This window comes from Kosakonia sp. HypNH10, assembly GCF_029850615.1.
Taxonomy (GTDB): domain Bacteria; phylum Pseudomonadota; class Gammaproteobacteria; order Enterobacterales; family Enterobacteriaceae; genus Kosakonia; species Kosakonia cowanii.
The window spans coordinates 228,915-286,585 of the sequence record NZ_JAOTIU010000005.1; the positions used below are offsets into that span (position 1 = coordinate 228,915).

Consider the following 57,671-nt stretch of genomic DNA (forward strand, 5'->3'; position numbering starts at 1 on the left):
ACTGCTGGATATGGCGGCGCGCGCTGGTAACGCCACCGGCACGGCACTAACCCACAACCGCGTGCTGCTCGGCATGCCCTCCGGCGACAAGGCGCGTGAGCTGCTGGAAAACCGCGATGTGCTGGCGATAAGCGGCATGGATCAGCATGCATTTAACCGCGCGCTGCTCGCTGACTCGCCCTTTACCGCCCATGACAGCACGCTCGGCGTGCGTAAACCCAGCGCGTGGCAGAAGGCGCAGCGCTGGATGACCGGCGACTGGGCTGCCGACGGGCTGGAGGCGGATCGCTATTTTTCCTCCAACGAAGCGTGGCGCGGTTTTGTCAGCTTCCGTTCGCCATGGAGCAGCAAACGGCTGGTGGTGCTGGCGCTCGGCAGCAGTGACGCCCAGCTGGCGCAGCTGCATGACGATCTCTCCTCGGCGACCATCAACGCCGGGATTCGCGGCGATGCGGCAATCATCACCGATGAGAATGGCGTGCGCAGTTTCCGCGTCGGCGAGCAGTTCCCGAGCGGCGAGATGCCGCCGCAGATGATGATTATCTGGTACGCCAACCAGCACTCAGCGCTGCTGGCGCTGCTTGGCCTGCTGTTGGGCGCGCTGGTGGGCGGGCTGCTCTACCGCACGCTGAAACAGCGCGAGCGTAAACGACTCAACCCGGAGAAGCAGAAATGAAAAAGATCACCGCGTTATTTTGCCTCTCCGGCGCGCTCAGCTTCGCGGCGCTCGGCCAGGCGCAGGCCGCGTCTAACCCGGCGGCGTTAAAAGCGCTGTTTGATCAGGCCAACTACTGGCATGAAAAATCCCATGACGATCTGGCGACGGCGTCGCTGCAAAAGGTGTTGATGGTCGAAGCTAACAACACCCAGGCGCTCTACCTACTGGCGCTGTGGGCGCAGCAAAATGGCGATCGGAAAAGCGCTGCGCAGTGGCGCGCGCGGCTGGCGCAAACCGCGCCGGCCGATGGCAGCCTGCAAGCACTCGATAACGCCAACGCGCTGGCGCAGGTGCCGCAGGGGCAGCTAACTCTGGCGCGGCAGCAGGCGCGCAGCGGCAATATTCCGGCGGCGCTGGAGACGTGGCACGGCCTGTTTAACGGCGATACGCCGCCGCAGAGCCTGGCGCCAGAGTATTACCTCACCATGGCGAGCGACAAAAGCCTCTATCCGCAGGCGCTGGCGCAGCTGCGTGCGCTGGTTGAGCAGCATCCGCAGGATAACGCCGCGCGCATTGCGCTCGGCAAACTGCTCACCTGGCAAGAGGCGACGCGCCGCGAAGGGATGCTGGCACTGGAGCCAATGGCGGGCGGCAGCAAAGAGGCCGACGAGGGGCTGCGCCAGGCGCTGTTGTGGCTTGCGCCGCAGGCGGGTGATGAACGCTTCTACGACACCTGGTTGCAGCGCCATCCGGACGACAGCGAAATGCAGGCCTGGTATCGCAAAAGCATCGGCGGCCGGGCGAAAGGCGCAGGCTTTGAGGCGCTCAACAGCGGCGACAGCAGCGCGGCGAAGCGCCAGTTTGCCCAGGTACTACAAACTAATCCGCAGGATGCCGACGCGCTGGCGGGCATGGGTTATATCGCCCAGCGCAACGGTGATTACCAGGCGGCGGCGCAGTATCTGAGCCGGGCGGCAAGCCAGGGCGGCGAGGCTTCTGACGAGCGGCGCGTGCAGGCGGAAGATGCCGCCTTTTATGGTCAACTGGCGCAGGCGCAGCAGGCGCTGAAAGAGGGGAACCTCAGCCAGGCGCTGGCGATCTCCGCGCCGCTGGCAGAGCAGAACGGCGATCGCGGCACGGCGGCGAAGCTGTTTCGTGCCGATGTCCTGCGCCAGAACAAAGATTACCCGCAGGCGGAGCAGGCGCTGCGCGGCGTGCTGAATAGCGAGCCGCAAAACGCTCCGGCGCGGGAAAATCTCTACTACGTGTTACGTGAGCAGAACAAAACCGCCGAGGCGCAAACTATTCTGCGCACCTTGCCCGCCGCGCTACAGGCGAAGCTGCAACCGCGCACGGTAAGCGGCACGCCTGGCGATCCGCTGCGCCGCGAAGCGCAACAGCTGGCGGCCAGCGGCAACCGCGAGCAGGCGATTGCCGTGCTGCGCCAGGGCGTGGCGCGTTTACCGGATGATGCCTGGCTGCGTCTCGATCTGGCACGTCTACTGGTGCAGGCCGGGCAGGAGAACGAGGCGGCGAATGTGATGCTGCCCGCGCAGCGTCAGGGGGCAGGGGCCAGCGCGCTCTATGCCGCTGCGCTGTTTGCCAGTGAGCAGGGCGGCTGGCAGCAGGCCAGTGCATTGCTGGGGCGCATTTCGCCAGCCAGCCAGACGACGCAGATGCGCGAGCTGGCGCAGCGGGCCAACTACAACTTACAGATGGTCACCGCCGAGCGCTATCTGGCGCAGGGCAATATGACCGCTGCCGCCAACACCCTGAAAGCGCTGGCGCAAACCTCACCCGCCAGCCCGGTCGATGCCGGAAAACTGGCACGCATGCTGGCGCGCAGCGGCGATCTCACCTCGGCGGTGGCGCTGGTGCGCGGCAATATGCGCCAGGGCGTGCAGGGCAACGCCGGGGATTATGCCGATCAGATTGCCGTGCTCAACCAGGCGGGACTGAACGCCGAAGCGCAAACGTTTGTTGAAAGCCCCGAGATGCAGGCGCGCAGCACACCAGCGCAGCTTGCCGGGGTACGCAACGGCTATGTCATCAACGAGGCCGACAGGCTGCGCGAGCAGGGGAACTACGCTGCCGCATACGACACGCTGATCCGCGCATTGCAAAACGACCCGCAGAATACCGATTTGATGTTCGCCATGGGGCGCCTGTACCAGTCCGGCAAGATGAACAAAGAGGCGGGCGTGCTCTATGACTACCTGATGACCCGCGACAGCGACGATCAGGCGGCGCGCGTCGGCGCGATTGATGTCGCACTGGCAGAGAATAACGTTGAGAAAGCGCAAACCCTCGCCAGCGGCCTGCGCAGCGATAGCTCGCCGGACCGCCTGCTGTTACTGGCGCGGCTGGAGGAGGCGAAAGGCAACCATCAGCAGGCGATGACCTATTTACGCAGCGCGCGCGGCAAGCTGGTCGGGCTTGAGGCCAGCAACGGCACCGGCACGCCAACCCTTGGCGGCGTGCTGCTGGCGGATAACCCCTTCACCACCACCAGTAAAACACCATCTCCTTACGGGCAAGCTATGCCGTGGCAGGTGGCGCAGACGGCGCGCGAGCCGGGGAGCCAGCTGCCAGGCACCGCGCGGACCGATCTGCCGATCGAGACGACGCAAAGCCGCACCCTGCGCCAGGTGGACGAGATGATGCAGCAGATGAACGAGAAAACCGGCATGTGGTTGCAGGGCGGGGTGGCGATCCGCGGGCGCGATGGCGAGACGGGCACCAGCAAGCTGACGGAGGCGAAAGCGCCGCTTACCTGGTCCAGCTCGCCGTTTGGCGAGTCGCGCTTTGAGTTGACCGCCACGCCGGTTTCCCTCAGTTCCGGCAGCGCATCGGGCGATGCCTGGCGGCGCTACGGCAGTAATCCGCTGGCGGATGCGGCGACCAATCTGGCGACCTCCATTAAAACGGCGAACAGTTCAACCGCTACCGACGGTAGCGATAAGTTCGCCGATCTGGCCCGCTACGCCGACGCCGGGAAACTATCGCCCTTTACCGCAGAGGGTTTCGACAACCTCAGCACGCTGCTCGGCTCAAGCCGTTTACAGAGCCTGAGCGAGTCGACCTACAAGAAAAATTATAACGATCCGATCCGCGCCTCGACCGATGCGCAGAACGGCAACGGCGTTGAGCTGAATATGGCGCTGAGCGGCGAGGGCTACAAGCTCGATATCGGCACCACGCCGCTGGGGGAAGATCTCAGCACGCTGGTGGGCGGCGTGAAGTGGTCGCCGAAGCTGACCAACTACCTGACGCTGATCCTTACCGGCGAGCGCCGCGCGGTGACCGACAGCCTGCTCTCCTACGTTGGCTTGCAGGATAAGTTCTCCGGCGAGCGCTGGGGACGGGTAACCAAAAACGGCGGCAGCGCGCAGCTGAGCTACGATGATGGCGATGCCGGGTTCTATGTTGGCGGCGGTGGCTACAGCTATCTCGGCGAAAACGTCGCCAGCAACAGCAGCCTTAACGCGAACGCCGGGGTCTATTTACGCCCGTGGCATGATGATTTCCGCCAGCTACAGACCGGGCTGAGCATTAGCTGGATGGATTACGCGAAAAACCTCAGCTACTTCACCTTCGGCCAGGGCGGTTACTTCAGCCCGCAGAACTACGTCAGCGTCTCGCTGCCGGTGGACTTCACGCAGAAGATCGATAACTGGAGAGTGCGCCTTGGCGGGGCGGTGGGGTATCAATCCTACACCCAGGATAAGAGCGACTACTTCCCGACCTCTCCGCAGGCGCAGGGGATGCTGGAGCAGCTGGCGGCGCTCGGCTTTATCAAAGAGGCGCAGTATCGTGGCTCGTCGCAAAACGGCATTGGCTACAACTTCCGCGCCGGGCTGGATTACAACGTGAATAAAAATATGTCGGTGGGTGGCAATGTCGGGTACGACACCTTCGGCAGTTATAACGAAAGCACCGCAGGCCTCTGGCTGCGGTATATGTTGGGAGAGAAATAATGACCACCAACCTGTCCCCTGAACTGGCCTGGCATCAGCAACAGCAGACGCCGCCGGGCTGGTTTGATCTGCTTAGCGTGATGGTCGATGGCATGGCGAGAAACGTCGGCGAAGCGCAGAGCCTGCCGTTTTTACGCCAGATGGGCGAGACGCTGGCCGCACAGATGCCGCTTATGGCATCAACCACCGTCGGCGAGCTGGAAGCGGCGATCAACACAAGGCTTGCCGCCTTCAACTGGGGCGTAATTGATATTGAGGCCAGCGACAGCGGCATGACCTTTCGCCACCGCGCGCTGCCCGTCGCCCGCGATGAGGCGCAGCAGACGCGCTGGTGTCACGCCTTTTGCGCCGTGCTTGAAGGGCTTTATGGCCGCTGGATGCAGGATCAGGGCGGCGATGCGCGCCTCGTGTTTAGCCGGGAAGCACTCTATTCTGTCTCGGATGTTCTCTTTCGCTACGCCAACCCAGAGTGAGACTCGCTATGTTTAAACCCCTATTTGCCGCGATGGTGATATTAACCAGCCTGCTCTTTTCCACCGTGTCGCAGGCCGCGACCGCCTGGGAGAGCTACAAAGCGCGCTTTTTAATGCCCGACGGGCGGATTGTCGATACCGGCAATAACAACGTCTCCCACACCGAAGGGCAGGGTTTCGCCATGCTGATGGCGGTCGGCAATAACGATAAAGCGGCGTTCGACAGCATGTGGCGCTGGACGCACACCACGCTGCAAAACAAGCAAAACGGCCTCTTTTACTGGCGCTATAACCCGGTGGAGGCCGATCCGATCGCCGATAAAAACGATGCCACCGATGGCGATATCCTTATTGCGTGGGCGCTGCTGAAAGCGGGCGAGCGCTGGAATCTGCCCGCCTACACCGCCGCGTCGGACGCTATTACCCAGGCGGTGCTGAAACATACTGTGATTAGTTTTGCTGGCTATCACGTGATGCTGCCGGGGGCGAAGGGCTTTAACCTCAACAGCCGCGTGACGCTGAATCCCTCCTACTTTATCTTCCCGGCGTGGCAGGATTTCGCCAACCGCAGCCACCGCGTTATCTGGCAGCAACTGATTGATGACGGGCAAAAAATGGTGGGCAAGATGGCCTTCGGTAAACCGCGCCTGCCGACCGACTGGGTGTCGCTCTCGGCGGACGGTACCTTTAGCCCGGCAACGGAGTGGCCGCCGCGTATGAGTTACGATGCCATTCGCGTGCCGCTCTACATCGCCTGGCACAATCCGCAGAGCACGTTGTTGACACCGTGGCGTAGCTGGTGGCAGGGGTTTGAGCGCAGCAAAACACCAGCGTGGGTCAATGTGACCAACAACGAGAATGCGCCTTACAACATGAATGAGGGGCTGCTGGCGGTGCGGGATTTAACCGTTGGCGAGCGGACGGGGGAGCCGCAGATTACCGCCCAGGATGATTATTATTCCGCCAGCCTGAAGATGCTGGTCTGGCTGGCGCAGCAGCGTTAACGCCTGATGCCGGGTGGCGGCTTTGCCTTACCCGGCCTACGGAGAGTGCGGTTTGGGTGGGCGGTGCCTTACCGGGCCTGCAAATACCACCGGAGCGGTTTTCGTAGGCCTGATAAGCGCAGCGCCATCAGGCAAGAGCGTTACTGCGGATAGGGCACCCAGTCGCCGCCGTTGAGCCGCACATACGGCTTGTTCTGGTACTGGATCACCACCGCATTGGCGTTCTCCGATACCGGCGCGGTTTGCGGCAGATTGCCAATCAACTTATCCCAGTCGACGCTATCCTGGGTGAAGATTTTGCCATCCAGCACGCGGGTAACAATCTCCGACACCGCCAGGAAGCTGCTCGGCTGGTTAATCACCAGTGGCGCGCCCTGATGCGGCGCTTTCATGCCGAAGAACTTAATCGCCGTCGGCACGTTGGTAATCGACGGGCTTGGAATATCGCGCAGGCCGGAAACCTGCATCTTATCCCCCTGCAACGCCGCGCCATGCTCCGGCACCAGCACCACCATCACTTTGCGCCCGGACTTATCAAGCTGCGTAAAGAAGGCATCCAGCTCATCAAACAGCTTCTGCGCGCGCAGTTTGTAATCCGCCGTTTTGCGATCGCCCGGATAGTGGTTGCCATCGTGCAGCGGCAGCAGGTTATAGAAGGTAGCGGTCGGTTTGCCCTGTTTGAAGCTATCTGACTCCATCCAGCGGTTAAGCACCGCGGTATCGTCAAAAATCGGCGAGCCGTCAAAGGAGAGCAGCGTCGGCGGCAGACCCGCCTGGTTCATCAGCGGCGCCTGCATGCCGCCATTGTCGCGCACCTCTTTCAGGAAGCCGCCGAACTCGCCGTTATGATCCATCATCAGCTGTTGGGTAAAGCCAAGTTTCGACAGATTATCAAAGAGATAACACTGGTTATTCGCCTGCTGATAGAGATTCTTGTGCGACGGCTGACCGCAGCTGGCGCGCAGCAGGCGAATCGCCGCCGGGCCGCTGTAGGCAGTCGCCGAGTTAAAGTTTTTAAACTCAATATCGAAGTGCGACCAGAGCGGGTGCGATGCCAGACCGGCGGCTTCAATATCGGCCCACGACAGGGAGCAGATATTAATAAACAGCAGATCGAATGGCTGCGCATCGGCGGGCAGCTGCGTCGGGAAGGTGGTTTGACGCTTCTCTTCCGCCGCGTAGAAGCTGGCGAGCCACGCGTTGAGGTTTTCCGAGGTTGGCGGTGCCGTTTGCGCCGGAATATCGCCAACCACCGGCGTATTGCCCGCAGCGGCAACCGTTGCTGCCTGCGAACCGCCGGTGGTGGTGACCGTGGTAGTCGGCTGGCCGCCGGGCCACAGATTAAAGGCCGGGCCGGTTAAGGTCAGCACGTTCAGCCAGATCATGATCGCCACCACGAACACCGTGACGCGAATCCACTGGGACAAGAAGAGCCACGCCACCAGCAGCACAAATACCGCGCCAATCATCTGCCAGTTGATAAAGCGCGTCACCAGATCGAGCAGATAATCGGCGCTAAAGCCCGCCACCTGCGTGCCCTGGCTCATCATACTTTCAAGCCCCGGCAGCCAGGTGTCGTGCCAGAAGAGCGCAAAACCAAGCGGGATCGCCACCCAGTGGCGCAGGCGATGCAGGCTCAGGCGCGGTAGCGGCACCAGCAGAAAGGCCATAAACACCAGGTTCAACATCGGGTGGAAGTTAAGATAGCCTGCCCATAGCAGGCCAAACTTCACCAGAAAGTAGAAGTTCCAGCCGGAAAGGCCGCGCCAGTATTGCCACAGCGGCGACGGCGCAGAAGAGGGGATCGTATTATTTGTCATGTTTACGGTCTGCCTTGGCGTGCGGATCCCTGCGTAAAACGCCAATCGGTTTTACATAGCGGGGTTTAGTAAAAGTTAAACGGAGCGCGGTACGTAACGGGCGCTGCCAGTGGCGCGCAAGGTAGCCCAGCGGAAAGAAGATCAGCGCGCAAAGCACGATAAGCTGAATAATATCGCTGATTGACATCATGAGGAGGGCTCCGTCACATCGCTTAATAACCGGTGCGGTTGGGGAATACGACGCCAGCTGGTGCCATCGTGTTCGGCATTAATCAACTTCTTCTCCTGACGGGTGGCGGGCAGCGGCTTCGACGCGCGCTCCGGCGGCAGGGCGCGCATCTGCACCACTTCGGCGGCAATCTGGTTATCTTCGAACCACACCATGCGGTTTGAGAAGATATCGCCCGTCGGCAGCGGGAAGATGTGGTTCAGCGCGGTATCGAGATCGTTAACCCGGCAGAAGGATAAGAAGAGCACCAGCCGGTTGTCGCTCATGCTGACAATATCGCCGACGCGGTTTGGCCGGCAGAGCGTCAGCGCCTGCTCAACGCGAATGCCCGGCACCGGACGCAGCGCGACCAGCACCCCTTTGCCATCCGGCGGCAGCAGCGTGTTGTTGACCATATTGCTCACCGCATCGCAAAACACTTCCCACGGCTGGAAGCCGCGCAGCTTCAGCGGCTGCGTCATCGACAGCAGGGTGGAGATATCTTCCGGCACCAGCCGCGTAAACTGTTGTCCCTGCACGCTCTCAATCAGCGTTAAGCAGCGCGACAGCGGGGCGTTCCACGGGATGACCATATTCGCACCGCAGCCGAGCAGCAGGCGCTCATCGGTGGCACGCAGGCTGGCGATGGTTTCACGCACGATAATTTTGAGGTTGTTACCGCGCTGGCGGCGCAGGGTGTGGATCTGGCGCGCAAGGCCATCGATTTGGCTATTCTGCGCGAGGACGAAAATCAGCGTCGCCGCCTGGCTGGCACGCGCCTCTTCAAATAGCGCTTCGTTGGTGGCGAACAGGTTCCAGTGTTCAGAGAGCGGCGGCGCGCCCTCCAGCACGGCGACATTACTTAAAATCCGTTTTTCATCGCTGCGTGGTTGAACGGAAGCCTCTTCCTGTTTGGCTAATTGCCATTGACCTTCAACTTCGGTGAGCAGTAATTGCTGACGGGCGCTGATCCCTTTTTCATTACACCACCACGCTACATCATATAGCGGGATACCATTCTGATAGCGCAGGCTCGCCAGACCAAAAAGTGAGCGATATTCACTCATCAGAATCGAGGATTGCTTGTCATTGTTGCTGCCGGGGTTAATTACCACCAGGGTGCAATTATTATATTTCGCCCAGGCTTGAGTTTTTTCTAACCATTTGCGTAATTTAGGCGCAGGAATATTCTGCCATGCATTATTAGCACAGAGCAGGAACACTAAATATTTGTCCGGGTCAATAGAGCTGAGTAAATCGCGGGTGAAAAAGTATAGACTATTTTCCTCTTTTGGCATGGAAAAGAGCTCGACTTTTTCCGGACCGTGATTTTTATCTAATTTAATGACATTTCGCAGGTCGTGACCCATGCCCGCTACCGCGACTTTCGCCGCTTTATCCTGCGCAGCAAGGGTTTGGTTGAGCAGGCTCAGTGCGTCCTGCTCACGGTCGGTATTTAACCACCAGACCCCGCCCACAGGCATGTGACGCAATTCGTCCCATAATGATTGGATGCCGATAGAAAATATGGGGTTCACGGTGTCCCTCTTGCAGCGAATTTATCTGTAACTCAGTTTACTAGCGAAAGCCGAGAAATAAACCTAACATTGAAATTAAAGAACATCAGATTTAGCATGTAAACGCACTTTCTTGGGCACGATGCCTTGTGTCTTCTTACATCATTTTATATGCAACTGGGATCGGGCCAACATGAAAAAAAATGAACCCGTTACGCAATCTGACCCGACTCTGGGTTACACATTCCAGAACGATTTTTTGGTGCTTAGCCGGGTATTTTCCCTGCCTGAAATCGACTATGCCGATATTTCCCAGCGCGAACAACTGGCCGCCGCGATTAAACGCTGGCCGCTGCTGGCTGAATTAGCCCGTCAACAATAAAGGACCCGTGGATGACCATCTTGGGACTACAGGGGATCCGTGGTGGCGTGGGGACGACCTCGATCACCGCGGCTCTGGCCTGGTCACTGCAACTCTTAGGTGAGTCGGTGCTGGTAATTGATGCCTGCCCGGATAACCTTCTGCGCCTCTCATTTAATGTCGAGTATGAGGATCCAACCGGCTGGGCGCGGTCGCTGCTTGACGGCAACGAGTGGCGCGATGCCGGTATGCGCTACACCACGCAGCTCGATCTGCTGCCGTTTGGCCGACTGGCAGCCAACGAGTGGGAGAATGCCGCGCAGCTTGACGCCGTGGCCGCGCAGCTGACCTCCGCGCTGAAAGAATTAAAAACGCAGCAGCACTATCAATGGGTGCTGATTGACCTGCCGCACGGCGTATCCCCGCTGGCGCGGTACTTTATCGATCTCTGCGACAATCTCTTTACCATTATCAAACCCGATACCAATTGCCACGTGCGCCTGCACCAGCAGCCGCTGCCCACCGGCGCGCATCTGTTAATTAACGATCTGCGCATTGGCAGCCAGTTGCAGGACGATCTCTGGCAGGTGTGGCTGCAAAGCCAGCCGCGCATGATGCCGATGGTGATCCACCGCGATGAGGCGATGGCAGAGTGCCTGGCTTCGAAGCAGCCGCTCGGCGAGTACCGCAGCGATGCGCTGGCGGCCGAGGAGATCCTGACGCTGGCTAACTGGTGTCTACTCCATTTCGCGCCTGCTGCACAGGGGAGTGAGGCATGATTCGCCTTGCCACCTGGCTGCTTATTCCGCCAGTGGGTGCGCGGTTGAACGCGCGCTATCAGCATTATCGCGACCATGGCGCACCGCGTTTTAGCGCCGCATTGGGCTGTTTCTGGGCGATCCTCGCCTGGATGTTTATCCCGCTTGAGCACCCGCGTTGGCAGCAGCTTCGTGCGCAGCAGAACCACTGGTTCCCGCATATCGATCCCGACCGCCCGCGCCCGCTCGACCCGGCACGCTACCTGATTCAAACTCTGTGGCTGATGGTGACGCTGCCGCTGGGCGAGCCGAGATCGCCGCGTCGCCAGCACTTTGCCCGTCTGCGCGTGCTGCGCGGGCGCTGGCACCACTTCCTTGAAACCCTGCCGGAGCGCATGACGCAGCGCACGGGCCATCTCGACAATAAAAAAGAGCTTGGACACATCAACCCGAAAGTGCGGCGCATTATTCTTGGCACCGTGGTGGTTTTCTCGTTCCTGCTCGCCATTGTTTGTATTACCCAGCCCTTTAACCCGCTGTCGCAATTCGTCTTTTTGATTCTGCTGTGGGGCGTGGCGCTACTGGTGCGGCGCATTCCGGGGCGCTTCTCGGTGCTGATGCTGGTGGTGCTCTCCCTGACGGTCTCCTGCCGCTACATCTGGTGGCGCTACACCTCGACCCTCAACTGGGATGACCCGGTCAGCCTGGTGTGCGGCCTGGTGCTGCTGTTTGCTGAAACCTACGCGTGGATTGTGCTGGTGCTCGGCTACTTCCAGGTGATCTGGCCCCTTAACCGCCAGCCGGTGCCGCTGCCGAAAGATATGTCGCTCTGGCCGTCGGTCGATATTTTCGTGCCAACCTACAACGAAGATCTTAACGTGGTGAAAAACACCATTTACGCCTCGCTGGGTATCGACTGGCCGAAAGATAAGCTCAAGGTCTGGATTCTGGATGATGGTGGGCGCGAAGAGTTTCGCCAGTTCGCCAAACAGGTCGGCGTCGAGTACATCGCCCGCACCACTCACGAGCATGCAAAAGCGGGCAACATCAACAACGCCCTGAAGTATGCGAAAGGGGAGTTCGTGTCGATTTTCGACTGCGACCACGTGCCAACGCGCTCCTTCCTGCAGATGACCATGGGCTGGTTCCTGAAAGAGAAGAAGCTGGCGATGATGCAGACGCCGCACCACTTCTTCTCGCCAGATCCGTTTGAACGTAACCTCGGGCGTTTTCGTAAAACGCCAAACGAAGGCACTCTCTTTTATGGCCTGGTGCAGGATGGCAACGATATGTGGGATGCCACCTTCTTCTGCGGCTCCTGTGCGGTGATCCGCCGCGGGCCGCTGGACCAGATTGGCGGCATTGCGGTTGAGACGGTAACGGAAGATGCGCACACTTCGCTGCGCCTGCACCGCCTTGGCAACACCTCTGCTTATATGCGTATTCCGCAGGCGGCGGGGCTGGCGACCGAGAGCCTCTCGGCGCATATCGGCCAGCGTATCCGCTGGGCGCGCGGCATGGTGCAGATTTTCCGCCTCGATAACCCATTGATGGGCAAAGGGCTGAAGTTTGCCCAGCGGCTCTGCTACGTCAACGCCATGTTCCACTTCCTGTCGGGCATTCCGCGGCTTATCTTCCTGACCGCGCCGCTGGCGTTTCTGCTGCTGCATGCCTACATCATCTATGCCCCGGCGATCATGATCGCGCTCTTCGTAATGCCGCATATGGTGCACGCCAGCCTGACCAACTCGAAAATCCAGGGCAAGTTCCGCCACTCCTTCTGGAGTGAGATCTACGAAACCGTGCTGGCGTGGTATATCGCACCGCCAACGCTGGTGGCGCTGATTAACCCGCACAAAGGGAAGTTCAACGTTACCGCCAAAGGCGGGCTGGTCGAAGAGGAGTATGTCGACTGGGTGATCTCGCGCCCCTATATCTTCCTGGTGCTGCTCAACCTGCTCGGCGTGGCGGTCGGTATCTGGCGCTACTTCTACGGCCCGGAAAACGAGATCCTCACCGTCTTCGTCAGTATCGCGTGGGTGTTCTATAACATGGTGATCCTCGGCGGCGCGGTGGCGGTGTCGGTGGAGAGCAAACAGGTGCGCCGCGCGCACCGCGTGGAAATGACCATGCCAGCGGCGATTGCCCGTGAAGATGGGCACCTCTTCTCCTGTACCGTACAGGACTTCTCTGACGGCGGGCTGGGCATCAAGATCAACGGCCAGGCACAGGTGCTGGAAGGGCAGAAGGTGAGCCTGCTGCTCAAACGCGGCCAGCAGGAGTACGCCTTCCCGGCGACCGTAGCGCGCGTCAACGGCAATGAGGTGGGTCTGCAACTGCTGCCGCTGACCACCAAACAGCATATCGATTTTGTGCAGTGTACCTTCGCCCGCGCCGATACCTGGGCGCTGTGGCAGGACAGCTTCCCGGAGGATAAACCTCTGGAGAGCCTGCTGGATATTTTAAAACTGGGTTTCCGCGGCTACCGCCATCTCGCGGAATTTGCTCCATCGTCCGTCAAAGTGATTTTCCGCTCGCTCACCGCGCTGGTGTCCTGGGTGGTGTCATTTATTCCGCGCCGCCCGGAACGGAATGTGGCCGTGCAGCAACCGATGACGTGATTGGCTTAACAATGATGAATACGCGATGAAAAGAAAATTATCCTGGATGTGTGCAGTGGCAGTGGGGATGAGCACGCTGGCCCCGATGATGACCCACGCAGCGCCTGCGCAACCCGCGCCGAGCGTGCCCGCCGTCGCGCCAGCGACTCAACCGGTGGTCACGCCTGCGCCGGGAGAGACCGAGAGCGTTACGCCAACCATGCCGACAGAGGGCCAGACCGTCATTGGTCAGGTGATGCCGGGCGTGCAGGGGGCAAATGCACCTGTAGTGGCAGCCAATGCGCCGTCGCGCGATGTGAAACTCACCTTCGCCGAGATCGCGCCGCCGCCGGGCAGCATGGTGCTGCGCGGTATCAACCCGAATGGCGGGATTGAGTTCGGTACGCGCAGCGATGAAGTGGTCTCGAATGCGGTGCTCAATCTTGAGTACACGCCGTCGCCGTCGCTGTTACCGGTGCAGTCGCAGCTGAAGGTCTACCTGAACGATGAACTGATGGGCGTGCTACCGGTGACCAAAGATCAACTGGGGAAGAAAACCCAGGCGCAGATGCCGATCAACCCGCTGTTTATCACCGACTTTAACCGCGTGCGGCTGGAGTTTGTCGGCCACTACCGCGACGTGTGTGAAAACCCTGCCAGCTCAACGCTGTGGCTCGATATCGGGCGCAGCAGTTCGCTCGATCTCACTTATCAGAAGCTGTCGGTGAAAAACGATCTCTCCCACTTCCCGATCCCGTTCTACGACCCGCGCGATAACCGCCCGCTGACGCTGCCGGTAGTTTTCGCCAGCGCGCCGGATATCGCGCAGCAGCAGGCGGCGGCGATTGTTGCTTCATGGTTCGGTTCACGCACCGGCTGGCGCGGGCAGACCTTCCCGGTTTCCTATAACGCGCTGCCGGAGAGCAACGCCATTATCTTTGCCACCAACGATAAGCGCCCTGATTTCCTTAAAGATCTGCCGCCAGCGAAGGGGCCGACCATCTCGATGGTCAACCACCCGAACAACCCTTACCTGAAGCTGCTGGTGATTAGCGGACGTGACGATAAGGATCTGCTGCAAGCGGCGAAGGGCATTGCCCAGGGCAATGTGCTGTTCCGCGGTGAGAGCGTGACGGTTGATGAGGTGAAACCGCTGCTGGCGCGCCAGCCTTACGATGCGCCAAACTGGGTGCGCACCGACCGCGCGGTGACCTTTGGTGAGCTGAAAAGCTACGAAGAGCAGTTGCAGGCGACCGGCCTCCAGCCGTCGTCCATCAACCTGTCGCTGAACCTGCCGCCGGATCTCTATCTGCTGCGCAGTACCGGCATCGACATGAACCTCAACTATCGCTATACCGCGCCGCCGACCAAAGATGGCTCGCGGATGGATATCAGCCTGAATAACCAGTTCCTGCAATACTTCAACCTGACCGGCACCCAGGAGAGCAACAACCTGCTGCTGCGTCTGCCGGTGCTGCAAGGGCTGCTCGACAGCAAAACGGATGTCTCCATTCCGGCGCTGAAACTCGGCGCGGTGAATCAGCTGCGCTTCGATTTCCAGTATATGAATCCGATGCCGGGCGGCACGATTGATAACTGCGTCACTTTCCAGCAGGTGCCGAACCGCGTGGTGATTGGCGATGATTCCACCATCGACTTCTCGAAGTATTACCACTTCCTCGCGATGCCGGATCTGCGTGCCTTTGCCAATGCCGGTTTCCCGTTCAGCCGCATGGCGGATCTGTCGCAAACTATCGTTGTGACGCCGCCGCAGCCGACGCCGGCACAGGTTGCCACGCTGCTCGACTCGTTAGGCACGGTGGGCGCACAGACCGGTTTCCCGGCGATTAACGTGCAGTTAACCAGCGATGGCAACCAGATCAAAGATAAAGACGCCGATATCATGATCATCGGTGCCATTCCTGCAGAGCTGAAAGATGATAAGCATATCGATCTGCTGGTGAATGCCGCGCAGAGCTGGGTGAAAACCCCGCTGCGCCAGACGGCGTTCCCATCGATTGTACCGGATGCCGCCGACCGCCAGGCCGATGCGCAAACCGGCGTGACCTCCGATGGCCCGATGGCGGCGATTATCGGCTTCCAGTCGCCCTATCACGAGCAGCGCAGCGTGGTAGCACTGCTTGCCGACAGCCCGCGTGGTTATGAGCTGCTGAACGGCGCGATTAATGACAGCGGCAAGCGCGCAGCAATCTACGGCTCGGTAACGGTGATCCGTGAATCGGGCGTGAATGGCCTGCGCGTTGGCGATATCTACTACGTTGGCCACCTGCCGTGGTTTGAGCGCATCTGGTATGCGCTGGCGAACCATCCGGTGCTGCTGGCGGTGCTGGCTGCGGTCTGCGTGGTGTTGATGGCGTGGGTGCTGTGGCGTCTGCTGCGTATCATCAGCCGCCGCCGTCTTGACCCTTCCGATCATGAGTAAACAGTAATGAAAAGCGTACGCTGGGTGGTGATGGCGATGCTGGTAATGGCGGCGGTGAATGTTCGCGCCGCCTGTAGCTGGCCGGCCTGGGACCACTTTAAACAGGCCTATATCAGCGACGGCGGGCGGGTTATCGACCCGAGCGATTCGCGCAAAATCACCACCTCGGAAGGGCAGAGTTATGCGCTCTTCTTCGCGCTGGCGGCTAACGATCGCGCCATGTTCGATAAAGTGCTGGGCTGGACCGAAGATAACCTCGCCGCAGGCTCGCTGAACAAGCAGCTTCCCGCCTGGCTGTGGGGCAAGAAGGCCGATAACGGCTGGGAGGTACTCGACACCAACTCTGCGTCTGACGCCGATATCTGGATTGCTTGGTCGCTGCTGGAGGCGGGCAGGCTGTGGAAAGAGGATCGCTACAGCCAGTTGGGCAAATCCCTGCTGACACGGATTGCGAAAGAGGAAGTGGTGACAGTGCCGGGGCTCGGTTCCATGCTGCTGCCGGGCAAGGTCAGCTTTGCTGAACCGACAACGTGGCGCTTTAATCCGAGCTATCTCCCGCCGCAGCTGGCGAGCTACTTCACCCGCTTTGGCGCGCCGTGGTCAACGCTGCGTGAAACTAACCTGCGCCTGCTGCTGGAGACCGCGCCGAAAGGCTTCTCGCCGGACTGGGTGCGCTATGACAAGGGTAAAGGGTGGCAGTTGCAGCCAGGTAAAACGCTGGTCAGCAGCTACGATGCCATCCGCGTTTATCTGTGGGTCGGGATGATGAATGATGCCGATCCGCAGAAAGCGCGCCTGCTCAACAAACTGAAGCCGATGGCGACCGCGACGATAAAAAATGGCGTGGTGCCGGAGAAGGTGGATGTCGCCAGCGGGCAGATCCGCGGCGATGGCCCGGTCGGTTTTTCCGCCTCGATGCTTCCCTTCTTGCAGGATCGTGACGCGCAGGCCGTGCAGCGCCAGCGCGTTGCTGACCACTATCCCGGCGACGATGCCTACTTCAGCGCGGTGCTGACGCTGTTCGGCCAGGGCTGGGATCAACACCGTTTTCGCTTCACCTCTCGCGGTGAGTTACAACCTGACTGGGGCCCGGAATGCACAAGTTCGCCGTAACTTTTCTTTGTGTTTCAATCGGCCTCTCGCTGGCACCTGCCGCCGGGGCGGCCGAGCCGACCAGCGCGCAGCAGCAGTTGCTGTCGCAGGTGCGTCTGGGTGAAAGCGCCCGCCGCGAAGATCTGGTACGCCAGTCGCTCTATCGCCTTGAACTGATCGACCCCGATAACCCTGAAGTGGTGGCGGCGCGTATGCGCTATCTGCTGCGCCAGGGCGACAGTGCCGGTGCGCAGAAACAGCTCGACCGCTTAAAGCAACTGGCACCGGACTCCAGCGCCTATAAAGCGTCGGTTACCACCATGGCGCTCTCCTCGGCTGAAGGCCGCCAGGCGCTGCAACAGGCGCGTTTACAGGCTACCACTGGCCACACGCAGGAGGCGATTGCCGCCTATGACGCGCTGTTTAAAGGCAACCCGCCGGAAGGTGATATCGCCGTTGAGTACTGGCTGCTGGTGGCAAAAGTGCCGGCGCGCCACAACGAGGCAGTAAGCCGGTTGCAGGCGCTGAATAGTCGTAACCCAGGAAATGCACAGTTGCAGGGCGGGCTGGCGCAGATGCTGTTTGCCGACAGGCGCGATGCCGAGGGCTACGCGCTGCTGGAGGAGATGGCGAAATCGAACGCCGGGCGCGACACCGCAGCCGGGCTCTGGTATCAGCAGATCCAGCGTATGCCGGTCAGCGATGCCAGCGTGAAAGCATTACAACATTTTCTGACTCTCTTCTCCGCTGGCGACACGGTCGATAACGCTCGTTCCCTGCTGGCGGCGCAGCAAAAACAGCTGGCTGACCCGGCGTTTCGCGCCCGTGCCACCGGCCTTGCGGCAGTGGATGCCGGGCAGGGGGCGAAAGCGATTGGTGAACTGCAACAGGCGGTTAATGCCAACAACGCCGACAGTGAAGCCGTCGGCGCGCTGGGCCAGGCTTATTCCCAACGCGGCGATCGCGCCCGCGCGGTGGTGCAGTTTGAAAAAGCGATCGCTATGGACCCGAACAGCGGGAGCCGCAGCAAGTGGGAGAGCCTGCTGCAAACTAACCGCTACTGGCTGCTGATCCAGCAGGGCGATGCGGCGTTAAAAGCCAATAATCCGGCGCAGGCCGAGCGCTACTACCAGCAGGCAAGGGCGACGGATAATAGCGACAGCTACGCGGTGCTCGGCCTCGGTGACGCGGCGGCAGCGCGCAAAGATAGCGCGGCGGCAGAGACCTTCTACCGCCAGGCGCTGCGTATGGACAGTGAAAACACCAATGCTGTGCGCGGGCTGGCCAATATTTACCGCGCCGAGTCGGCGGAAAAAGCCGAAAGCTTTATCCGCTCTCTCAACACCAGCCAGCGGCGCAGTATCGACGATATTGAACGCGGCCTGAACAATGACCGCTTAGCGCAGCAGGCCGAAGCGCTGGAGAGTAAAGGCGAGTGGGCGCAGGCCGCCACGCTGCAACGCCAGCGGCTCGCGCTCGATCCGGGCAGCGTCTGGATCACCTACCGGCTGGCGAGCGATCTGCGCCAGGCCGGACAGGCGAGCGAAGCGGACAGCCTGATGCGCCAACTGGCGACGCAGAAAGCGGGCGATGCGGAGCAGGTTTACGCCTACGGGCTCTATCTCTCCGGCACCGAGCGGGCGCAGGCGGCGCTGAATCACCTCAATACGCTGCCGAAGGCGCAGTGGAACAGCAATATTCAGGAGCTGGCCGACCGGCTGCAAAGCAATCAGCTGCTGGATCGGGCGAACCGCCTGCGCGACAGCGGCCACGAAGATGAGGCCATTGCGCTGTTAACCCGGCAACCGGCGAGCACGCGGCTCGATTTAACCTTTGCCGACTGGGCGCAGCAGCGCGGCGATGCCAGCGAGGCGCAGGATTACTATCAGCGCGTGCTCAAGCGCGAACCGGCTAATGAAGAGGCGCTGCTTGGGCTGGCTGAACTCTATGCTTTCAGCGGCAATCCGCTGGCGGCGCGGGCGCAGCTGGCAAAACTGCCTGCCGCCTCAGCGACCGGTGAGCCGCCCTCGATCAACACCCAGCGGCGGCTGGCGCTGGTAGAGAACCAGCTTGGTGACAGCGCCAGCGCAAAACGCATTTTCAGCGCTATTGTGCCGCAGGCCAAAGCACAGCCGCCGTCGATGGAGAGCGCGCTGGTGCTGCGCGATGCCGCACGGTTTGAGGCGCAGAACGGCGCGCCGCAGCAGGCGCTGGAGCACTATAAAGAGGCGATGGTCGCCGCAGGCATCACGCCGCAGCGCCCTGCCAATAACGACGCCTTTACGCGCCTGACGCGCAACGATGAGCGCGATGACTGGCTGAAGCGCGGCGTGCGCAGCGATGCGGCGGATCTCTATCGCCAGCAGGATCTCAACGTCACGCTGCAACATGAGTACTCCGGCTCTAGCGGCACCGGCGGCTACTCCGATTTGAAAGGCCACACCACCATGTTGCAGGCGGATACGCCGCTGGCGGACGGGCGGCTGTTGCTGCGCGCCGACATGGTGAATATGGATGTTGGTACCTTCAGCCAAAACGCCGATGGTTCCTATGACCCGAACTTTGGTACCTGCGGAGACATTGATTGTGTAAGCGGTAACCGCCATCAGTCCGATCGCGGCGTCAGCATTGGCGCAGGCTGGCGTAACGAACGCTGGGGGATGGATATCGGCACCACGCCGATGGGCTTTAACGTTGTTGATGTGGTCGGCGGCGTGAGCTACAGCGGAGATGCCGGGCCGCTCGGTTACACCGTTGATCTGCACCGTCGCGCTATCTCCAGTTCGCTGCTGGCCTTTGGCGGACAGAAAGATCCCAACACCGGAAAAACCTGGGGCGGGGTGCGCGCCAACGGCGCTACGCTGAGCCTCAGTTACGATAAGGGTGAAGCCAACGGCGTCTGGGCAAGCCTCGGCGCGGATACGTTGCAGGGGAAAAACGTCGACGATAACTGGCGCGTGCGCTGGATGACCGGCTACTACTACAAGCTGATTAACGAAAACAATCGGCGCGTTACCGTCGGCCTGAACAACATGATCTGGCACTACGACAAAGACCTGAGCAACTACACGCTGGGCCAGGGCGGTTACTACAGCCCGCAGGAGTACCTCTCGTTCGCGGTGCCGGTGTTATGGCGTCAACGCACGGAGAACTGGTCGTGGGAGCTGGGCGGTTCCGCGTCGTGGTCCCATTCGCGTAACAAAACCATGCCGCGCTATCCGCGTTTAGATCTCATTCCGTCAGAATTCCGCAATCGCGCACGTGATATCCCTGAGAACGGAAGCCACAGTAACGGCTTTGGTTATACGGCGCGCGCGCTGGTCGAACGGCGGGTGACAAATAACTGGTTTGTTGGCGCGGGCATTGATATTCAGCAGGCGAAAGATTACACCCCGAGCCACGGGATGATTTATGTGCGCTACTCCGGCGCGGGCTGGCAGGGCGACATGGATATGCCGCTACAACCGCTGGTACCGCAGGCCGACTGGTAAAAATAGACTATTCCTGGCGGAAGATTGCCGCGCATTGGCTGCATTGCGTGGCGGTTAACCGCCTAAGATTCAAAGCGTTATTACCTCTTTTTGCGTCACTCGCGGGCCAATGAGAATCTGCGTAGCCCCTTATCTTAATCGCCCTGCGATAGAGTATACTCTGGCGGCAGAGTCATCCTGACCCATCCTCTGCGCCGATTGTTTCTCTGGAGAGTGATTTTGCGTGTTAGCCGTTCTTTAACCATCAAACAAATGGCCATGGTTGCTGTTGTCTCCATGTTCTTTGTGCTTATTTTTTGCGTTATTTTGCTGTTCCATTTCCTGCAGCAGAATCGCTATAACACGGCTACGCAACTGGAAAGCATCGCCCGCTCGGTGCGCGAACCCCTCTCGGCGGCAATTTTAAAGGCGGATATTCCTGAAGCCGAAGCAATCATCAAACAGATAAAACCCGCCGGAGTGGTAAGCCGCGCCGACGTGATGCTGCCTAACCAGTTCCAGGCGCTGCGCATGCGCTTTATTCCCGAGCGCCCGGTGCCGGTGACCATTACCCGCATGTTTGAGCTGCCGATCCAGATTTCACTGCCGATCTACTCGCTGGAGCGCCCGGTCAACCCGCAGCCGCTGGCCTACCTTGTGCTACAGGCAGACTCTTACCGCGTTTATAAGTTTGTGATCAGTACCCTGTCGACGTTAGTAACGGCTTACTTACTGCTGACGTTAATGCTGACCGTGGCGCTCACCTGGTGTATCAACCGGCTGGTGATGCATCCGCTGCGTAAAATCGCCCGCGAACTGGATGAGATACCGCCGCAGGCGCTGCCCGGCCACCAACTGCCGCTGCCGCGCCATCATAAGGATGATGAAATTGGCCGTATTGTGCGCAGCTATAACCGCAACCAGCAGCAGCTACAGCATCAGCAGGAGGAGAGCCATGCGCAATCGGTGCGCTTCCCGGTCTCCGATCTGCCGAATAAAGCCGTCCTGCTGGCGCTGCTTGAGCAGGCCGTGACCGCCGATGCGCACTCGGCGCTGCTGGTTATCTCCAGCGACACCCTGCGCGACACCGCCGGGGTGCTGCATGAAGATCAGCGTGAAGTGCTGCTGCTGACGCTGGTGGAGAAGCTTAAATCAGTGCTGTCGCCGGGAATGATGCTGGCGCAGCTTAATATCAGTGATTTCGCCCTCTTCGCGCCCGCTGTTCAGCAGCCCTGGCAGGCGATGAGATTAAGTAAGCAAGTGCTCACTGTTATCAACGAGCGGGTACCGCTGAAGGGGATTCAGCTGCGCCCGCACGCTAACCTTGGAGTGGCGATGACGGGCAGCACGCACTCTGCTCAGGCGCTTATGCAGCAGGCCACTTCCGCGCTTGCCGCCGCCCAGCGAAATGGTAAAAACCAGATCCACTTCTTCGATGCGCAGCAGCGCGAAGCGGCTCATAACTGGCTGTCGCAGGAAGCTGACATTCTCTCTGCTCTTGAGCAGCAGCGTTTTGCGCTCTGGCTGCAACCGCTGCGCGCGCAGCCGGAGGGCGAGGTGGTCGGTGCCCGCGCGCTGCTGCGTTTACGCAAGCCCGATGATAACGAGGTCGCAGGCGCGGCGCTGTTCGCGCAGATCGAGGCATGCGGGCTGACGGGCAAAGTGTGCGACTGGATGCTGGAAGAGGCGTGTCACCTGCTGGCCGACTGGCAGTCGCGAGGCATTACGCTGCCGCTGGCGGTTGCACTTCCTGCCGGGGCGCTGTTGCAGCAGGCAGATGTTGCAGGCGTTGATGAGCGGCTGCGCCATTACGATCTTCCACCCCAGCGACTGCGTCTCGATATCTGCGAACGCCAGCTTTTTTCCGCTGCGGATGAGGTGATATCGCCAGATGCCTTTGAGAAGCGCTATCTGGCCGCTGCGGGCGTTGATTAAAATAGTTACTTTGTTACGAGATTGTGCGAGTCAGCTCAAAGTTTTTAACATTCTTGTTTCAGAAACGCCGTAAGCACATTTCTGTCATTCAGGACGGGTGTTATTTTTAATCCGCAGGCTAACCGAAAACCCTATAAAGCCTGAGGTTAATCTCAAGGACACCTTATGAAAACCTCCCTGTTTAAAAGTCTCTACTTTCAGGTCCTGACAGCGATCGCTATCGGTATTTTGCTTGGCCATTACTACCCTGAACTCGGCGCACAGATGAAACCCCTTGGTGATGGCTTCGTGAAGCTCATCAAGATGATCATTGCGCCGGTTATCTTCTGTACCGTTGTTACCGGTATTGCCGGTATGGAGAGCATGAAAGCGGTCGGGCGTACCGGCGCGGTGGCACTGCTCTACTTTGAAATTGTCAGTACGCTGGCGCTGATCATCGGCCTGATTATCGTCAACGTTGTGCAGCCCGGCGCGGGGATGAACGTCGACCCCTCCACCCTCGATGCGAAGGCGGTGGCGGTCTACGCCGAACAGGCGCAGTCGCAGGGAATTGTGGCGTTTATTATGGATGTCATCCCGGCGAGCGTGATTGGCGCTTTTGCCAGCGGCAACATCCTGCAAGTGCTGCTCTTCGCCGTGCTGTTTGGCTTTGCCCTGCATCGCCTGGGCCACAAAGGCCAGCTGATTTTTAACGTCATCGAAAGCTTCTCGCAGGTGATTTTCGGCATCATCAACATGATCATGCGCCTCGCACCCATCGGTGCGTTCGGGGCGATGGCCTTTACTATCGGCAAATATGGCGTCGGGTCACTGGTGCAACTGGGCCAGCTGATTATCTGCTTCTACGCTACCTGTATTCTGTTTGTGGTGATTGTGCTCGGGACTATTGCCCGCGTTACCGGCTTCAACATCTTCAAATTCATCCGCTATATCCGCGAAGAGCTGCTGATTGTGCTGGGGACCTCCTCCTCGGAATCGGCGCTGCCGCGCATGCTGGAGAAGATGGAGCGCCTGGGCTGCCGCAAATCGGTGGTAGGTCTGGTGATCCCGACCGGTTATTCGTTCAACCTGGATGGCACCTCTATCTACCTGACGATGGCGGCGGTGTTTATCGCCCAGGCGACCAACAGCCATATGGATATTTTCCATCAGATCACTCTGCTGGTGGTGCTGCTGCTCTCCTCCAAAGGGGCGGCCGGGGTTACGGGTAGCGGCTTTATCGTGCTGGCGGCGACGCTCTCTGCGGTCGGCCACCTGCCGGTTGCGGGCCTGGCGCTGATCCTCGGCATTGACCGCTTTATGTCCGAAGCGCGTGCGCTGACCAACCTGGTCGGTAACGGCGTGGCAACCATTGTGGTGGCGAAATGGGTTAAAGAGCTGGATGAAAAACAGCTTAACGATACGCTTAATAATCGAACCAGCGCCGCAAAAACGTCAGAAATCTCTTCATAATTTCAAGACTTACGCCCGTAGTCCTTGTCTGACTACGGGCAGCTAAGCATAATTACCCTCTTGCTTCCGTCACAATTCACGCTGAATTTTCGGGATTCTTCACTTCGCGCTGTGACGTTTTGCGTTTCCTGCGGTCTAAAAGCGGAGTGTTTTATGTCTGTCCATTGACCTATGGGCGGCATACTTTTTAACCAGGAATGTTGATTAGGGGTTCTCATGCAGGGCACAAAAATTCGATTGTTAACAGGCGGGTTGCTGATGTTGGCAGCGGCCGGTTATGTGCAGGCAGAGGCGCTCCAGCCCGATCCGGCATGGCAACAAGGCAAGCTGGCGAATGGTTTCCAGTGGCAGGTTCTCTCCACACCGCAGCGCCCCAGCGATCGTATTGAAATTCGTCTCTCGATTGATACCGGCTCGCTCACCGAAAATGCGCAGCAGAGCGGTTTCAGCCACGTTATTCCCCGCGTTGCCTTAACCCATAGCGGCCGCCTCGAACCGGCGCAGGTGCGATCTCTCTGGCAACAGGGTATTGACCCGAAACGCCCGCTGCCGCCGGCGCTGGTCTCCTACGAATACACGCTCTATAACCTCAGCCTGCCGAATAACCGCAGCGATCTGCTGAAAGAGGCGATGGTCTACCTGGCCGATGCCGCCGGGAAACTCACCATTACCCCGGAGACGCTCAACTACGCGCTAAGCAGCAATGATATGGTCGCGACCTGGCCTGCCGACACCAAAGAGAGCTGGTGGCGCTACCGCCTGAAAGGGTCGCCGCTGCTGAGCCACGATCCGGCGGCAGAGATAAAAGCGCCGGTCGATGCCGCGCAGCTAAAAGATTTCTACGAAAAATGGTACACGCCGGATGCGATGACGCTGATTGTGGTCGGCAACGTCGACAGCCGCGCAGTCGCCGAGCAGATCACCAAAACCTTTGGCGAGCTGAAAGGCAAGCGCCATACGCCGACCCCGGTCGCGACGCTTTCGCCGCTGCCGCATCAGCCGGTGAGCCTGGTGAGCGAAGCGGTCACCCAGGATCGCCTGTCGATCATGTGGGAGTCGGCCTGGCAGCCGATCCGCGAATCGGCGGAGCTGGAGCGCTACTGGCGCGCAGATTTAGCCCGTGAAGCGCTCTTCTGGCACGTTCAGCAGAGCCTCAACAAGAACAATGCCAAAGATCTGAGCCTCGGCTTCGACTGCCGCGTACTGTTCCAGCGCGCGCAGTGCGCCATTAACGTTGATTCGCCAAACGACAAGCTGAACGCCAATACCGGCGTGATTGCGCGTGAACTGGCGAAAGTGCGGGAAAAAGGGTTGCCGGAAGAGGAGCTGAAGGCGCTGATTGCGCAGAAGTCCCTCGAACTGCAAAAGCTGTTCGCCACTTATGCGCGCGCCGATACCGATATTCTTATCAGCCAGCGGATGCGCTCCCTGCAAAACCAGGTGGTGGATATCGCGCCGGAGCAGTACCAGAAACTGCGCCAGCGTTTTCTCGACAACCTGACGCCGCAGATGCTGAACCAGGATCTGCATCAGCAGCTGTCGCAGGAGATGACGCTGGTATTGATGCAGCCGAAAGGCGAGCCGGAGCATAACATGCAGGATCTGCAGGCAACGTGGGACGAGGTGATGAAACCGCAGACCGCCGCGCCCGCCGCCGCCAGCGAGGATGTGCGCCCGGATGTGTCGGATATCCCACCGCAGCAGTAAGTAAGCATAAAATGGGGCCGTAACTGCGGCCCCAATGAATATCCAGAGTAGTTCATCTAAAACAAGGCTGTTGTGGTGACGAAATACCTCTCTCTCCTTCTACCTCTCTTTCTCGCAGGTTGCCCGATGGGCGATCGCATCAATATGCGCATCGCGCAATCTACGGCGGTAAATAACCAGCTCTGTGTGTCGGTAGAAGAACCGGATGCGGGAGAGAAGGCGCTGGAAATATGGGTCTGGGATATCACCAGCGCCCGGCAAGTCTATGAAAAATCATATGCCACAGCGCCGCAGTTGCTTGAGCCTGGCAAATGCATTTCTGGCCTGGAAGCCTTTGCCTTCAAAGAGGGCAATAAATATAACGTCTCTGTGGGTACAGGGTTACGTTCATATGAGGCTCGATTCTCAGTATCGAAGCAGGGCAAGACGCTGGTGGTGAATGAGTTACAGAACTAAAACAGGTCGCCCCGCATAACGACGGGGCGACTTAACGCTGTTACTCCGGCATCGCCTCGCGCGGGATAATCGCGCCGCGATACTGGATAACGGTGCTGGCGGTAAGATGTCCGCGTTTCGCCGCTTCAGAAGCGTCGCCGCCGGTCAGGCGCACGGCAAGATAACCGGCGCTGAAGGAGTCGCCCGCTGCCGTGGTATCGATCACTTTCTCTTTCGGCAGTTTCACTGCCGGGACCTCAATCACCGCTTCGCCGGCAATTGCTACCAGGCAGGAGTCCGCGCCGCGCTTGATTACCACTTCGCTGACGCCCGCTTGCTGGGTGCGCTCAATTACCGTTTCCACCGGCTGCTCGCCCCAGAGCAGATCTTCATCATCCAGCGTCAGGAAGGCGATATCGGTGCAGGCGAGCATCTGCTGATAGACCTCGCGGGTCTCCTCTTTGCTCGCCCACAGGCGCGGGCGGTAGTTGTTATCGAAAATCACTTTGCCGCCGTTGGCGCGGCACTCTTTCAGCAGTGACAGGAGCTTCGCCCGGCTGCCGGGGCTTAAAATCGCCAGGCTAATGCCGCTCAGGTAGAGGTAGTCGAAGGTCGCCAGCTTTTCGCAAATTTCCGCCGACTGCTCGCTCTCCAGCCAGAATTTCGCCGCCGCTTCGTTACGCCAGTAGTAGAAGGTGCGCTCGCCGCTGCTGTCGGTTTCGATGTAGTAGAGACCCGGCAGACGGTTCTCCATACGCTGCGTCAGGCTGGTATCAACCGCCTCCTGCTGCCAGGCGTCGAGCATCTGCTGGCTGAAGTTGTCGGTACCGAGCGCGGTAACGTAATGCACCGCCAGCGCCGACGGATTGACCTGACGGGCGATATAAACAGAGGTGTTCAGCGTGTCGCCACCAAAGCCACGGTTAACTTCTGCGCCTTTTTGTGACAGCTCAATCATGCATTCGCCGATGACGGCAATTTTCCTGGACATAGTCGTAACCTGAATCAGATAAATTATCGCTAGTGTGCGATGGGGCTGTTTTGTGGTCAACTATATTAAAACAACGTTCCACTATTTTTTTGAGCTAAGACGTATTACCTGCAATTAGCACGCTACGCTTTTTCCCTTTTGCCGGGCAACCCGAGGTAAAGTTCTCAGCGCACCCGCCGATAACCTTTTGACGAGTTCTTCCAGGTCATCCCCATCGACAGGACAGCAGAAATGACGTTACAGCAGGTCAACACGCCGCCAGACATTCCCCACATGAATGTCGAAAGCTTGCACGAGCACCGCTACTGGCTGCAGTGCGAGCGCGCGTACACTTACCAGCCCATCTATAAAACCGATGGTCGTCTGATGGCGATTGAAGTACTGACCGTTGTAACCCACCCCTCGCAGCCGGAAAAACGTATCGCGCCCGATCGCTACTTCTCAGAAGTGCCGGTGCGCCAGCGTATTGATGTAGTGCATGAACAGCTTGCGCTACTGGCGAAACAGCGGGATTTCTTTGCGCAGCACGGCGTGCTGGCGTCGGTAAATGTCGATGGCCCAACGCTGCTGGCGATGCGGCAGTATGGTGACATCATGGCGCTGGTCGATTCGCTGCCGTGGATCCGCTTCGAACTGGTGGAGCATATCCGCTTACCGCAGGATTCGTCGTTTGCTTCCATCTGTGAGATTGGCCCGCTGTGGCTGGATGACTTTGGCACCGGCATGGCCAACTTCTCCGCGCTGAGCGAAGTGCGTTATGACTACATCAAAGTCGCGCGCGAGCTCTTTATGATGCTGCGCAAAACGCCGGAAGGGCAGAATCTCTTCACCCTGCTGCTGCAACTGATGAACCACTACTGCCAGGGCGTGATCGTCGAAGGCGTCGAAACGCTGGAGGAGTGGCGCGATGTGCAAAACTCACCCGCCTTTGCCGCGCAGGGCTATTTCCTCTCGCGTCCGGTTCCGCTGGCCAATCTTGAGAACGTAATACTCGATCTTTAACCGCTGCCCTTTCCGCCAGGTCTACTATCTTTATGAGAGGTAAGGCTTTAAAGGAAAAGGCATAACAATGACAAGAACGAGCAAAATACTGACTGCGGTGGTGTCGACGCTGCTGTTGGTGATTGTGGTGGCCATCGTCATCATTGCGACATTTGACTGGAACCGGCTTAAACCCACTATCAATGAAAAAGTCTCCACTGAGCTGAATCGCCCCTTTGCGATCCGCGGCGATCTCGGCGTTAACTGGGCGCGGCAAAAAGAGGAAGCGGGCTGGCGCAGCTGGATCCCGTGGCCGCATATTCACGCCGAAGATATTATTCTCGGCAACCCGCCGGGGATCGATGAGATCACCATGGTGCATCTGCCGCGCGTAGACGCGACGATTTCGCCGTTAGCACTGTTTACCAAAACCGTTTATCTGCCGTGGATCAAGCTGCAACAGCCCGATGCGCGGCTGATTCGTCGCTCGGAAAAGCTCAACAACTGGACCTTTACCCTCGCGGCGGATGAGAACGCTGATGCCAACGCTAAACCCTCCTCCTGGTCATTCCGTCTCGATAACATCCTGTTTGATAAAGGGCGAATCGTCATTGATGACGCAGTGAGCCGCGCCGACATGACCATTCAGGTCGATCCGCTGGGCAAACCGCTGCCGTTCAGCGAAGTGACCGGTAAAAAGGATGACAGCAACAAAGCGGGCGATTATGTCTTCGGCCTGAAGGCGAAAGGGCGCTACAACGACCAGCCGCTGAGCGGCGAGGGTAAAATTGGCGGCATGCTGTCGCTGCGCAGCGAAACGACGCCGTTCCCGGTGCAGGCGGATTTCCGCTCCGGTAACACCCGCGTGGCGTTTGTCGGCACGGTGAAAGATCCGATGAATATGGGCGGCGTCGATCTGAAGCTGAAGTTTGGCGGTGATTCGCTGGGCGATCTCTATGAGCTGACCGGCGTGCTGCTGCCCGATACGCCGCCGTTTGAGACGGATGGCCGTCTGGTGGCGAAACTCAACGATGAGAAGGGCGCGGTCTACGACTATCGCAACTTCAACGGCCATATCGGCGAGAGTGATATTCACGGCACGCTGACCTATACCAATGGCAAACCGCGTCCGAAACTGGAGGGCGATGTCGAGTCGCGCCAGCTGCGTCTGGCGGATCTCGGGCCGCTGATTGGCGTCGATTCCGGTAAAGGGGCCGAGCAGTCGAAAAAATCGGAGCAGAAAAAGGGCGAGAAACCGGTGCAACCTGCCGACAAAGTGCTGCCTTATGACCGCTTTGAAACCGATAAGTGGAACGTGATGGATGCCGACGTGCGCTTTAAAGGCCGCCGCATTGAGCACGGCTCCTCGCTGCCAATTAGCGATCTTACTACCCATATCCTGTTGAAAAACGCCGACCTGCGCCTGCAACCGCTGAAGTTTGGCCTTGCGGGCGGCATTATCTCCTCGAACATTCATCTCGAAGGGGATAAGAAACCGATGCAGGGCAGCGCCACTATTCAGGCGCGTAAGCTGAAGCTGAAACAGCTGATGCCCGATGTTGAGCTGATGCAGAAAACCCTCGGTGAGATGAATGGCGATGCGGAATTCCGCGGCGTCGGCAACTCGGTTGCCGCCCTGCTCGGCACCAGCAACGGCAACCTGAAGCTGCTGATGAACGACGGGCTGATAAGCCGTAACCTGATGGAGATTGTCGGCCTCAACGTCGGGAACTATGTGGTCGGCCAGCTGTTTGGCGATGATGAAGTGCGCGTCAACTGCGCGGCGGCTAACCTCGATCTGGTTAACGGCGTTGCCCGCCCACAAATCTTCGCCTTCGATACGGAAAACGCGCTGATTAACATTACCGGCACCGCCAGCATGGCTTCGGAACAGCTCGACCTGACCATCAACCCGGAGAGCAAAGGGGTGCGCATCGTGACGCTGCGTTCACCGCTCTATGTGCGCGGCAGCTTTAAAAACCCGCAGGCCGGTGTGAAACCGGGTCCGCTGATTGCCCGTGGCGCAGTGGCGGCGGCGCTGGCAACGCTGGTGACGCCAGCCGCCGCGCTGCTGGCGCTTATCTCCCCGTCGGAAGGCGAAGAGAACCAGTGCCAGGCGATTTTGTCACAGATGAAACGCTAAAAGGAAAACCCCTCTCTGGTGACAGAGAGGGGGAATCATCAGAGGGATTGATGCTTGGTTTCGTGGGTCAGCAGCAGGGCGATAAGGGTTAACCCCGCCATTGCCGCCAGGTAGAAGCCGACATACATCAGGCCGTAGTTCGCCTGCAACCAGGTGGCGATATAAGGGGCTACCGAAGCACCAAGAATCGACGAGACGTTATAGGAGAACGAGGCACCGGTGTAGCGCACTTCCGTCGGGAACAGCTCCGGCAGCAGCGCGCCCATCGGGCCGAAGGTCAATCCCATCAGGCTCAGGCCAATCAGCAGATAGGTCATCACCAGCGCCGGGCTACCGGAGCCCAGCAGCGGCGGGAAGACGAACAGCGCGAAGAGAATGATAAGCGTGGTGATGACAATCATGCTCTTACGACGCCCATACGCATCCGCCAGCAGACCGGCAATCGGCACCATCACGCCAAAACCAATTACCGCCATCATCAGCATCCACAACACTTCATTGCGCGGCATACCTAAGCCCTGCGGCGAGGTGCTGAAGGTCATCGAATAAACGGTCATGATATAGAACAGCGTATAGGTCGCCAGCATGATAAAGGTGCCCAGCACCGTCACGCGCACATGTTTTGTCAGCAGCGTGCCAAGTGGGATCTTCACCTGCTTCTTCGCGGCTGCGACCTTGGCGAACACCGGGGTTTCATGCAGCGAGACGCGAACATAGAGACCAATCAGCACCAGCACGGCGGAGAAGATAAACGGCACGCGCCAGCCCCACTGCATAAACTGCTCATCGGTCAGCAGCCAGGAGAGCAGCAGGAAGGTACCGTTGGCAAAGAAGAAGCCGATAGGCGCGCCCAGCTGCGGGAAGGAGCCATACAGCGCGCGTTTACGCGGCGGCGCGTTCTCGGTCGCCAACAGCGCTGCGCCGCCCCACTCACCGCCCAGACCTAAGCCCTGACCAAAACGGGCCAGCGCCAGCAGCAGCGGTGCCAGCACGCCAATGGTTTCATAACCCGGCAGCAGGCCGATGGCGACGGTAGAGATACCCATGGTCAGCAGCGAAGCGACGAGGGTGACTTTGCGCCCGACGCGATCGCCGAAGTGGCCGAAAACGGCGGAGCCGATAGGGCGGGCGATAAAGGCGATGGCGAAGGTTGCCAGTGATTGCAGCGTGGCTGCGGTGGTGTCGCCCTGGGGAAAGAAGATATGCGGGAAAACGATAACCGCCGCGGTGGCGTAAATATAGAAATCGAAGAACTCAATGGCGGTGCCAATCAGCGAGGCGACGACGACTTTTTTGCGCGAGTTTACCGGGGGATTTTCCTGCTCGTTGTCAAAGGTTGTAGCTGTAGCTTGCATAATGTTTTCTTATTTTTAGGCGAACGAACGAGCATATTAGCCACAGCAAAAGCGTTATTTCAATCTGTAACAAACCCGGCGGGCGGGCAAAAAAGCGGCAAAAAGCGAATAATTTTCAGACCTGTGATTTCACATCTATGAAATGCTTCACACATTTTAGAAGTTAGTGGATAAAACTGGTTTTCGGTTAAATAAAAGTTACGGACTGGATTTTCATGCTGGAATTATGGATCGGGCTGATATTTTCATTCTATCTATCAGCCCGATAGCTTATTTAACCGTGCGACGACGGCGACCTTCCGGCATCAGTGGGTCATCTTTATACTGTGCGGTGGCAATCCACGCCGCGCAGAAAAGCGTCAGGCGGGCGAAGAAGTAGAAGAAGGCCATCAGACCCAGCACCGAGCCAAATGCCGCGCCGGAGGGGGATTTCACCAGCGACGGCAGGGTCCAGGTCATAACGATTTTGATCACTTCAAAGCCAATGGCGGCGATAAACGTGCCGCGGATCAGCGCGCGCTTACGCGGACGATGGCGCGGCAGCCGCCAGAAGATCCAGAAGAAGAGCAGGTAGTTGGCGAGCACCGAAATCATCAGGCCAATCAGCCCCCAGGCCGGTTTCAGCCAATCGATGTAATCAAGGTGCAGCGTGGAGATGATCAGCTCCTGCGCCGCCCCGGCCACCGAGGTGATGGAGAGGGTGATGACCAGCGCCACCAGCAGGCCAATCAGCGAGATAAAGTCGCGGAAGTACTTTACCCAAATCTTCTCTTCATCCTGCGCGTTACGCTCCCAGACATCGCGCGACTGGGCGCGAATCGCTTCCCGCAGGTTGCCCATCCAGTTCACGCCTGAGTAGAGGGCAATAGCAAAGCCGACAATCCCGACGGTCGTGCGCTGCTCCACGGCGATATTGAGCGTATTTTTCAGCGTCGAGGCCATGGTCGGGTCGCTGACGCTTTGCAGGATCTTATTAAAGATGTCCTGCAACAGCGTCGGATGCGAGGCGAGGATAAACCCGGCGGTAGCAAACGAGACCATCATGATGGGGATCATCGACAGAAAGGAGAAGTAGGTGATCGCTGCACCAAACTGGTTGCCCATCCGATCGTTAAAGCGCTCTGCGGCGCGGATAAGGTGCGCCACCAACGGTTTACGCTGGATCTTTTTTGCCGTATCGGTCACGGCGGCAATTGCACCGCCATCTTTATCAGAGGTCTCTTGTTCCGGTTTTTCCGGGGTTTCTGCCATCTTCCTGACAGGCTCATACTCAAGGTCTTGCGTGGGACGTTTTTCGACATCTTCCGTTTTCATCAGGTTTTATTTCCTTCTCCTGAATGTGTGGTATGCAGAATTATAGTCGCTACTGGTCGACATAATCCTTCAGCACGGTTGAGAGCCACTCCATAAACAGATGTACGCGTCGCGAAAGGTTGCGTCGGTGCGGGTAGATCAGCGAAACCGGCATCGGTTCGGCGCGATATTGCGGCAAGATCTCTACCAGCTTTCCGTTGCGTAACGCCTCGCGCACGCCGACGCGCGGCACCTGAATAATGCCCAGCCCTGCCACGCAGGCAGCGTGATAGGTTTCGGTGCTATTGACGGTGAGAATACCGCCGGTTTTCACCCAGCGCGTCTGCTTATCCAGCCACACTTCAAAGCCCTGCGGGCGCGCACCGAGGTTGACGGTGTAGTGCACCAGCGCGTGGGAGGCGAGATCCTCCAGCGACTCCGGATAGCCAAAACGCGCCAGATAATCGGGACTGGCGCAGTTGATCATCGATAGCCTGCCAAGCTGGCGGGCAATCAGGCCGGAATCCTTCAGCGTGCCGACGCGCACCACGCAATCAAACCCTTCGCGGATCACATCCACCAGCCGATCGCTGCTGCTCAGCTCCAGCTCAATGCCGGGGTAGTGCTGCAAAAAATCGGGCAACCGCGGAATCACTAAATTTTTCGCCACCGCGACCGGCATATCCACCCGCAAACGCCCGCTGATACTTGAGGGATCGTGCAGGAACATCCCGTCCAGCGCCTCAATATTCGCCAACAGATCTTTCGCCCGCTCGTAATAGACCATGCCATCTTGCGTCAGCTGCACGCGGCGCGTGGTGCGGTGCAACAACTGCGTGCCAAGCTCCGTTTCCAGCGCCTGAATCTGGCGCGACACGCTTCCTTTCGGTAACCCCATCGACTCCGCCGCGTTAGAGAAGCTGGAAAGCTCCGCGACGCGGACAAAAAGCTGCATTGCGTAAATTTTATCCATCACTGTGCACTATTGTTGTTATTTATGAAACAGTAAAGCGTAATTTAGCACCTTTATTGTTCGCCGTGCAGCCAATAAGCTTTTTGTTGTGCAGGTTATCAACAACAAAGGGGTTTATATGACACAACCAATCGCAATCGTAACGGGTGGTAGTCGCGGGCTGGGTAAAAACGCGGTATTGAAGCTGGCGGCAAACGGAATTGGCATCATCCTGACTTACAACACCAACCATGTTGAAGCGCAAAAAGTGGTGGAAGAGATTGAGCAAAAAGGGGGTAAGGCGACAGCATTAGCGCTGAATGTCGGCGATATCAGCCAATTTGATGATTTTGTCTCGCAGGTGCAGGAACGGCTGCAAACTGTATGGCAGCGCGATAGCGTTGATTATTTAGTGAACAATGCCGGAACCGGCGTTCAGGCCGCTTTTGCCGAGACGCGTGAAGCGCAGTTTGACGAGATGGTCAACATCCACTTTAAAGGCCCCTTTTTCCTGACGCAGAAACTGCTACCGCTGATCAAAAACGGCGGGCGCATTCTGAATGTCTCTACCGGGCTAACGCGCTTTTGCCAGCCGGGACGCGCCAGCTATGCGGCGGTGAAAGGGGCAATGGAGGTGCTGACCCGCTACCAGGCAAAAGAGCTGGGCGAGCGCGGAATTGCGGTGAATATCATCGCGCCAGGCGCGATTGCGACCGATTTTAGCGGCGGCGTGGTGCGGGACAACGAGCAGGTTCACCACTATATCGCCTCGCAGACGGCGCTCGGGCGGGTGGGGCAGCCGGATGATATTGGCGATGCGATTGCCGCCCTGCTCAGCGATAAGCTGGCATGGATGACGGCGCAGCGGGTGGAGGTCTCAGGCGGGATGTTCCTGTAATGCGCATAACGCCCGGCAGCGTAAAGGCTACCGGGCGGCCACTTACTCCACCTGGAAGTGCGTGACTTTAACGCGCTCAGGCTTCTGTTTTTTATCCAGCGAGCCGCTGATGCCAACCAGATCGTCCGGCGAGAAGGATTTACCTTCAAAGACCGCCATCGGGATTTGCACCTGAATATGGCCCGTTTTATCGCGGAACTGATAGAGATCGTTCCCCTCTTTCTTCAATAGATTGCCGCGCATCGAAACTGAAGCACCGTCATGCAGGCTCTTCGCCTGTTTAACGGTCATGCTGCGCGCATCTTCAATGCCCCGGTAACCGTCGTCCATTTTATGTGGCGGCGGCGGGGCTTTATCCGCTTTCAGGCCGGGTGCCTCATCTGCAAATGCTGACATCGAAAAAAGAGCTGCTAAGCAGGCGGAAAGCACGATTTTTTTCATAACTTCTCCTGATTGTTACCAGTACACGACTTTAAGCCTGGCAGAGAGCGGGCAACTGTACAGGCGATTTATCTGTTTTCCTGGTCTTATAAAAAAACGACCGCGTGTAAAAAAATAAATATCGTGAATATTTGGGGCTGTTTTTATTATTCTGAAACAGGTATCACTGATAATCAGCCGCCGCTGAGCTATCTTTTAGCGACTAATAACTAAAGAAAAAATTACCCGCTGACTGGGTCAGCGCAATATGTCTTAAGTTGTGCTTAAGGGAAAATAATGACAACTCCTGCCCCTGTTAATACAGGTGAACAGTTTGAAAAATGCATCGCTATTATTCGCCAGGCTTCTGTCGAAATTTTGCTGCTGTTAAATGTGCATTTTGATGAAGGAAAAGATCCGCGCTGGTTTCTGGAACAGCTTGATGTTGCGCGCCTCAGTTTGGGTGGCTGGGGAGCGGTGGCGAAAAGACTCAAACTTAACGATGCGGAGTTAACGCAGTTCACGTTACAGCTTCGTCACCTGCAACAACTGGTGCCGCGCTATGAGAACGGGCAGAGCGTTACGGAAAACCAGCTTATTGCCGCGCTGCGCTTTATCGCCGCGCTGGAGAACCTGCGTAAAAAACAGAAGCTGCTGACCTACAGCACCGCGCTCGGCCCTAACGATCCGCTCCAGCAGCAGAGCGGGCTGCAACACCTGCGCGCGATGGAGATGATGATGAAAGGGTTGGTGATGCAGGCGTGGCCCGATGCGGAGCGCCTGCGCAATCACCTGAAAACGCAGTTCGGTGCCGATCGTGTGCGCCGCTGGTTGCGCCTTGGCGACCGCAATGATGTGTTAAGCGGCATGCTGTTTAGCGAGCTGGCGTTGCTGCTGGTGGATAAAAAAGAGTACGGCCAGCGCTACGCCAGTCTGTTTAACGATGCGTCTGGTCTGAGCCTGTTTGTCGAACCGCGTAAAACCCTGCAAACCCTGTTAGATGATGTGCGCGAGATCCGCACCAGCGTCATCGCCGGCAATGCGCTGAGTTCTAACCAGTTAGCGATGCTCGAGGGCTACTATCCGCAGATCGCCGGGCCAGTACAGCGCGCCTTTGATGAGGGGCGCGGCAAAATTAACCCCGCCGCGTTACTGAAAGAGGCTGCTGGTGAGCTGGATGCCTACTGGGAGCAGGCGCGCAAAAAGGATCGCGCCGCGGGCGGCGATACCCAGCCGATTCGCGACAGTATTGATAAACCGGCGACCCGCCAGGTGCGCAGCCGCGAAGAGCGCGAACAGATGGTCTCTGGCGTGCTGTGGGGCGCGGTGGGCGTCGTCGCTTTGGTGATTGTGATTGGTGCCTTCTGGCTCTTTATGGGCGGCGTTTCTGCGCCAGTGGCGCGTCAGACCAATATTACGGTGCCCATTGCTGAGGAGCGTCAGAAACCGTCGGCGAAAGAGGAGCTCAGCTCAATGGGGCTGCCGCGGGATGAGAACAACTTCCGCTCGGCTATCGACCGCAACGATACCCGCGTGGTGTCGCTCTTTTTGCGTACCGGCATGAACTGGAAACTCTCCTGGACCGAACATGCGGTGATTTCGGATTACAACGATGTGCTCGATCTGCTGCTGCGCTACCGTTTGCAGATGGATGAGAAGCGCCCGTGCCGACGTTTTATTACCACCCTGACCCATGAGATGGTGGCGAACAATAAGCCGCTCACCTCCATCACCAAAAATTACCTGCAGGCGTTTTGCACCACCAAACCGGTGGTCGATCGCCAGCGTTATGAGATGGAGCAGGCACAGTTGCGTTATGACGCCAGTCCGAGCGATGAGAACCGTAAATGGGCAGAGACACACACCGCCATTTATAACGCCATTGATTGAGTAATGCTCAAGTCCCGTAGGCCTGATAAGGCGTAAAGCCGCCATCAGGCATGGTTTGCCGGATGGCGCTGGCGCTTATCCGGCCTACAGGCCCGCAGGGAGAGATTTTGTAGGCCTGATAAGGCGTAAGCCGCCATCAGGTAGGGTTTGCCGGATGGCGCTGGCGCTTATCCGGCCTACAGGTTCACAGGGAGAGGTTTTGTAGGCCTGATAAGGCATAAGCCGTCATCAGGCATGGTTTGCCGGATGGCGCTGATGCTTATCCGGCCTACAGGTTCGCAGGGAGAGGTTTTTAGGCCTGATAAGGCGTAAGCCGCCATCAGGCGTTGAATGCCGGATGGCGGCCCACGGAATGTGCAGCATTATCACTCTTGCTGCTTGTCGTCCGGCTCGTCCACTTTTGGCTCGCCGTACAGCCCAATCAACCGGCGTACCACGCCGTTGGTCCAGCCGAAGCCATCCTGCAACGGGTACTCACCGCCGCCACCTTCGCGCGGCGTGCTGCTGGCGATGTGGTACTTCTCAATCAGCTTATGGTGCTGCTGATAGAAAACATTCACCGTCTTCAGCCAGCTGCGGGCAATCTGGTCGCCCAGCTCATCGTTGCCGTAGAGCTTAAAGCCCTGGATCGCCATCCACTGCAACGGTGCCCAGCCGTTGGGTTTATCCCACTGCTCGGCGGTTTCATACTCCGTCGTCAGGATCCCGCCCGGCGTCAGCAGACGGTTGGTGACCGCTTCCGCCAGCCGTTCAGCCTGCTCGTGCGTTGCCATGCCGACATAGAGCGGCACAATGCTCGCAGCAGAGAAGAGCGCCATCTCTTCACGACGCCAGTCGTAGTCGCGGAAGCAGCCGCTTTCGTCATCCCACAGATAGCGGTTGATGGCCGCACGGCGGTCGCTCGCTTTCTGGCGGAACAGCGCTTCACGCTCGCGGTCGCCTTTCAGCCCGGAGATGTTGGCAATGGCGCTCTCGAGCTTGAACATAAACGCGTTCAGATCGATCGGGATGAACTGCGTGGTGCGGATGCTCGCCAGACGGTGCGCATCACGCAGCCAGCGGGAAGAGTAATCCCAGCCGGAGGCCGCGCCAGCACGCAGATCGCGATACACCTCATTCGGCGGACGACCGGAGTGACGCGCGGTCTCGACGTCTTCAATCCAGGACTCATCACGCGGCGTATCGCGGTCATCCCAGTAACGGTTAAGCAGCGAGCCGTCCGGCATACGCACCACGTGGCGGTAAGCCTGGTTCAGCACCAGCGACTCCGCGCCATCCATCCAGAAGTCATACTCCATCAGCAGATGGTCAAGGTAGCGCCGCGCGCCGCGTACACCATCCTCCTCAAACAGTTCGACCATCAGCGCAAAAACTGGCGGCTGGGAACGGCTTAAGTAGTAAGTGCGGTTGCCGTTAGGGATATGCCCGTAACGCTCAATCATCCACGCGAAGTTATCGGCCATGCAGCGCAGCAGGTCGTCACGACCACTCTCTGCCAGCCCCAGCATGGTGAAGTAGGAGTCCCAGTAGTAGGTCTCACGGAAACGCCCGCCGGGCACAATATAGGATTGCGGCAGCGCCAGCAGGGAGGACCACGGAATATGGTCTCGCGGCTCACGGGTGAGGATCGGCCACAGCTGGTCGATATGCTCTTTCAGCGAGTTTTCCGGGTTAGAGACATACTCTTTGGCGTAGTTTTCCGGCATCCAGAAGTGCGCCTTCACGAACTGGCGTAAATTGAATTCCGGTTTACGTTTAATTTTGCGATAGCGAATCAGGATATCGAGCGGATCCATCTTCGGCGCACAGTCAGGGAAAGTCTTGCTGTCGGCGAAGATGCGGGAGGACTGCACGTGCTCAAACAGTTCCAGATAACGATCGGCAGGCGTGAGCGCATCAGATGCGGGCATCCCCTCAATCATCTCCGGTTCCGGTTCCGCCTCGATCATTTCATCCAGTTTTAACTCGCACGGATCGGTGTCGTAGGTTTCGTCTTCGAATACCCATTCCATTAATTCTGCGCTTTGTAGTTTCTGGTTGAACATAGTGACGTTGGCCTCCGGATGTCGTCGTAAAAAACTACGGGTGTTGCCCGGCTATCTATAAAGCTTAGACATTCGCTTCGATCTCTGGTGATCAAAGTGTGCGGATGATCACGTTTTAAAATCGGCCTTACAGCAGCTAAAAATCCACAACTGGCTGATAAAGCACGAATAAGTCACTTATTCCTGTGCTTTAAGTAGCGGTAAATTTCGGAGCATTCGTTTTGCAACGATTTGTGAATTAACCCGGTATTACGCAGTTGACCACCGCAGAACAGGGTCGTTCATTTTATCGCTGGGGAAAGAAATCAGAATACGCTCTTATTACGTTAGAGCAATGTTGCAATACCCGCCATACGGCGCGAGAGAAAGAGTAAAAACTCCCGGCGACACAGGCCGCCGGGAAGGGGATTAGCGGGGGATTTGCTGCGTGATGCAGTGGATGTTACCGCCGCCAAGCAGGATCTCGCGAGCCGGCACGCCAGTGATAATGAAATCCGGAAACATCTCAGTAAACAGCGCCTGCGCCGCGCCATCGGTCGCCGGGTCCAGCAGCGGGAAAATGATCTGCTGGTTGCTGACCAGATAGTTGACGTAAGAACCCGCCAGGCGGTTGCCTTCGTGACGCTCAATCGCCGTGCCTTTCTCGACGTCGCACGTCTCTTCCGCGCTGGCGTAAAGCGGCTGCGGAGAGGGCACTTTCCACACTTTCAGGCGACGACCCTGCGCATCTTCCACGCTTTGCAGCACGTCAAGCGCCGCCATGGAGCGGGCGTACTGCGGATCGTTTTCATCATCGGTCCAGTGCAGGGCAACTTCGCCCGGGCGCACAAAGCAACACATGTTATCGATATGACCGTCGGTCTCATCGTTAAACACGCCGTCCGGCAGCCAGATGATCTGCGTTACGCCAAGGTAGTCACGCAGCTGCTGTTCGATCTGCGCTTTGCTCAGGTTCGGGTTGCGGTTGGCGTTGAGCAGACACTCTGCGGTGGTCAGCAGGGTGCCTTCGCCATCAACGTGAATCGAGCCACCTTCCAGCACCAGGTCCGTGTGGTAGCACGGCATCTGATGGTAGTTTGCTACCTGCTCAGCCACTAACTGATCGCGATCCCAGCTGGCGTAGAGACCGCCGTTAAGGCCGCCCCATGCGTTAAATGTCCAGCTAATACCGCGTTTTTCGCCCGCAGCGTTAGTCACGACCGTCGGGCCGGTATCGCGCATCCAGGCGTCGTCGCTCTCCATCTCCACCAGCGTGACGTCGGCGGGCATTGCTGCCCGCGCTTTCGCCATTTCCGCTGCCGGCACGCCCATAATGACCGGCGTGGTACGGGAGATCGCTTTTGCCACCGCAGAGAAAGCCTGCTGCGCGGGCGCGGCGTCGGCACGCCAGTTATCCGTACGGTAGGGCCAAATCATCCACACGGCCTGATGTGGTGCCCACTCGGCGGGCATGCTGAATCCGTCTTTTACCGGCATGGTCAGCTGTGACATTACTTGCTCCTCACGCTGCCATCAGAGGTTGCCAGCGCGGTGTACATGTTCGGACGACGGTCGCGGAACAGGCCCCAGGAGGCGCGCTGTGCGGCAATCGCATCGAGATCGAACGTGTGAACCAGCACCGCTTCGCTGGTTTTGTTTGCCTGCTCAACCAGCGCACCGGTCTGATCGGCAATAAAAGAGGAGCCGTAGAAGGTCATTTCCAGGCCTTCAATATATTTGCTGGCTTCGGTACCGATACGGTTAGAGGCGATCACCGGTACAACGTTTGCGGCAGCGTGGCCCTGCTGGACGCGGGTCCAGTGCGGCTGGCTGTCGATATCCGGGTAAGCCGGTTCTGAACCGATAGCGGTCGGGTAGAAAATCAGTTCCGCGCCCTGCAGAGCCAGGCAGCGAGCCGTTTCCGGGAACCACTGATCCCAGCAGATGCCGACGCCGATTTTCGCATAGCGGGTGTTCCACACTTTGAAGCCGGTATCGCCCGGGATGAAGAACTGTTTTTCCTGGTACGCCGGGCCGTTCGGGATGTGCGTTTTACGGTAGGTGTCGAGCACGCTGCCGTCGGCATCAATCATCACCAGCGAGTTGTAGTAGGCATTGTTGCTCTTCTCGAACAGGCTCAGCGGCAGCACCACTTCCAGCTCTTTTGCCAGGGCAGAGAAATGTTTGATAAGCGGGCTGTTGTCCACTTCCTGCGCCAGCGCATAGTGCTCCGGGCTCTGATCGATGCAGAAGTAAGGCGCGGCGAACAGCTCCTGAATCAGGATAACCTGCGCGCCCTGGCGGTGAGCTTCACGTACCAGACGCTCGGCGTTCTGTACGTTTTTCTCCAGATCCCAGGTGCATGCCATTTGGGTGGCGGCGACAGTTACATTTCTCATAAACATCTCCCGTAGGTCTCGGTTCGGTTAGTGCAAAATTTCAGCACTTATTGTGGCGCAAACTATAGCAACGATCTGCGTTATGAATAAAATGTATTGTTATCATGAAAACATGAACAGGATGCATAATAGTGGTCGATTTAAATTTGCTGCGCCTTATCCCGATTCTGGCGAAAGAGAAAAACGTCACCCGCGCGGCGCAGAAGGCGAATTTGTCCCAGTCGGCCTTTAGCCACGCGCTGAACCGCCTGCGTGAACAACTGAAAGATGAGATGTTTATTCGCACCCATAGCGGCATGGAGCCGACGCCCTATGCGGCGCGGATGATCCCGGTGATTGAGAGCGCGCTGAGCAAGCTCGATACCGCAACGCGCGGGCCAAGCCACTTTGATCCGGCGCGTGATGCGCATACCTTCTATATCGGTGCGGTCGACTACTTCGAATTTATGTTTATGCCGGTGCTCACCGCGCGCTTTAAAACCATCGCGCCGAATGTGCGGCTCTCGGTGGATATTCTTTCGGAGACGATCAAGGTCGAACGTGTAGAGAACGGGCAGCTGGATGCATTTATCGGCGTCGAAAATGTGCAGCACATTCCGCACTACTTTAATAAGCACCGGCTTATCTCCGATCACTTTGTCGCCATCGCCTCGCTTGAGCGCAGCGATCTGCCGGAGCAGCTGACGATGCGCCATCTGGTCAGCGAGGCGCAAATCCACCTGCCCGCCGTCAGCTCCGGCGCAGACCATATCGACAACTGGCTCTTATCGCAGCACCTCTACCGCCCACTGGCAACGGTAGTGCAAAGCTACGCCGTCGGCGGCCGTGTCGCCGTGGCATCGGGGTATTTAATGTGCGTTCCGTTTCGTATCGCCCAGGAGCTGGCAAAGATGTTGCCGCTGCGCATCATGACGCTGCCGGAAGGCGCGCCGTCGTACGACTTACTGCTGCTCTCGCACCGCCTCTATGACTACCAGCCCGCCGTGCAGTGGCTGATCGATGAATTAAAAACGGTGCGGATATAGGAGGGCGGAATCTCAACGTAAGCCGCTTCCACATCACTTCTACCAAATAGTTACTCCGTGAATGTTTAGACTCTTTCTTTTTTGGTCCCAATTTTTGGGGCTTGATTCTAAATAAATTCCTGAATAAATATGCCTGCTGGAATGCATTCCGGCGTGGCGTTATATTGGGTCGCAGGAAGAAAATAATTAATACATGGAGTCACATATGAGCAACAAAGAGGGTACCCTTAGATTATTGACCTTAGGGGAGCTACGATTAGCCAGATCGGTTTTCGGTAATGCTATTCGTTATCATACTGTCTGGATACATCATGACAGCTATTTACCGTTCGGATTGCAGTTTGATAATTATGTCATGTCACCCAACGGCGAGATCTATTTTCGCGAATGGTATCGGGATGATTTTTCGACTAAAGAGGCTGATCTACAACATCTTTTTATCCATGAAATGATGCATGTGTGGCAGCGGGAACGGGGTATGCAAGTCTTCTTACGGGGACTTTACAGCTGGCGCGCAGATTATGGCTACAGATTAGACGGTCGCAAATTAGCGCAATATCCTCTTGAGCAGCAGGCTCAAATTGTCGCTGACCATTTCATACTTGAAACGCATGGGCTGCGGAAGTGGATTGAATTAAAAACCGCAGGAGTAGTAACGCTGAAAAATGTTGTGCAGTATGAAGAAGAATTAAAGAGCCTCTATAAAGTTGCATTAAGAAACTTTCCCACAGGGTTATAAAAAATGAAAAACTACTACGCCTTTCTCCCCTTATTATGCTTACCTCTACTTAGCGGCTGCCCGATGGGCGACCGTGTCGATCAGCGCTATAAGCCCGCCGAAACCGCCCCGGTAATGGTAAAAAACGCTCAGGTCTGTTTCACCATTAAAGACGCTGAAGATTATCAGCCCGCCTTTATTTCAATCGCGCCGCGCACCACCCCTTATAAAGAGCGTTGGTATCAACAAGCGCCGCGGTTAGCGGTAAAAGAGGGCAAAATGTGTATTCCACCTGGCCTCTATAAATTCCCTGACAGAGGGGAATTCATTACGACATTTGTGCTCTCCTCGAAAGCCAAAGCGCAGACCACGGCGTTTAATACGCGTCGCTTTAACGTTGCCTTCGCGATTGACGCAGGCCATGCGAAACCTATCGCCGTTAACGACAGCGAGTTTTAACGCGTTTCACTAAACGGTTGCTGTTTCCCACTCGTGCCGCGCCAGGCATTCGGCATCTGCTGCGCCAGCCACTCGGCTTGCGGGCCGGGCGTTGCGCTGGCCTGCTGCACAAAGAACCCTTGCGCCTCTTCGCGCAGCGCGTCCGGTGAGTGAGTGGGCGACTGCATCACCACCAGCACACCCTGGCGATCCGCGCAGTAGTACCACTGGCACTGAGCCACATACCCGAGGCTGCGCTCCACACGCATCTGGTGGAAGAAGAGCGGCTGATAGCGCTGGATAAGCGCCTGCATCTCCTCAATATCTTCTTCAACTGGCAGGAACAGCAGCAGCGCGTTGTCCTCCTCATGCGTATCCAGCATGAAGTGTTTCCCGGCCGCGATAAGCGGCGGCGCATCGGTTTCGGTCTCAACAGGAAAGAGAAAGGCGCTTAACAGGCGGGAGAGCGCCTGATGCAGCGCCTCGTCGCCGCCCGTCAGATGGGCTTGCCAGACCTGCTGAGTTGGCTGTGCGACAGAAGTTATCAGTTCGCGCGGCAGCTGCGCCAGTAAGCGGCGCACGGCGCTGCCTTGCATCTCACGGGCGCTCTCCTGCGCCAGCGCAAGACGCGCCTGCACCCCGGCGTTAGCATCCTCGCGGTGTAAAATCTGGTTAATTTCCGCCAGCAGGGACTGCATCAGCAGCGCCTCTCCGCAGAGGTGAAGCTGCCAGATCCCTTGCTCACGCTGCACGGTCAACACGCCGCCCTGGCGCGCGGCCCATGCGCTAAGCGGCCGCAGGCGTGATGCCAGCCACCAGCCGGTTTCATCGCTAAATGCCGTGGCAGGTTGTGGTCGCAGCCGCAGCGAAGCGTCGCCCGCAGCCGGTTGCCACGCCAGCGGCGCAGTGGCTGAAGGGAGCGCAGGCGCATGCAGCGGCGCAGGTGTCGGAAAGGGGGTAAACGAGACCGGCTCATCAGGTGCCGCTTGCGGCATGAAAGGAGCCAGCGTCAGGGTAAAGCCCTGGCTCTCAACGGTTTCACCGCGCACCTCAGGCGAGGCCCATAACCGGCTGGCGTGCACCGGGTTGAGGGCTGCCAGCAAGGCAGGCCAGCCGTCGGGATCGGGCGGCAGCAGGCCAATGGCGCGCGCGCGCAGTGCTTCAAGCGGTGCGAGCTGCATAAAAGCGTGCAGCGTAAAGCGGCAGAGCGCCTGGCATTGCGTCTCACTCAGGGCGCTGACGGCGTCAAGCCAGCGGAAGAAGAGGGATTCAACCTGTGCGGGGCTGACGGTTTCATCGCGCAGCGTAAAAGTGAACCGCAACCAGAGGGTTTCGGCATTCAGGCAATCGGCCTGTAGGTTGATGGCCGTTACCAGGTTGCGCTGACGCCAGATATCCATCAACCCGCCCGCGGTTTCGTCCACCAGCAGGGTTTCCAGCAGACGCAGTGCACCGCTGGCGGCGGCGGGAGGGGTAAAGCTCAGCACCAGCATGGTTTCGCGCGGCTGATGCAGCGCGCAATCTCCCCGTTCGAGGGTGAGCGGCATTACCGCATCGGCCTCTCTGGCAGAGGGAGGCGGCGCGGCGCTACAGCGCGCCAGCGCTTCGAGATTCTCCAGCGTTTGCGGCCCCTGTAAAAAGAGGCGCAGGTTCCCGGCGTGATAGTGCTGCTGGTGGAAAGCCTGCAACGCCTGCTGAAGCGGGGCGGCTTCGTCGCCAAAGCTTGCGTGGTTGCCGATGCGAAAACGCGCCAGTTGACCATCGCCATCCAGCATCTTTAGCAGAGCGGCTTCACGGCGTTTTTCCGCATCGTGCTGTAACAGGCGATATTCTGCGTCGATCACCGAGGCTTCGGCGAGGATCTCGCTCTCATTAAGCTGCGGCGTCACCAGCATATCGGTAAGGCGTAACAGCCCCGGCTCCAGCAGATCGGCAGGCACTTCAAAAAAGTAGGCCGTCTGCGCCAGCCGGGTTGAGGCATTAAGCCGCCCGCCCTGCGACGGTACCCAGCTGATTAGGCGCTGCGCCTGCGGAAAACCGAGGCTGCCGCGAAACAGCATATGCTCCAGCAGATGCGCCAGCCCCGGCCAGCCCTGCGGCTCTTGCAGGCTGCCGGCGTCGACGCACCACAGCGCAGCCGCCTGGCGCGCGTCGGGTTGATGCACCAGTGTGACGTGCAAACCATTGTCGAGGTGGAGCTGTCGGGTCTGCATGGTTAGCCTTTGACGATCAGTTGCGAGTTAACGCGGTTGCGAAAACGCAGTTCATGCACGCCGATGCGGCTATGGTTGGCCTCTTCGCGTGCCGCGAGAATGGTGCCGTGATGCGGCGATTTGCTGCATACCGGGTCGGCATTCGCCGCATCGCCGGTCAGCATATAGGCCTGGCAGCGGCAGCCACCATAGTCCTGCTCCTTCTCGGGGCAGGAGCGGCATGGCTCCGGCATCCAGTCGTTGCCGCGATAGCGGTTAAAGCCGAAGGAGTCATACCAGATGTGCTCCAGCGAGTGCTCCAGCACCGAGGGGAATTTCACCGGCAGCTGGCGCGCGCTGTGGCACGGCAGTGCGGTGCCTTCCGGGGTCACGCTTAAGAAGATCGCCCCCCAGCCGCCCATGCAGCCCTTCGGACGCTCCTCGTAGTAGTCCGGGGTGACAAACAGTAAGTTGGTCAGATTGCCGCTTTCCGCCATCTTCGCCCGGTAGTCACTGACCACCGCTTCGGCGCGGGCAATCTGCTCGCGGCTCGGCAGCAGCCCTTCACGGTTAAGCTGTGCCCAGCCGTAAAACTGACAGGTCGCCAGCTCAACATCATCGGCTTCCAGTTGTAACGCCAGGGCGATAATCCGGTCGATCTGGTCGATATTGTGCCGGTGTAAAACGAAGTTCAGCACCATCGGGTAGCCGAGCGCTTTGACCGCTTTCGCCATCGCCAGCTTCTGATGAAAGGCTTTCTCATTGCCCGCCAGCGCGGCATTCAGTTCAGGATCGCTCGCCTGGAAGCTGATCTGGATATGATCGAGCCCGGCATCGGCAAAGGTGTGCAGCTTCTTCTCGCTCAGGCCAATGCCCGAGGTGATGAGGTTGGTGTAAAACCCCATCCCGCGCGCGGCGGCAATCAGCTCCGGCAAATCTTTGCGCAGCAGCGGTTCGCCGCCGGAAAAGCCAAGCTGCACGCTGCCCATCGCCCGCGCCTGGCGAAATACCTCAATCCACTGCGCCGTGGTCAACTCCTGCTCCTGGGTCGAGAAGTCGAGCGGGTTGGAGCAGTAGGGGCACTGTAGCGGGCAGCGATAGGTCAGCTCCGCCAGCAGCCAGAGCGGCGGATTGACGCTTTTGGCGGCCTCAATCACGGAAAATCACCCACTTCTGCGCATAGGCCTGCGCCAGGAAATCGAGCACGTCAGCGGCGAGCTCTTCGGCGTCGGGAAACCGCGCCTCCAGCGTAGCGATAATCTCGCCCACGCTTTTAATACCATCGACTTCCGAGAGGATCGCCGTTGCGCTGTCGTTCAGCTTCGCCATCCCTTCCGGGTAGAGGATCACATGGCAATCCTGCGCGGCTTCCCACTGCAAACGGTAGCCCCGGCGAAAGGCGGGAATGTGATGTGCCTGAATGTGCATTACACCAGTCTCCTTGTGTGCCACACCGCGTCCGCGGTGACGGTGTGATAGGGCGCGCGATGAAGGCTGTAAGCCATGGTCATCGCATCAAGCATGCTCCAGAGAATGTCGAGTTTAAATTGCAGGATGTCGAGCATCCGCTGCTGCTTCTCAGCGGTGTCGCACCACTCCAGCGCCAGCGATAAACCGTGCTCGACATCGCGTCGCGCCTGGCCGAGACGGCTGCGGAAGTAGTCATACCCCTGCGGTTCAATCCACGTGTAGTGCTGCGGCCAGCTGTCGAGGCGCGACTGGTGGATCTGCGGCGCGAAGAGTTCGGTCAGCGAACTGCATGCCGCCTCCTGCCAGCAGGCGCGGCGGGCAAAGTTAACGTAAGCATCCACCGCAAAACGCACGCCCGGCAGCACCCGCTCTTCCGAGAGCAGGCTTTCGCGGGTTAACCCCACCGCTTCGCCAAGGCGCAGCCACGCTTCGATACCGCCTTCGCTTTCCCCCTCGCCATCGTGATCGAGAATGCGTTGCACCCACTGGCGGCGCACTTCCGGATGTGGGCAGTTGGCCATGATCGCCGCGTCTTTCAGCGGAATGCTGGTCTGGTAGTAAAAGCGGTTCGCGACCCAGCCCTGGATCTGCTCCCGCGTGGCTTCACCGTTATGCATCGCGATGTGATAAGGGTGATGAATATGATAGTACTGACCCTTCGCTCGTAATGCGGCCTCAAACTCCTCGGGCGTCAGGCATATTGCTTCACTCATGAAACCTCTTATAGCGCGATAACCATCCCGTCCCAGCTCACTTCAATCCCCTGTTGCTCAAGGCTTTTTCGTTCCGGGGAGGCTTCATTCAGGATCGGGTTGGTATTGTTAATATGAATTAAAATCTTGCGACGGGCGGGCAGCGTCGCCAGCAGGGATGCGAGACCCTGCTCTTCAGCCAACGCCAGGTGACCCATCGCTTTGCCACTGTGACCGCCCACGCCGGTGGCGCTCAGCTCGTTATCACGCCACAGCGTGCCGTCGATCAGCAGGCAGTCGGCGCGCTGCAACCACGGCATAATCGTCTCATCTGGCTCGCCAAGACCCGGCGCGTAAAGCAGGCTCTGCCCGCTGTTGCTGTCTTCAATAAACAGCGCCACGTTGTGCCCGGGTAACGGGCGATCGCGGTAGGGCGAGTAGGGCGGTGCATTGCTCAGCAGCGGGATAGCGGTAAAGTGCAACTGCGGGCAAACCGCCACCTGGAAGCGCGCCAGCGGCTCAACAGGGTGATGTCGCAGCCCGCCATTCCAGTGGCTGAGCATCGGGAAGACGGGAAAGCCGGTGCTGAGATCTTCATGCACTTCCGGCGTGCACCACACCTGATGTGGGCACCCTTCGCGCAGGCTTAGCAGCCCCGCGCTGTGGTCAATCTGGCTGTCGGTCAGGATAATCGCGCCAATGGCGGTACCGCGCAGCTTTTCGGGTCTGTTCAGCACAGGCGTGGCGCGTAATTGCTGGCTGATATCGGGCGAGGCGTTGCACAACACCCAGTTTTTGCCGTCATCGCTTATCGCAATCGACGATTGCGTGCGCGCTGAGGTTTGCATTGTGCCGTTACGCACTCCCGCGCAGTTCGGGCAGTTGCAGTTCCATTGGGGAAAGCCGCCGCCCGCTGCGGAACCTAAAACAGTAATCAGCATCTGTGTAAACCGGTAAGCAAAAAAGAGGAAGCCCGCAGCAAGGCGGGCGGGCGCGTTTAGCGGTTGGAAATATAGAGAGTGACTTCCAGACCTAAGCGCAGATCCACAAACGTTGGTTTAGTCCACATAGCGTAACTCCTTGGGATGAGAGGAGGTAACCCGCGTGCTTCAGTTACCCCAGGTCATATTCAGAACTCGCAGCCAGTTGCGCCAGGCAAGCTTCTCTGCCAACGACTGGCTGATGCCAGACGACGTCAGCAGGGCCATGAGTCGCGGTAGCCCCGTGACATCGCCCAACTCTTCCGGCAGGTCGATGCCGTCAAAGTCGGAGCCGAATGCTACACGATCCTCACCAAGTTTAGTAAGCAGATAGTCGATGTGTTGGAAAATTTTGTGTAAAGGAGTGCGGGCGTCGCGCTTGCCATCTTCACGCAGGAAGGCGGTGCCGAAGTTAACGCCCACCAGCCCGTCGCTGGCGGCAATCGCCTCCAGCTGAGCATCGGTGAGATTGCGCGGCTGCGGGCAGAGGGCGTGAGCATTGGAGTGGCTGGCGACCAGCGGCGCAGTGCTGAGGGCAGCGGTGTCCCAGAACGCCCGTTCATTCATATGCGAGAGGTCGATCAAAATTCGCCGTTGGTTGCAGGCGTGGATAAGCCGTTTGCCCGCCTCGCTCAGGCCCGGCCCGGTATCCGGCGAACCGGGAAAGCGGCCGTTTACCCCTTCGCCAAACACATTCGGCAGGTTCCAGAACGGCCCAATACTGCGCACGCCGCGTGCGACCAGCGCATCAAGCGGATCTAACTCTGCGTTTATGGCATCGGCACCTTCAATATGCAGCACCAGCGCAATGGTGCCATCTTGCAGGCACTGCGCAATCTCCTGCGCGCTGTGGCAGACGCGCATTCTGCCCTCTGAGGCGTCGACCATGCGGTAGAAGAGATCGATCTGCTGGTGGGTGATCCGGAGCGGATCGTGCAGCGCCTGCGCTTCAGCGGGCGTGATGCCGCGCATCTCTGCGATATAGCGAGCGGGCGGCACAAAGACGGCGAACAGCCCACCGGCAAAACCGGCGCGCTGCATGCGGGGAAAATCGAGATGGCCGCCGTTAAGGCCGCTGAAAACCTGTTCGACAGAAGTGTTTGGCTGCTCCATCCACAGGCGCAGCAGCAGATCGTTATGACCATCAAACACCGGAAATTGCGCTGCCATCATTGAAACCTTGTGTAAAAACAAACTGGCCGCGGGGGCCAGTTTGCGTGGAGCATTAACGCATGGTGACGAACTCTTCCGCCGCCGTCGGGTGGATAGCAACAGTGTTGTCGAAGTCCTTCTTGGTCGCGCCCATCTTCAGCGCCACGGCGAAGCCCTGCAACATCTCATCCATCCCGGAGCCGATGCCGTGAATACCGACAATCTTCTCCTCTGGCCCGACGCAGACCAGCTTCATGCGGCACGGCTGGCGGTGAGAGGTGACGGCGGTATACATCGCGGTAAAGGAGGATTTATAGACCTTCACCTGGTCGTCGCCATACTGCTTGCGCGCCTGCGGTTCGGTTAAGCCGACGGTGCCGATTGGCGGGTGGCTGAAGACCACGGTCGGAATATTGCTGTAGTCCAGATGCTCGTCCGGCTTGTTGTTAAACAGCCGCTCGGAGAGGCGACGACCAGCGGCCACGGCCACCGGCGTCAGTTCAACCGCGCCGGTGTTATCGCCCACCGCGTAGATGCCGGGAACGCTGGTGTTCTGGAACTTATCCACTTCGATATAGCCCTTGTCGTTGGTTTTCACACCGGTGGCGGCAAGGTTGAAGTTATCGGTTTCCGGTTCGCGGCCAATCGCCCAGATCAGGCAGTCGACGGTCTGCGAACGGCCATCTTCCAGCGTAATCGTCAGGCTGCCGTCGCCGTTTTTCGCAACCGCAGTCGGCACGGCGTGGGTGTGCAGGCTCGGGCCTTCTGCCGCCATCACTTCCACCAGCGTCTCGGAGATCATCGGGTCGAAGCTGCGCAGCGGCGCATGTTTACGCACAAAGAGGTGCGTTTCAGCGCCGAGACCGTTGATCACGCCCGCCAGTTCAACGGCGATATAGCCTGCGCCCACTACCGCAACGCGTTTTGGCAGCGCGGGCAGGGCGAAGAAGCCATCGGAATCGATGCCATATTCCGCGCCGGGAATCGACGGGTGGCTCGGGCGACCGCCGGTGGCGATCAGAATATGATCGGCGGTAATCGTCTCGCCGTTCACTTCCACGGTTTTGGCATCGACAAAGCGCGCAAAGCCGCGGATCACATCCACATTATTTTTGCCCAGCACGTTGTCATAAGAGGTGTGAATACGGTCAATGTAGGCGCTGCGGCTGGCGACCAGTTTGCTCCAGTCGAAGTGATTCACCGTGGTGTCGAAACCGTAATCCGGGCCGTAAAGATGGATCGCTTCGGCGATCTGCGCCGCATGCCACATCACCTTTTTCGGCACGCAGCCGACGTTAACGCAGGTGCCGCCCAGCTCTTTAGCTTCGATCAGCGCGCATTTTTGACCATACATGGCGGCACGGTTGATCGAGGCGATACCGCCGCTGCCGCCACCGATGGCGAGGTAGTCATAATGTTTGCTCATGGTCGTTTCCTTAATCCTGAACGAAGTCGACAGTCGTGGCGCGATTGTAACGCGCCGGGCGTAATGCGCCACCGATGGCTGCGATTACTCTGCTACTACCTGGTTTACCAGCGTATGGCCTGTACCGGCCGGGACCAGTTTCTTGTGCAGCCACGGCAGCACGTTGTTCATTTGCGCTTCGAGTTTCCACGGCGGGTTAATCACGATCATGCCGGAGGCGGTCATGCCGCGTTGATCGCTGTCCGGGCGCACGCCCAGCTCGATTTGCAGGATGTTGCGAATGCCGGTCGCTTCCAGATCGCGCAGCATGCGTTTGATCTGCTGGCGCATTACAACCGGATACCAGAGGGCGTACACGCCGGTGGCGAAACGTTTGTGGCCTTCGCTGATACCGCTTACCACTGCCTGGTAGTCGGTTTTGATCTCATACGGCGGGTCGATCAGGATCAGACCGCGGCGGGAGACCGGCGGCAGTTTGGCTTTTAATTGCTGATAGCCGTCGGCGCGCGCCACGCGAGTGCGTTCATCTTTCTGGAACTCCTGGCGCAGCAGCGGGAAGTCGCTCGGATGCAGCTCGGTCAGCATCAATGTGTCCTGCTCGCGCAGCAGCTGGCGGGCAATCAGCGGTGAGCCTGGGTAGTAACGCAGCTGCTCGCCACGGTTAAAGTGACGCACCACATTCATATAGGGTTCCAGCTCGGCGGGCAGATCGTCCTGCTGCCAGATGCGCGCAATCCCTTCCATATATTCACCGGTGCGCTCCGCATGCTCGCCGGAGAGCTGATAACGCCCCGCGCCAGCGTGGGTATCGAGATAGAGGAACGGTTTCTCTTTTTCTTTCAGCGCTTCGATGATCAGGCTCTGAACGGTGTGTTTGAGGACGTCGGCGTGGTTGCCCGCGTGGAAGCTGTGGCGATAACTGAGCATAGCGTTGGAGATTCCAGAAATTAAACGAGATTTCGCACAGTCTATCGCAGATCGCGGCGGATTACCGCTCAACCCTCCGCTTATTGCAGCGATACCCGGCTTAAGCGCACCCTCCGGCATTGAAATCTCCATAAGTTAGCCCCATGCTAATCAAACACCCTTTTCAACAGGACTGCGCATATGACCAACCCCCTTTTGACGCCTTTCGAGTTACCGCCGTTTTCCCACATTCGTCCTGAACACGTTGTCCCTGCGGTAACGAAAGCGCTGGACGACTGCCGAAACGCGGTTGAGAGCGTTGTCGCGCAGGGTGGCCCCTATACCTGGGCCAATCTTTGCCAGCCGCTGGCGGAAGTCGATGACCGCCTGGGTCGTCTCTTCTCTCCCGTCAGCCACCTGAATTCCGTGAAAAACAGCCCGGAACTGCGTGAAGCTTACGAACAGACCCTGCCGCTGCTCTCTGAGTACAGCACCTGGGTCGGCCAGCATGAAGGGCTCTATAACGCCTATCGCGATCTGCGCGATGGCGACCACTACGCTGAACTGAGCGTTGCCGAGAAAAAATCGGTCGATAACGCCCTGCGCGACTTCAAACTGTCGGGTATTGGCCTGCCGAAAGAGACGCAGAAACGCTATGGCGAAATCGCCGCGCGCCTCTCTGAGCTGGGCAACCTCTACAGCAACAATGTGCTCGATGCCACCATGGGCTGGAGCAAGCTGGTTACTGACGAATCTGAACTCTCCGGTATGCCGGAAAGCGCCTTAGCGGCGGCGAAAGCGCAGGCGGAAGCCAAAGAGCAAGAGGGCTATCTGTTAACGCTCGATATTCCGAGCTATCTGCCGGTGATGACCTACTGCGACAACCAGGCGCTGCGCGAAGAGATGTATCGCGCGTACAGCACCCGCGCCTCCGATCAGGGGCCGAACGCCGGTAAATGGGATAACAGCCCGGTGATGGCAGAGATCCTCGCCCTGCGTCACGAACTGGCACAGCTGCTTGGCTTTGAGAGCTATGCGGATAAATCACTGGCGACCAAAATGGCGGAAAACCCGGCGCAGGTGCTGGAGTTCTTAACCGATCTGGCGAAACGCGCGCGTCCGCAGGGCGAGAAAGAGCTGGCACAGCTGCGTGCTTTTGCGAAAGCGGAGTTTGGCGTCGACGATCTGCAACCGTGGGATATCGCCTACTACAGCGAAAAACAGAAGCAGCACCTCTACAGCATCAGCGATGAGCAACTGCGCCCGTACTTCCCGGAAAACCGCGCCGTTAACGGCCTGTTCGAAGTGGTTAAACGCATTTACGGCATTACCGCCAAAGAGCGTACCGATGTTGATGTCTGGCATCCGGAAGTGCGCTTCTTCGAACTGTATGACGAAAACAACGAGCTGCGCGGCAGCTTCTACCTCGATCTCTATGCCCGCGAGCACAAACGCGGCGGGGCGTGGATGGATGATTGCGTCGGCCAGATGCGCCGCGCCGACGGCACGCTGCAAAAGCCGGTCGCCTATCTCACCTGTAACTTTAACCGCCCGGTGAGCGGCAAACCGGCGCTCTTTACCCATGATGAAGTGATCACCCTGTTCCATGAGTTTGGTCATGGCCTGCACCATATGCTGACGCGGGTTGAAACCGCAGGCGTTGCGGGCATCAGCGGTGTGCCGTGGGATGCGGTCGAGCTGCCGAGCCAGTTTATGGAGAACTGGTGCTGGGAGCCGGAGGCGCTGGCGTTTATCTCCGGTCACTTTGAGACCGGCGAGCCGCTGCCGCAGGAGTTGCTGGATAAAATGCTGGCGGCGAAAAACTACCAGGCGGCGATGTTTATCCTGCGCCAGCTGGAGTTCGGCCTGTTCGACTTCCGTCTGCATGCGGAATTTAACCCGCAAGAGGGGGCGAAAATCCTCGAAACTCTGGCCGAAATCAAACGCCAGGTAGCGGTGATGCCTGGGCCGTCGTGGGGTCGTTTCCCGCACGCCTTTAGCCACATCTTTGCGGGTGGTTACGCAGCGGGTTACTACAGCTACCTGTGGGCCGATGTGCTGGCAGCCGACGCTTACTCCCGCTTCGAGGAAGAGGGCATTTTCAACCGCGAAACCGGGCAGTCGTTCCTCGATAACATCCTCACGCGCGGCGGTTCAGAAGAGCCGATGGAGTTGTTCAAACGCTTCCGCGGGCGTGAGCCGCAGATTGACGCGATGCTTGAGCATTATGGTATCGAAGGCTAACACTTGAAGATCTGTTTAGTGGATGAAACAGGCACCGGAGACGGTGCCTTATCCGATCTTATCGCCCGCTTTGGGCTGGAGCCGGATAACGACAACCTGATGGCGCTGGTTCGCACCCCGACTCATCTTGAGCTGCGTAAACGCGATGAACCGAAACTCGGCGGCATATTTGTCGATTTTGTTGCAGGCGCGATGGCGCACCGGCGCAAGTTTGGCGGCGGTCGCGGGGAAGCGGTGGCGAAAGCGGTCGGCATCAAAGGCAGCTATCTGCCGGAAGTGGTGGATGCGACTGCCGGGCTCGGGCGCGACGCCTTTGTGCTCGCCTCCGTCGGTTGCCGGGTCCGCATGCTGGAGCGCAATCCGGTAGTTGCCGCCCTGCTGGAAGATGGGCTTCAGCGCGGCTATGCCGATGCGGAAGTCGGCCCGTGGCTACGCGACCGGTTAACGCTGATTCACGCTTCAAGCCTCTCGGGGCTTGCGGATATTACGCCGCGCCCGCAGGTGGTCTATCTCGATCCGATGTTTCCGCACAAGCAGAAGAGCGCGCTGGTGAAAAAGGAGATGCGGGTCTTTCAGTCGCTGGTTGGCCCGGATCTTGATGCCGATGGTTTACTGGAGCCTGCGCGTCAGTTAGCGATTAAACGCGTTGTGGTAAAGCGGCCCGACTATGCGCCGCCGCTGGCCGGCGTCGCCACGCAATCTGCGGTGGTGACTAAAAGCCACCGGTTCGATATCTACCCCGGCTCCGGGGAATAAAAAAGCCCGGTGGCGTTGCGCGCACCGGGCGGTATTCAGGCTACTGATGAAAGGTCAACGAACGATTATTCGTCCTCTTCATCGCGCAGCGGGACAATCAGCATATCCACATGAACGGTGTTAATCAGCTGGCGCGCGGAGGACATCAGTTTGCTCCAGAAGTCCTGATGATGGCCGCACACCACCAAATCCATATCATATTTTTTGATCGCGTCGACCAGCACCTGGCCCAGATCGCCGCTGCCGCTGAGGGTTTCGGTAATCGGATAGCCTGCGTTGGTGGAGAGCTCCGTCAGCGCATGGTGCGTTTCGTCGGAGATGCGCTTTTGCATATCGCCGAGGTTAACGTCGATAAGGCCGGTGTAGAGATCGGAGTAGTTCACATCGACATGAATCAGTGAAATCTTTGCGTTGTAAGGGCGCGCCATAGAGACGGCTTTATCAACCAGCAGCTTGCTTTCAGGGGAGAGATCGACGGCGATAAGGATGTGTTTGTAAGCCATAATGTTACTCCTTCCATAAGTTGTCGATGGCCATCCGGGGGAAACCCTGATGGGGTTGCGCTGCGCTCGCATCCTGCGTTGTACGTGAGCGTTGCGCCCGACTTTTCAGGTCGCATTCAAAATGATTCCTACCTTATAACGCTCTAACAGCACCGTCAATCAACCTGGATCACGATTCACTTACGTAATATTTACAGCGAGATGCAGGGATATGCGTTCGCTTGTGGCAAAAAAAGAGCGCTATCTCCTACACTATTAAGAAACCGTACGGAAGAGAGAGACGGTGTCCCGAAGTTGTCCTGTTTCTTTGCGCGAGGTCAACTACGGAACATCGCCTTCGTTGTGGTCCGTCCGGAGCCTTGGTTACACTCTTTGTTGTCTACCTTAGTGGGGTTTTCAGGAGCGTGAGCGCTGGAGTGAAACTCTGTGGGCTCTCGCCGGGGAGGGGATATGGTGATCAGCACTGTTGCGCTATTTTGGGCTTTGTGTGTGGTGTGTGTGGTGAACATGGCGCGTTATTACTCATCGCTGCGCGCCCTGTTGGTGGTACTTCGCGGATGCGATCCCTTGCTGTATCAATATGTCGATGGCGGCGGGTTTTTTACCGCCCACGGTCAGCCGAGCAAGCAGATGCGGCTGGTGTGGTACATCTATGCCCAACGTTACCGCGATCACCATGACGATGAGTTTATTCGCCGCTGCGAGCGGGTGCGCCACCTGTTTATTTTGACCAGTTCGTTATGCGGGCTGGTGGTGCTGAGCCTGATTGGGCTGATGATTTGGCACTGAGCGCTGTTTTGATAAATGCCTGATGGCGCTGCGCTTATCAGTCCTACGGGGACCGGGCTGAGCTTTCGCGTAGGCCGGATAAGGCGCGAGCCGCCATCCGGCAATCAGCACGGTTCCGGCAATAAAAAAACGGGTCAGTTTCCTGACCCGTTTTTTCGTCTCTCTGAAGCTTACGTTAAATCAGCTTCAGCGCAATCCAGTACAGACCGCCGGAGAGGATAATCGACGCCGGCAGCGTGAAGATCCAGGCCATCAGAATGTTGGTCACGGTTTTACGCTGCAGACCGCCGCCGTCGACAATCATCGTACCGGCTACGGACGATGAGAGCACGTGGGTGGTCGAGACCGGCATACCGGTATAGCTTGCCAGACCAATCGACACCGCTGCGGTCATCTGCGCGGACATCCCCTGAGCATAGGTCATGCCTTTCTTACCGATCTTCTCGCCGATGGTGGTGGCAACACGACGCCAGCCAATCATCGTCCCCAGACCCAGCGCCAGCGCGACTGCCATGATGATCCAGATTGGCGCGTACTCGATGGTGCTGAGCATATCGCCTTTCAGTTTCTTCAGCAGACGCTGATCGTCGGCACCGATCTCCGGCTGCTTCGCCACTTTATCCGTGATATCGGAGAGGCAGAGCATAATCCGGCGCAGCTGTCCGCGCTGTTCCAGCGGGATCTGATCGTAGTTTTCAATCCCGGTGAGCATCGCTTTCGCACGGTCCAGCGCAGTGATAGCGCGGCCCGCGTGGCAATGAAACTCGCCAGGCTTAGTGGCTACTTCTTCCGGCGTTGGGATCAGCGGATCGACACCGGTCGCTTTTTGCAGCAGCGCCGGATGTTGCTGGAAGTAGGTTTCCACGTTGTTGACGGCATCCCGCGTACGGGTGATGTCGTAACCGGAGGCGTTCATATTAACCACGAAGCCCGCCGGCGCAACGCCGATCAGCACCAGCATAATCAGGCCGATACCTTTCTGACCGTCGTTTGCCCCATGAGAGAAGCTGACGCCGATAGCAGAGAGGATCAGTGCGATACGCGTCCAGAAAGGCGGCTTTTTCTTGCCGTCGATCTTCTCACGTTCCGCAGGCGTCATATGGATACGCGCACGTTTCTTGGTG

General features: G+C 58.4%; 46 protein-coding genes (2 of these 46 cut by a window edge). 24 read left to right on the plus strand and 22 right to left on the minus strand.

Translation table 11 applies throughout. From position 1 onward, the window contains the following. The 4 genes in view from bcsB (N7V53_RS16305) to N7V53_RS16320 are tightly spaced (at most 8 nt apart) and all read left to right on the plus strand, a layout consistent with a single transcriptional unit that may run on beyond the window. Positions 1-676, plus strand: partial view of a cellulose biosynthesis cyclic di-GMP-binding regulatory protein BcsB gene (gene bcsB / locus N7V53_RS16305; protein WP_279794022.1) — the end only. The gene continues 1,580 nt to the left of window position 1, outside the view; 676 of the gene's 2,256 nt are visible here — the last part of the coding sequence; the start codon falls outside the window, past its left edge; the stop codon is at positions 674-676. After that, the gene (locus N7V53_RS16310; RefSeq protein WP_279794023.1) at positions 673-4,635 is read left to right on the plus strand and encodes a cellulose biosynthesis protein BcsC; all 3,963 of its coding nucleotides are present in this window, start codon (positions 673-675) and stop codon (positions 4,633-4,635) included. Before bcsB (N7V53_RS16305) ends, N7V53_RS16310 begins: the two co-directional genes overlap by 4 nt. Further along, entirely contained in the window at positions 4,635-5,108 is a 474-nt protein-coding gene (bcsD, locus tag N7V53_RS16315) for a cellulose biosynthesis protein BcsD (protein WP_279794024.1), read from the plus strand. The genes N7V53_RS16310 and bcsD overlap by 1 nt, the downstream gene beginning before the upstream one ends. 8 nt (positions 5,109-5,116) lie before the next feature. Further along, complete coding sequence (locus tag N7V53_RS16320) at positions 5,117-6,112, plus strand: glycosyl hydrolase family 8 (protein WP_279794025.1); 996 nt, start codon at positions 5,117-5,119, stop codon at positions 6,110-6,112. A gap of 140 nt (positions 6,113-6,252) precedes the next feature. On the opposite strand, the gene bcsG is transcribed toward N7V53_RS16320, so the two are convergent. Genes bcsG through bcsE form a run of 3 tightly spaced genes read right to left on the minus strand, consistent with a single transcriptional unit; the run spans position 6,253 to position 9,678 of the window. Further along, positions 6,253-7,932 (minus strand): cellulose biosynthesis protein BcsG, encoded by a 1,680-nt coding sequence (gene bcsG / locus N7V53_RS16325; RefSeq protein ID WP_023481977.1) that lies wholly within the window; start codon positions 7,930-7,932, stop codon positions 6,253-6,255. After that, positions 7,922-8,122 (minus strand): cellulose biosynthesis protein BcsF, encoded by a 201-nt coding sequence (gene bcsF / locus N7V53_RS16330; RefSeq protein WP_023482035.1) that lies wholly within the window; start codon positions 8,120-8,122, stop codon positions 7,922-7,924. The genes bcsG and bcsF overlap by 11 nt, the downstream gene beginning before the upstream one ends. Continuing rightward, entirely contained in the window at positions 8,119-9,678 is a 1,560-nt protein-coding gene (gene bcsE, locus N7V53_RS16335; protein ID WP_279794028.1) for a cellulose biosynthesis c-di-GMP-binding protein BcsE, read from the minus strand. The genes bcsF and bcsE overlap by 4 nt, the downstream gene beginning before the upstream one ends. A gap of 172 nt (positions 9,679-9,850) precedes the next feature. On the opposite strand from bcsE, the gene bcsR reads away from it, so the two are divergent. The 10 genes from bcsR to N7V53_RS16385 all read left to right on the plus strand — a co-directional run bounded on the left by bcsR (position 9,851) and on the right by N7V53_RS16385 (position 25,931). Next, the gene (bcsR, locus tag N7V53_RS16340; protein WP_023482010.1) at positions 9,851-10,039 is read left to right on the plus strand and encodes a cellulose biosynthesis protein BcsR; all 189 of its coding nucleotides are present in this window, start codon (positions 9,851-9,853) and stop codon (positions 10,037-10,039) included. Between the two features lie 11 nt (positions 10,040-10,050). Next, on the plus strand, positions 10,051-10,797 hold the full coding sequence (bcsQ, locus tag N7V53_RS16345) for a cellulose biosynthesis protein BcsQ (protein WP_279794031.1): 747 nt from the start codon (positions 10,051-10,053) through the stop codon (positions 10,795-10,797). Beyond that, a complete protein-coding gene (bcsA, locus tag N7V53_RS16350; protein ID WP_279794032.1) occupies positions 10,794-13,397 on the plus strand; it encodes a UDP-forming cellulose synthase catalytic subunit in 2,604 nt (867 codons plus the stop codon). Before bcsQ ends, bcsA begins: the two co-directional genes overlap by 4 nt. A gap of 25 nt (positions 13,398-13,422) precedes the next feature. Next, positions 13,423-15,819, plus strand: coding sequence for a cellulose biosynthesis cyclic di-GMP-binding regulatory protein BcsB (bcsB, locus tag N7V53_RS16355; RefSeq protein WP_279794033.1), 2,397 nt, complete (start codon positions 13,423-13,425; stop codon positions 15,817-15,819). Positions 15,820-15,825: 6 nt separating this feature from the next. Then, positions 15,826-16,932, plus strand: a complete 1,107-nt coding sequence (bcsZ, locus tag N7V53_RS16360; RefSeq protein ID WP_279794034.1) for a cellulose synthase complex periplasmic endoglucanase BcsZ — start codon at positions 15,826-15,828, stop codon at positions 16,930-16,932. Beyond that, positions 16,914-20,402 (plus strand): cellulose synthase complex outer membrane protein BcsC, encoded by a 3,489-nt coding sequence (bcsC, locus tag N7V53_RS16365; RefSeq protein ID WP_279794035.1) that lies wholly within the window; start codon positions 16,914-16,916, stop codon positions 20,400-20,402. Before bcsZ ends, bcsC begins: the two co-directional genes overlap by 19 nt. A 276-nt stretch (positions 20,403-20,678) precedes the next feature. Further along, complete coding sequence (locus N7V53_RS16370; protein ID WP_279794104.1) at positions 20,679-22,316, plus strand: EAL domain-containing protein; 1,638 nt, start codon at positions 20,679-20,681, stop codon at positions 22,314-22,316. A 165-nt stretch (positions 22,317-22,481) separates the two neighbouring features. Beyond that, a complete protein-coding gene (locus N7V53_RS16375; protein WP_023482021.1) occupies positions 22,482-23,768 on the plus strand; it encodes a dicarboxylate/amino acid:cation symporter in 1,287 nt (428 codons plus the stop codon). 216 nt (positions 23,769-23,984) lie between these two features. After that, the gene (locus N7V53_RS16380; RefSeq protein ID WP_279794036.1) at positions 23,985-25,475 is read left to right on the plus strand and encodes a pitrilysin family protein; all 1,491 of its coding nucleotides are present in this window, start codon (positions 23,985-23,987) and stop codon (positions 25,473-25,475) included. 75 nt (positions 25,476-25,550) lie between these two features. Continuing rightward, entirely contained in the window at positions 25,551-25,931 is a 381-nt protein-coding gene (locus N7V53_RS16385; protein ID WP_347882221.1) for a putative T6SS immunity periplasmic lipoprotein, read from the plus strand. A gap of 40 nt (positions 25,932-25,971) precedes the next feature. Here the strand turns inward: N7V53_RS16385 and N7V53_RS16390 are convergent, their stop codons facing one another. Beyond that, positions 25,972-26,901, minus strand: coding sequence for a sugar kinase (locus N7V53_RS16390; protein ID WP_076769358.1), 930 nt, complete (start codon positions 26,899-26,901; stop codon positions 25,972-25,974). A gap of 231 nt (positions 26,902-27,132) precedes the next feature. On the opposite strand from N7V53_RS16390, the gene pdeH reads away from it, so the two are divergent. Further along, positions 27,133-27,903: a cyclic-guanylate-specific phosphodiesterase gene (gene pdeH / locus N7V53_RS16395; protein WP_023481963.1), complete on the plus strand. Its 771-nt coding sequence runs from the start codon at positions 27,133-27,135 to the stop codon at positions 27,901-27,903. Between the two features lie 67 nt (positions 27,904-27,970). Continuing rightward, complete coding sequence (locus tag N7V53_RS16400) at positions 27,971-30,025, plus strand: AsmA family protein (RefSeq protein ID WP_279794040.1); 2,055 nt, start codon at positions 27,971-27,973, stop codon at positions 30,023-30,025. Positions 30,026-30,063: 38 nt separating this feature from the next. Here N7V53_RS16400 and N7V53_RS16405 read toward each other — a convergent pair whose 3' ends face one another. The 3 genes from N7V53_RS16405 to N7V53_RS16415 all read right to left on the minus strand — a co-directional run bounded on the left by N7V53_RS16405 (position 30,064) and on the right by N7V53_RS16415 (position 33,646). Next, positions 30,064-31,380 carry an MFS transporter gene (locus N7V53_RS16405; protein WP_279794042.1) on the minus strand — a complete coding sequence of 439 codons (1,317 nt, stop codon included), beginning with the start codon at positions 31,378-31,380 and terminating at the stop codon, positions 30,064-30,066. A gap of 270 nt (positions 31,381-31,650) precedes the next feature. After that, positions 31,651-32,694, minus strand: coding sequence for an inner membrane protein YhjD (gene yhjD / locus N7V53_RS16410; RefSeq protein ID WP_279794043.1), 1,044 nt, complete (start codon positions 32,692-32,694; stop codon positions 31,651-31,653). Between the two features lie 49 nt (positions 32,695-32,743). Continuing rightward, positions 32,744-33,646 carry a LysR family transcriptional regulator gene (locus N7V53_RS16415; protein ID WP_279794044.1) on the minus strand — a complete coding sequence of 301 codons (903 nt, stop codon included), beginning with the start codon at positions 33,644-33,646 and terminating at the stop codon, positions 32,744-32,746. A gap of 118 nt (positions 33,647-33,764) precedes the next feature. Here N7V53_RS16415 and N7V53_RS16420 point away from each other — a divergent pair, with 118 nt between their 5' ends. Then, complete coding sequence (locus tag N7V53_RS16420; RefSeq protein ID WP_279794045.1) at positions 33,765-34,523, plus strand: SDR family oxidoreductase; 759 nt, start codon at positions 33,765-33,767, stop codon at positions 34,521-34,523. Between the two features lie 42 nt (positions 34,524-34,565). Here the strand turns inward: N7V53_RS16420 and N7V53_RS16425 are convergent, their stop codons facing one another. Further along, a complete protein-coding gene (locus N7V53_RS16425) occupies positions 34,566-34,964 on the minus strand; it encodes a YdeI family stress tolerance OB fold protein (protein ID WP_023482124.1) in 399 nt (132 codons plus the stop codon). A gap of 276 nt (positions 34,965-35,240) precedes the next feature. On the opposite strand from N7V53_RS16425, the gene N7V53_RS16430 reads away from it, so the two are divergent. Continuing rightward, complete coding sequence (locus tag N7V53_RS16430; protein ID WP_279794048.1) at positions 35,241-36,833, plus strand: STY4199 family HEPN domain-containing protein; 1,593 nt, start codon at positions 35,241-35,243, stop codon at positions 36,831-36,833. Between the two features lie 365 nt (positions 36,834-37,198). On the opposite strand, the gene N7V53_RS16435 is transcribed toward N7V53_RS16430, so the two are convergent. From N7V53_RS16435 to aguB, 3 genes are all read right to left on the minus strand, one after another. After that, positions 37,199-38,878: an alpha,alpha-trehalase gene (locus N7V53_RS16435; protein WP_279794049.1), complete on the minus strand. Its 1,680-nt coding sequence runs from the start codon at positions 38,876-38,878 to the stop codon at positions 37,199-37,201. Positions 38,879-39,286: 408 nt separating this feature from the next. Continuing rightward, positions 39,287-40,369 carry an agmatine deiminase gene (aguA, locus tag N7V53_RS16440; RefSeq protein WP_279794051.1) on the minus strand — a complete coding sequence of 361 codons (1,083 nt, stop codon included), beginning with the start codon at positions 40,367-40,369 and terminating at the stop codon, positions 39,287-39,289. Further along, the gene (gene aguB, locus N7V53_RS16445; RefSeq protein WP_023481996.1) at positions 40,369-41,256 is read right to left on the minus strand and encodes an N-carbamoylputrescine amidase; all 888 of its coding nucleotides are present in this window, start codon (positions 41,254-41,256) and stop codon (positions 40,369-40,371) included. The genes aguA and aguB overlap by 1 nt, the downstream gene beginning before the upstream one ends. A 131-nt stretch (positions 41,257-41,387) precedes the next feature. Between aguB and N7V53_RS16450 the strand changes: the two genes are divergently transcribed. The 3 genes from N7V53_RS16450 to N7V53_RS16460 all read left to right on the plus strand — a co-directional run bounded on the left by N7V53_RS16450 (position 41,388) and on the right by N7V53_RS16460 (position 43,458). Then, positions 41,388-42,281: a LysR family transcriptional regulator gene (locus tag N7V53_RS16450; protein WP_023482113.1), complete on the plus strand. Its 894-nt coding sequence runs from the start codon at positions 41,388-41,390 to the stop codon at positions 42,279-42,281. Between the two features lie 205 nt (positions 42,282-42,486). After that, entirely contained in the window at positions 42,487-43,020 is a 534-nt protein-coding gene (locus tag N7V53_RS16455; RefSeq protein ID WP_279794054.1) for a type VI secretion protein, read from the plus strand. Between the two features lie 3 nt (positions 43,021-43,023). Next, positions 43,024-43,458, plus strand: coding sequence for a putative T6SS immunity periplasmic lipoprotein (locus N7V53_RS16460; RefSeq protein ID WP_279794056.1), 435 nt, complete (start codon positions 43,024-43,026; stop codon positions 43,456-43,458). Here the strand turns inward: N7V53_RS16460 and pqqF are convergent. From pqqF to N7V53_RS16505, 9 genes are all read right to left on the minus strand, one after another. Next, positions 43,455-45,650 (minus strand): pyrroloquinoline quinone biosynthesis protein PqqF, encoded by a 2,196-nt coding sequence (gene pqqF, locus N7V53_RS16465; protein ID WP_279794057.1) that lies wholly within the window; start codon positions 45,648-45,650, stop codon positions 43,455-43,457. The two genes, N7V53_RS16460 and pqqF, sit on opposite strands and share 4 nt — an antisense overlap. Positions 45,651-45,652: 2 nt before the next feature. Further along, positions 45,653-46,783, minus strand: a complete 1,131-nt coding sequence (pqqE, locus tag N7V53_RS16470; protein WP_279794106.1) for a pyrroloquinoline quinone biosynthesis protein PqqE — start codon at positions 46,781-46,783, stop codon at positions 45,653-45,655. After that, the gene (gene pqqD, locus N7V53_RS16475; protein ID WP_279794058.1) at positions 46,779-47,057 is read right to left on the minus strand and encodes a pyrroloquinoline quinone biosynthesis peptide chaperone PqqD; all 279 of its coding nucleotides are present in this window, start codon (positions 47,055-47,057) and stop codon (positions 46,779-46,781) included. The genes pqqE and pqqD overlap by 5 nt, the downstream gene beginning before the upstream one ends. Next, positions 47,057-47,812: a pyrroloquinoline-quinone synthase PqqC gene (gene pqqC / locus N7V53_RS16480; protein WP_076769366.1), complete on the minus strand. Its 756-nt coding sequence runs from the start codon at positions 47,810-47,812 to the stop codon at positions 47,057-47,059. Before pqqC ends, pqqD begins: the two co-directional genes overlap by 1 nt. An 8-nt stretch (positions 47,813-47,820) precedes the next feature. Continuing rightward, entirely contained in the window at positions 47,821-48,732 is a 912-nt protein-coding gene (gene pqqB / locus N7V53_RS16485) for a pyrroloquinoline quinone biosynthesis protein PqqB (RefSeq protein ID WP_279794059.1), read from the minus strand. A 56-nt stretch (positions 48,733-48,788) separates the two neighbouring features. Next, positions 48,789-48,860, minus strand: coding sequence for a pyrroloquinoline quinone precursor peptide PqqA (gene pqqA / locus N7V53_RS16490; protein ID WP_071789594.1), 72 nt, complete (start codon positions 48,858-48,860; stop codon positions 48,789-48,791). A 40-nt stretch (positions 48,861-48,900) separates the two neighbouring features. Next, positions 48,901-49,941, minus strand: a complete 1,041-nt coding sequence (locus N7V53_RS16495; protein ID WP_279794060.1) for a dipeptidase — start codon at positions 49,939-49,941, stop codon at positions 48,901-48,903. Between the two features lie 55 nt (positions 49,942-49,996). Next, the gene (gene gorA / locus N7V53_RS16500; protein ID WP_279794061.1) at positions 49,997-51,349 is read right to left on the minus strand and encodes a glutathione-disulfide reductase; all 1,353 of its coding nucleotides are present in this window, start codon (positions 51,347-51,349) and stop codon (positions 49,997-49,999) included. Positions 51,350-51,433: 84 nt separating this feature from the next. Further along, on the minus strand, positions 51,434-52,276 hold the full coding sequence (locus N7V53_RS16505) for a 23S rRNA (adenine(2030)-N(6))-methyltransferase RlmJ (RefSeq protein ID WP_128481943.1): 843 nt from the start codon (positions 52,274-52,276) through the stop codon (positions 51,434-51,436). A 180-nt stretch (positions 52,277-52,456) separates the two neighbouring features. Between N7V53_RS16505 and prlC the strand changes: the two genes are divergently transcribed. Continuing rightward, positions 52,457-54,499 (plus strand): oligopeptidase A, encoded by a 2,043-nt coding sequence (prlC, locus tag N7V53_RS16510; protein ID WP_023482076.1) that lies wholly within the window; start codon positions 52,457-52,459, stop codon positions 54,497-54,499. Between the two features lie 3 nt (positions 54,500-54,502). Then, complete coding sequence (rsmJ, locus tag N7V53_RS16515; RefSeq protein WP_200580951.1) at positions 54,503-55,255, plus strand: 16S rRNA (guanine(1516)-N(2))-methyltransferase RsmJ; 753 nt, start codon at positions 54,503-54,505, stop codon at positions 55,253-55,255. Between the two features lie 65 nt (positions 55,256-55,320). On the opposite strand, the gene uspA is transcribed toward rsmJ, so the two are convergent. Next, on the minus strand, positions 55,321-55,758 hold the full coding sequence (uspA, locus tag N7V53_RS16520) for a universal stress protein UspA (protein WP_023482018.1): 438 nt from the start codon (positions 55,756-55,758) through the stop codon (positions 55,321-55,323). Between the two features lie 453 nt (positions 55,759-56,211). On the opposite strand from uspA, the gene uspB reads away from it, so the two are divergent. Continuing rightward, positions 56,212-56,547 carry a universal stress protein UspB gene (uspB, locus tag N7V53_RS16525; RefSeq protein ID WP_023481978.1) on the plus strand — a complete coding sequence of 112 codons (336 nt, stop codon included), beginning with the start codon at positions 56,212-56,214 and terminating at the stop codon, positions 56,545-56,547. 175 nt (positions 56,548-56,722) lie between these two features. On the opposite strand, the gene pitA is transcribed toward uspB, so the two are convergent. Further along, positions 56,723-57,671, minus strand: the 3' portion of a protein-coding gene (gene pitA / locus N7V53_RS16530; protein ID WP_023481972.1) for an inorganic phosphate transporter PitA. 548 nt of this gene lie beyond the right edge of the window; the window shows 949 of its 1,497 coding nt (coding positions 549-1,497); the start codon falls outside the window, past its right edge; it ends in the stop codon at positions 56,723-56,725.

Coding starts and splice junctions, on each gene's coding strand:
- pqqD (WP_279794058.1), bottom strand. CDS start 47,057: ATGCACATTCAGGCACATCACATTCCCGCCTTTCGCCGGGGCTACCGT.
- bcsZ (WP_279794034.1), top strand. CDS start 15,826: ATGAAAAGCGTACGCTGGGTGGTGATGGCGATGCTGGTAATGGCGGCG.
- pqqF (WP_279794057.1), bottom strand. CDS start 45,650: ATGCAGACCCGACAGCTCCACCTCGACAATGGTTTGCACGTCACACTG.
- N7V53_RS16455 (WP_279794054.1), top strand. CDS start 42,487: ATGAGCAACAAAGAGGGTACCCTTAGATTATTGACCTTAGGGGAGCTA.
- N7V53_RS16435 (WP_279794049.1), bottom strand. CDS start 38,878: ATGTTCAACCAGAAACTACAAAGCGCAGAATTAATGGAATGGGTATTC.
- uspA (WP_023482018.1), bottom strand. CDS start 55,758: ATGGCTTACAAACACATCCTTATCGCCGTCGATCTCTCCCCTGAAAGC.
- bcsB (WP_279794033.1), top strand. CDS start 13,423: ATGAAAAGAAAATTATCCTGGATGTGTGCAGTGGCAGTGGGGATGAGC.
- N7V53_RS16320 (WP_279794025.1), top strand. CDS start 5,117: ATGTTTAAACCCCTATTTGCCGCGATGGTGATATTAACCAGCCTGCTC.
- N7V53_RS16370 (WP_279794104.1), top strand. CDS start 20,679: ATGTTCTTTGTGCTTATTTTTTGCGTTATTTTGCTGTTCCATTTCCTG.
- N7V53_RS16460 (WP_279794056.1), top strand. CDS start 43,024: ATGAAAAACTACTACGCCTTTCTCCCCTTATTATGCTTACCTCTACTT.
- gorA (WP_279794061.1), bottom strand. CDS start 51,349: ATGAGCAAACATTATGACTACCTCGCCATCGGTGGCGGCAGCGGCGGT.
- N7V53_RS16415 (WP_279794044.1), bottom strand. CDS start 33,646: ATGGATAAAATTTACGCAATGCAGCTTTTTGTCCGCGTCGCGGAGCTT.
- N7V53_RS16380 (WP_279794036.1), top strand. CDS start 23,985: ATGCAGGGCACAAAAATTCGATTGTTAACAGGCGGGTTGCTGATGTTG.
- N7V53_RS16505 (WP_128481943.1), bottom strand. CDS start 52,276: ATGCTCAGTTATCGCCACAGCTTCCACGCGGGCAACCACGCCGACGTC.
- N7V53_RS16405 (WP_279794042.1), bottom strand. CDS start 31,380: ATGCAAGCTACAGCTACAACCTTTGACAACGAGCAGGAAAATCCCCCG.
- pdeH (WP_023481963.1), top strand. CDS start 27,133: ATGACGTTACAGCAGGTCAACACGCCGCCAGACATTCCCCACATGAAT.
- aguA (WP_279794051.1), bottom strand. CDS start 40,369: ATGTCACAGCTGACCATGCCGGTAAAAGACGGATTCAGCATGCCCGCC.
- pqqB (WP_279794059.1), bottom strand. CDS start 48,732: ATGCTGATTACTGTTTTAGGTTCCGCAGCGGGCGGCGGCTTTCCCCAA.
- N7V53_RS16495 (WP_279794060.1), bottom strand. CDS start 49,941: ATGGCAGCGCAATTTCCGGTGTTTGATGGTCATAACGATCTGCTGCTG.
- yhjD (WP_279794043.1), bottom strand. CDS start 32,694: ATGAAAACGGAAGATGTCGAAAAACGTCCCACGCAAGACCTTGAGTAT.
- N7V53_RS16430 (WP_279794048.1), top strand. CDS start 35,241: ATGACAACTCCTGCCCCTGTTAATACAGGTGAACAGTTTGAAAAATGC.
- bcsA (WP_279794032.1), top strand. CDS start 10,794: ATGATTCGCCTTGCCACCTGGCTGCTTATTCCGCCAGTGGGTGCGCGG.
- prlC (WP_023482076.1), top strand. CDS start 52,457: ATGACCAACCCCCTTTTGACGCCTTTCGAGTTACCGCCGTTTTCCCAC.
- N7V53_RS16420 (WP_279794045.1), top strand. CDS start 33,765: ATGACACAACCAATCGCAATCGTAACGGGTGGTAGTCGCGGGCTGGGT.
- bcsD (WP_279794024.1), top strand. CDS start 4,635: ATGACCACCAACCTGTCCCCTGAACTGGCCTGGCATCAGCAACAGCAG.
- bcsF (WP_023482035.1), bottom strand. CDS start 8,122: ATGATGTCAATCAGCGATATTATTCAGCTTATCGTGCTTTGCGCGCTG.
- N7V53_RS16390 (WP_076769358.1), bottom strand. CDS start 26,901: ATGTCCAGGAAAATTGCCGTCATCGGCGAATGCATGATTGAGCTGTCA.
- N7V53_RS16375 (WP_023482021.1), top strand. CDS start 22,482: ATGAAAACCTCCCTGTTTAAAAGTCTCTACTTTCAGGTCCTGACAGCG.
- bcsG (WP_023481977.1), bottom strand. CDS start 7,932: ATGACAAATAATACGATCCCCTCTTCTGCGCCGTCGCCGCTGTGGCAA.
- N7V53_RS16425 (WP_023482124.1), bottom strand. CDS start 34,964: ATGAAAAAAATCGTGCTTTCCGCCTGCTTAGCAGCTCTTTTTTCGATG.
- bcsR (WP_023482010.1), top strand. CDS start 9,851: ATGAAAAAAAATGAACCCGTTACGCAATCTGACCCGACTCTGGGTTAC.
- N7V53_RS16400 (WP_279794040.1), top strand. CDS start 27,971: ATGACAAGAACGAGCAAAATACTGACTGCGGTGGTGTCGACGCTGCTG.
- bcsQ (WP_279794031.1), top strand. CDS start 10,051: ATGACCATCTTGGGACTACAGGGGATCCGTGGTGGCGTGGGGACGACC.
- aguB (WP_023481996.1), bottom strand. CDS start 41,256: ATGAGAAATGTAACTGTCGCCGCCACCCAAATGGCATGCACCTGGGAT.
- bcsC (WP_279794035.1), top strand. CDS start 16,914: ATGCACAAGTTCGCCGTAACTTTTCTTTGTGTTTCAATCGGCCTCTCG.
- pqqC (WP_076769366.1), bottom strand. CDS start 47,812: ATGAGTGAAGCAATATGCCTGACGCCCGAGGAGTTTGAGGCCGCATTA.
- N7V53_RS16310 (WP_279794023.1), top strand. CDS start 673: ATGAAAAAGATCACCGCGTTATTTTGCCTCTCCGGCGCGCTCAGCTTC.